Genomic DNA, 56,837 nt, shown 5'->3' with positions numbered 1-56,837 from the left:
CCGCGTCAGATGTGACACGCGCCGAGTACTGCGTCCTCGCGTGCGCCGAGATCTTCACCGGCGCAGGCGAAATCATGGCCTCGCCGATGTCCACCACCCCGTTGATCGGCGCCCGGCTGGCGCGCCTGACCACCGAACCCGACCTGCTGATCACCGATGGCGAATCCATGATCTTCGCCGACACCCCGGCCGTCGGACGCTCCGGCGCCATCGAAGGATGGATGCCGTTCCGCAAGGTCTTCGACGTGGTCGCGTCCGGCCGCAGGCACGTGGTGATGGGCGCCAACCAGATCGACCGGTACGGCAACCAGAACCTCGCATCGTTCGGGCCGCTCCAGCACCCCACCCGCCAGATGTTCGGATCCCGCGGCGCACCGGGAAACACCATCAACCACCCCACCAGCTACTGGGTTGCCAAGCATTCCGCTCGGGTGTTCACCGATGTCGATGTGGTCTCCGGTGTCGGCTACGACAAGATCGACCCCGAGAACCCGGCGTTCAAGTACCTGAACATCCCCCGCGTGGTCACCAACCTCGGTGTCTTCGACTTCGAAGGCCCCGGCCACACCATGCGTGCGGTCTCTCTGCATCCCGGCGTCGACGCCGCAGAGGTCGCCGAGAACACGGGCTTCGAGATCGCCGGCCTGGCCGATGCTGCGGTCACCCGCACGCCCTCGGCCGAGGAACTGCGGATCATTCGTGAGGTCCTCGACCCGAAGGGGCTGCGGGAGAAGGAAGTCAAGCCCGTACCGTCTGACAAGGCAGCACAGTGACCGCATCTCCGCTTTCGACCCGGTTCACCGAACTGGTCGGCATCGATTACCCGATCGTCCAGACCGGCATGGGCTGGGTGTCGGGACCATCGCTGACCTCGGCGACGTCCAACGCCGGCGGACTGGGCATCCTGGCCTCGGCGACGATGACCTATTCCGAACTGGAAGCGGCCATCAAGAAGACGAAGACGCTGACCACCAAGCCTTTTGGTGTCAACATGCGCGCCGACGCCACCGACGCACCCGAGCGGATCGACCTGCTGATCCGCGAAAAGGTCAAGGTCGCCTCGTTTGCGCTGGCACCCAAGCCTGACCTCATCACGAAGCTGAAAGATCATGGCATCGTGGTCATCCCGTCGATCGGTGCCGCAAAGCACGCGGTGAAGGTCGCGTCATGGGGTGCCGACGCCGTCATCGTCCAGGGCGGCGAAGGTGGCGGACACACCGGTCCGGTTGCCACCACGCTGTTGTTGCCGAGTGTGCTCGACGCACTCGGACCCGACGGCATCCCGGTGGTCGCGGCCGGCGGGTTCTTCGACGGCCGTGGCCTGGTTGCCGCATTGGCGTACGGTGCCGAGGGCGTGGCGATGGGCACCCGATTCCTGTTGACCAGCGACAGTGCCGTGCCCGACTCGGTCAAGGCGCAGTATCTCGAACGCGGGCTCAGCGACACCGTCGTCTCGACGAAGGTCGACGGCATGCCGCACCGGGTGCTGCGGACCGAGCTGGTGGACAAACTCGAATCGGGCAGTGGCGCAACCGCACTGGCGGCGGCCGCGAGTAACGCCAACAAGTTCAAGCGGATGACCGGCATGAAGTGGTCGACCATGCTCAAAGATGGTCGCACCATGCGCAAGTCGGGCGAACGCACCTGGCAGCAGATCATCATGGCAGGCAACACCCCGATGTTGTTGCGGGCCGGACTGGTCGACGGCAACACCGAAGCCGGAGTCCTGGCTTCGGGTCAGGTGGTCGGGATGATCAACGACCTGCCCAGCTGTGATGAGCTCATCCAGCAGATCATGACCCAGGCACGGAGCCGTCTGGACGGTCTGCGCAAGTTCTGATCCCCTGACCCCGTGTAGGCCTTGGCACGTACGCCGGTGCGCGTGGGCAAGGCCTACACGGGGATCGGATCACCAAATCAACTGGTGGTGAACTCTTGCCACTTCGGACACTCCCCGCGAACCAAAGTGTTAGCTTTTTGAAGCAGCTGACCGTTCGCGCAGGGAGGTCCTTCGATGAGTTCAGCCGCACAACGTGTGCTCTCGACGTTCGAAGAGCTCGTAGGGACTGAACTCCCGATTCACGTGCGATGTTGGGACGGCTCCGAAGCCGGACCGCCCGACAGCGCCGCCCGTGTCCACCTCCGGAATCGAACTGCCCTCCGTCGCATGTTGTGGTCGCCAGGCGAACTCGGCCTGGCCCGCGCATTTGTGGCAGGTGACCTCGAGGTCGAGGGCGACATCTTCGCATTGCTGGATGTCCCCGGACTGCTCTCGCGGATCAGCGAACACCGCGTCCGCACCATGCGTCCGGGTGCGGTCCTGCGCATCGTGGGTTCCCTGGCCAGACTCGGCGCCGTCGGACCGCCACCGAAACCACCGGCCGTCGAGATGCGGCACAAACGCGGGCCACTCCACAGCCGAGCACGCGACTCCGCCGCAATTTCGCACCACTACGACGTCGGTAACGACTTCTACCGCCTGTTCCTCGACAGCGGCATGGTGTATTCGTGCGCATATTGGGAGGACGGCGTCACTGATCTGGACGTCGCCCAGATCGCCAAATGTGATCTGGTCTGCCGGAAGCTCGGCCTGAAACCCGGCATGCGTCTGCTCGACGTGGGCTGCGGGTGGGGCACGATGGCCATCCACGCAGCGAAGACGTACGGGGTCGACGTGGTGGGTGTCTCGTTGAGCCAGGAACAGGTCGAATTGGCGAAGACCAGGGTCGCAGATGCCGGTCTCTCCGGACAGATCGAGATCCGGTTTCAGGACTATCGCGACGTCGATGACGGCCCCTACGATGCCATTTCGAGCATCGGGATGTCCGAACACGTCGGGCTCTCGCAGCTACCGACGTACACCGGCACCTTGGACGGATTACTCAAACCCGGTGGTCGGCTTCTCAATCACGCGATCGCCCGGGTCACCTCCCTGCCCGACGACCCCAACCCGTCGGCCACCTTCATCGACCACTACGTGTTTCCCGACGGCGAGATCCTGCCGCTGAGCAAGACAATCGATGCGCTGGAGCAGGCCGGCCTCGAGGTTCGCGACAGTGAGGCACTTCGTGAGCACTACGCGCTCACCCTGCGCGCCTGGGTCGACAATCTGCTGCGGTCGTGGGACCGCGCTGTGGCACTGGTCGGGGCGCAACGAGCCCGCACGTGGTTGCTCTATCTCGCAGCCAGTGCCCTCGGGTTCGAGGAGGCGCGACGTCTCACCATCCACCAGGTACTGGCGGTATGCCCCAGCGACGACGGCGTCAGCGGACTGCCCCGGACCCGCCGCAGTTGGTATCGCCCAGACGTCAGCGGTCAACCGCCGTATTAGAAGCGCCGACGCCCCTCACGGTTCGCGTTGCCACCGATCACCCAGCCGTCGACCGATGGGCAGGGTGGCGCGATACGCCGAGATCTTGGACCACACCATGTGCTGCACCGCCAGCGTCAGCCAGCCCGCGATGGCCATCCCGGCGAGGTTGATCACCAGTTGCAAACCACTGCCGACGATCGCGTCCCGGACTCCGAAAGCCAACCCCAGTGCGACATTGCCCGCGGCGGGAATGGTTGTCACGGAGATGAAGACCCCGGACAGCCCACCCAGCCGGGCCGATGTCAGAGACAGCACCCCAGCGATCCCCGCGATCACGGCAACGATGAACGACCACTTGTCCGGGGTGTAGATGAAGTCGGTGTCGGGCCGGGACTCGGTCACATCGGCCACCGTCACCCAGCCGAAGCCGCGTGCGACGAGGGTTGCGATGGTCGTGGCCACGATGGCCAGCAGAAATCCACCACTCAGGGTCATCAATGCGCGTCCGAGAAGCGTCATCCGGCGGCGTACCAGTGCGACCCCGAGCGCAGCGACGGCCCCGAACTCGGGACCGAGAACCATCGCACCGACGAGAAGGATGCTCGAATCGAGAACGATGGCCACCGCACACAGCACGGTCGCCAAAACCATGAAACTTGCGAAGGTCCAATTGAATTCGGAGTCGTCGTAGGCCAGTTGTGTGACATCGGCCCAGACAACCGCATCTGCACTCGCCCCCGGTGTCGCCCGGTCGGCCTCCCGAGCGCTCTGAGAGACCCACGTCGGGACCGGGGCCAGATGAATACTGCCGAACCGGTGAATTCCCATGTCCCGCAACATATCGACGACCTCGTTGGCACCTTCCCTGGCGATGTAGGCCTCGATCACATCACCTTCGGGCTTGACCGACACACCACGAAGTACCGTCACGTTACTGACAGCGGTGTCCTCGCAGAGAAGTTCTACGATGCGATCTGCGTGTTCACCTGGGGCGATGACCCGTATCTGCAGCATTCCGACAGCTTGCCACGGCGCACCCGCCGAGACGGCGAAGCGGTCAGCGTGGCACGATCCCGTCGAGCACGACGCTCAGATACTGATCGGCCACCTGGCGGGCGGTCCGCTCGCCACCCGGGCGATACCAGCGGACGGCAACCCAGACCGTGTCGCGCATGAAGCGGTACACCAGTTCGGTGTCGAGATCAGGCCGGAAACTGCCGTCGGCCACACCCCTGGTCAGGACGTCGCTCCACAGGGTGCGGAACTCGACGTTGCGATCCTGGATGTACGAAAAACGTTCCTGGCCGGCGAGCCGCTTGGCCTCGTCCTGATAGATGGCCACCGCCGAATGATCGCGGTCAATGCTCTCGAACGACGCGATCACCAAGGCAGTCAAGGTTTCTCGCGCCGGCATACCGGCCGCGACCACCTCGTGATAGGTCTCGAAGAGCGAATCGAGGAACGACTTCAGGATCTCGTCGACCATCGACTCCTTGGAGTCGAAATGGTGATACAGACTGCCGGAAAGGATGCCCGCCGAATCGGCGATGTCGCGGACGGTGGTGGTCCGCAGTCCACGTTCAGCAAAAAGCCCACTTGCCACCGCCAGCAATTCATCACGCCGTGACGGACGACCATTGGCCGCATCAGCCGCCCCGGCCTTTCTCGCCTGACCGGCGCCCTGCTTCTTTGTCCCGCGGCTTTCCGCCACCTGCGACCACCTCCATCGATAGCCTAGCAAGCGCTTGGTTGCCTGGCTGCCGGAAGAGGTCGCCGCGGGTGGCGGAATCCATTCGACCTACGAGGTTACTTCTTGCCGTTTTTCTTGATGGATCGCTTGGTGAAGAAGTTCCACACCTTGAGCTGAATGTTGGTGGTCTTGGTGTCACGCGAGGTGAACGGCGCCGACATCATCTCCGAGACGGTGAGCTTCAACGACGAGAAGGCAATCGCCCGCGTGTGCGAGAAGGTATCGAAGCCGAACTTGCCGTGATAGTTGCCCATACCGCTGCGGCCGATACCGCCGAACGGCAGATCCGGGCCGAACATGTTGACCGCGAAGTCATTTCCGTTGATCGAACCCGATCGGGTCGAGTCGGCGAGCTTGGTGAAGCGGTCGTTGTAGTCGCCGTACCAGTACATAGTCAGCGGGTGCGGGTGGCTGCTGATGTGGGTGATCGCCTCATCGAGTTCCCGGTAGGGGTACACCGTGAGGACGGGTCCGAAGACCTCGTCCTCTTCGATCTTCATGCCTGCCTTGACACCGGTGAGCAGCGTCGGCGGGATCTTGCGCCCCTGGGCATCCGGCAACTTCTCCCCCGCCGGGATCACCTGATGCTTGGTGGCACCGAGAGCTTCGGCATCGTCGATCAGACCGACGATGCGGTTGAAGTTCTTCTCATTGATCGTCGACGTGTACTGCGGGTTGTCCTTGATCGTCGGCAGGTTGGTGCGCCAGCGGGCCAGCACACGGTCGGTGAACTCGCCGACCTTGGACTCCGGTACCCACACGTAGTCGGGGCACAGGCAGACCTGACCACCATTGACCAGACGCGCATCGGCGACCCCGTTGGCGGCCTTGGCGATGTCGGCGTCGATGTCCACGACCACGGGGTTCTTGCCACCGAGTTCGAGTGTCACCGGCACCAGGTTCTTGCCTGCCTCCGCGGCGACCGAAGCGCCCACATCAGGCGATCCGGTGAAGAACATGTGATCGACCTCGAGTTTTGCGAAGTCGGACCCACCACCATGAGCACTGGTCAACACGGCCAGTTCTTCGAGCTCGAAGTACTTCGGCGCATGCTTTGCCAGCACGGCCGTGGTCTTGGCGGTGACCGACGACGGACGCATCAGCACGCGGTTACCGGCAGCGAACGCTGATCCGGCCGGGACGATCGTGAGCTGCAGCGGGAAGTTCCACGGACCCATGATCCCGACAACACCCTTGGGGTCGTGCCGGAGTTCTTGGCGCAGGCCGGCGCGGGCCAACCATTTACCCGGCGTCGATGTCTTCATCCACCCGGAGAGGTGCTTCTTCTGGTGTGCCAGGTCGATCATGCAACCGGCGATATCCGCTGCCATCGACAGTTCACGGGGACGGGTGCCGAAGTCGTCGTTGAGCGCTTCGGCGATCTCCTCCGCGTGATCGAGGAGCAGCGACTGCAGACGATTGATCCGGTCGATACGGGTCTTGGCATCCGGGATCCCGTCACGCAGGAATGCCGCGCGTTGCAGTTCGAGCAACGCCTGCAGCGACAGCGTATCCGCCGACTTCTCATCTCGGACCTGCTGCTTTGCCACATCTGCTGGTTTGGTCATTGCGCGAGCCTCCACGAGCCGTTGGTCATTTGCGGGACGTTGGAACGAAAATCCAAGTCTGTCGCAAACCAGTATGCGCTACCTCACACCGAGCGCGCCACCGCCCATCTCGTGCCACCTGAATTTGTGCCGCCCACCTGCACTTGCAGGTGGGCGGCACATAGAACGCGAGGTGGGTAATCGAACCCGTCAGAGCCGTTCGATGATCTCAGGCGTTGGCAGTGCCGCCGCCCTCACACCGCGGCGAACTGACCGAACCCGTCAGAGCCGTTCGATGATCGTGACGTTGGCAGTGCCGCCGCCTTCACACATCGTCTGGAGGCCGTAGCGGCCGCCGGTGCGTTCGAGTTCGTGCAGGAGCGTCGCGAAGAGCTTGGCTCCGGTGGCGCCCAGCGGGTGTCCGAGGGCGATGCCGCCGCCGTTCGGGTTGACCTTGGCCGGGTCGGCGCCGGTCTCCTTGAGCCAGGCCAGCACCACGGGTGCGAAGGCCTCGTTGATCTCGATGACATCGATGTCGTCGATGGTCAGTCCGGTCTTGGACAGCGCGTGCTTGGTGGCCGGGATGGGGGCGGACAGCATCATCACCGGATCGTCGCCGCGGACCGAGATGTGGTGGATCCGGGCCCGCGGGGTCAGGCCGTACTGCTTGAGTGCGGCTTCGGAGACGACCAGGGTGGCCGACGCACCGTCGCAGATCTGTGAGGCGACGGCGGCTGTGAGATCCGAGCCCTCGGCCAGGACCTGCAGTGAGGCCATCTTCTCCAGCGACGTCTCGCGGGGGCATTCGTCGACGACGCAGTCGCCGAGTGCAACCGTCTCGGCATCGAAGCGGCCTGCTGCGATGGCGGCGCGGGCGCGCTCGTGCGACTGCAGTGCCCAGCGCTCCATGTCGTCGCGGCTGATGTCCCACTTCTTGGCCATCATGTCGGCACCGACGAACTGGGAGACCTCTGCGTCACCGAAACGCTTGTCCCAGCCCACAGATCCGAGGAAAGGGCTGTCGAATCCGTACTCGGCGCCTGCGAGCATCGCGGCGGAGATCGGGATGGCGCTCATGTTTTGCACGCCACCGGCCACGACGACGTCCTGGGTTCCGCTCATCACGGCCTGGGCGGCGAAGTGGATGGCCTGCTGCGACGATCCGCACTGGCGATCGACGGTGGTGCCGGGGATCTCCAGGGGCAGGCCGGCGGCGAGCCAGGCGCTGCGGGCGATGTTGCCCGCCTGCGGGCCGATTGCATCGACGCAGCCGAAGATGACGTCGTCGACGGTCATCGGATCGATGCCGGTGCGCTCGACGAGGGCGGAGATGACGTGTGCACCCATATCGGCGGGGTGGACCTTGGCCAGCGAACCGTTCCGCTTCCCGACCGGGGTACGCAACGCATCGACGATGTAAGCCTGGGGCGAAGACATGTTGTGCTCCTTCTATATTCGACGTTGGGACAGCAAGATCAGGCGCGCTGGCTCGAGATGGAGACGACCTCACCGGTGAGGTAGGTGGTGTAGTCGCTGGCGAGCATGGCGATGGTGGCGGCGATTTCCCAGACCTCCGCGGCGCGCCCGTATGCCTCGCGGGAGGCCAGGTCGGTGAGCAGTTCTTCGCTGGTCACCTTCGCCAGGAACGGATGTCGAGCGATGGACGGTGCCACCGCGTTGATCCGCACGCCGTATTCCGCGGCTTCGATCGCAGCGCAGCGGGTCAGTGCCATCACGCCGGCTTTGGCTGCCGCGTAATGGGATTGGCTGTGCTGGGCTCGCCAGCCCAGGACCGACGCATTGTTGACGATGACGCCCCCGTGCGGTGCGTCACGGAAGTAGCGCAATGCTGCGCGGGTCGCCCGGAAGGTGCCGTTCAGCGTGATGTCGATGACGCGATCCCACTCGTCGTCGTTCATGTCGACCACGGGGGTCTCACCGCCGAGGCCTGCATTGTTGACCAGGATGTCGATCCGGCCCAATTCACTTGCGGCGGTTTCGATCAGAGCGTTGACCTGCGAGGTCTCCTGGACGTTGCACACGACCTGCGCCACGGTCTGCTCACCGAACTCGGCGCGCAGCTTGTCCGCGGTCTCCGTCAGTCGCCGTTCGTGCCAATCGCTGACCACCACGTCGGCACCTTCGAGGAGCGCACGCCGCGCGGTGGAGAATCCGATGCCGGTTCCGGCAGCCGCGGTGACGACCACCTTTCGTCCGGCCAGGAGTCCGTGGCCGGGAATCTCTTCCGGGGCCGTCGCCAGCGGGCTGGGGCGATGTTCAACTGTCACGATCGTGCCTCTCGAGGTAGTCCGAGCACGCGCTCGGCAATGATGTTGCGCTGCACTTCATTTGATCCGCCATAGATGGTGTCCGACCTGGTGAACAGGTACAGACGCTGCCATACGTCGAGCTCGACGTTCCCGGGATCGAAGATGTTGTTCGGCGCGCCCTCACTCGTCGCGTCCGGAGCGATCAGCGAGGACGGTCCCTGGACCGCAACCGCGAGCTCACCGAGATCACGATGCCAGTTGGCCCACAACAGTTTTGCCACCGAGGCCTCGCCGCCGGACCCGCCGGTGTCGACCGCGGCCAGCGTGCGTTGCACATGGGCCCGCATCACGCGGAGTTCAAGCCAGGCACGGGCGATCCGCTCGCGGATGACCGGATCCTCGGCCGCCCCATTTGCCTTGGCCATCTCCACGATCTCGGTCAGTTCGCGGGAGAATCCGACCTGCTGGCCGAGCGTGGACACACCACGTTCGAACTGCAGCAGCCCCATCGCGACCTTCCAACCGTCGCCCGGCGCTCCCACCACAAGACTCGCCTCGGTGGTGGCGTTGTCGAAGAAGACCTCATTGAACTCGGAGGTGCCGGTGAGTTGCTGGATGGGACGCACCGTCACACCGGGCTGGTCGAGTGGGACGAGCAGGAAGCTCAGTCCGCTGTGCCGTGTCGAACCGGGTTCACTGCGGCACAGGACGAACGCCCACTGCGCGACATGCGCGAGCGAGGTCCAGATCTTCTGTCCGTTGATCACCCACTTGCCGTTCTCCAGACGGGCCGTCGTCGAGATGTTGGCCAGGTCGGAACCGGCGCCGGGTTCGGAATAGCCCTGCGCCCACAGCTCGTCGACCGTGGTGATCGGCGGCAGGAACCGTTCTTTCTGCTCCTGGGTCCCGAACGCGATCAGCGTGGGCCCGAGGAGTTCCTCACCGACGTGACTCACCCGTGCCGGTGCGCCGGAGCGCGCGTATTCCTGATGGAAGAGGATCCGCTGTTCGATGGTGGCCCCACGGCCACCGAACTCGGTTGGCCAGCCGAGGCAGGTCCACCCCGCCTGCGCCAGCAGCCGGTCCCAGGCCAGTCGGGGTCCAAAAAACTCGTGTTCACTGCCGGGCCCACCACGGGACTTCAGATGCTCGAACTCACCCAACAGGTGTTCATCGAGCCAGGATCGCACAGCGCCCGAGAATTCGGCCGCCGATCCGTCCCATCGTCCCAGGTCCACGCCTCGGTCAGCGAGCTTGATCGCCGTCATGCGATTCAGCCTAGCCGACCAAGCACTTGCTCGGTTTATCACCCAAGCAAGTGCTAGGTTTTTGCGACGAAGCCTGTTGCCTCCGGCACAGGTATTAGCCTTTTGAGCAGGTGAGAGCACCGGGAGGAATTATGTCTGTGGGATCGCAGCAGTCAGCAGCAAGCGTGGAGTCCGAAGAAGTGACAACTACGCCGCAGGCATTGATCCGAGCTGCGAGGCTCTGGCCCGACCAGACCGCCATCATCGACGATCAGTGGGGCCAGACGGTGTCACTCACCTGGTCGGAACTACTGGCGTCGGCGCGCACCTTCGCCACCGCCCTCGCCGAAGCGGGCATCGCCCCCGGCGACCGCGTGGCGATCTGGGCGCCCAACAGCTATCACTGGCCCATCGCCGCCCTTGGCATCCATTACGCCGGCGCCACGCTGGTGCCACTGAACACCCGGTACACCGCCACCGAGGCCCTGGAGATCATCCAGCGCACCCACGCGCGGGCCCTGGTGATCGCGGGCGCGTTCCTGGGGTCCGATCGACTCGGCGAACTCACAGCCGAGGCCGGGGGCGACCTTGCGGCAGCCACCGACCTCGTCGCCACCGTGCGCATCCGCCTGCAGCCCGACGACGAACGCGCGGCCATCGGTATCGACTGGGACGACTTCCTCGAGGCGGCCGCGACCCATGACCACAGTGAGGCCGACCGCAGGGCCGCCGCGCTGGCCCCCACCGACTACTCCGACATCCTGTTCACCTCCGGCACCACGGGGCGCTCCAAAGGCGTCCTGGCGGAGCATCAGCAGACCATCGCCGGATCCGGGGCCTGGGCCGACAACGGGGGTCTGAGCCCCGACGACCGCTACGTCATGGCGAACCCCTACTTCCACACCTTCGGATACAAGGCCGGCATCCTGGCCTGCCTGCTCAACGGGACAACCATGTTGCCGCTGGCGGTGTACTCGACCGACGCCGCCATGCAATTGGTCCAGGACCGCCGCGCGACGGTCTTCCCCGGAGCGCCGACCATCTTTCAGACACTTCTCGACGCTCCTCGCCGCGGCGAGTTCGACCTCTCCTCACTTCGCCTGGCCGTCACCGGGGCGGCCATCGTCCCGGTGGTCCTGGTCGAACGCATGCAGCGCGATCTGGGCATCGACACCGTCATCACGGCCTACGGCCTCACCGAGGCCGGCGGTTTTGTCACCACCTGCACGCCGGACGACGACGACGAAACCGTTGCCAATACCTGCGGACGCCCGTTCCGGGGTATGGAAATCCGGTTGTCGGACAGCGGCGAGGTGCTGACCAGAGGAAAGATGGTGATGGCCGGATACCTCGAGGACCCCGTGTCCACCAAAGAAGCGATCGACTCCGACGGCTGGCTCCACACCGGCGACATCGGGACGATCGACGACCGCGGCAACCTCTCCATCACGGGCCGCTCGAAGGACATGTACATCTGCGGCGGGTTCAACGTCTATCCCGCCGAGGTCGAGCAGGTGTTGTCCCGGATCGACGGCGTGACCGAGGCTGCGGTGATCGGTGTACCGGACGAACGTCTCGGCGAGGTCGGGCGCGCATATGTGTCGGTCGCCCCGGGTGCATCGGTGGACGAATCCTTGATATTGGCAAACGCCCGAGAGAAACTGGCGAACTTCAAGATCCCGCGTTCTGTGGTGTTCGTCGAACAGTTCCCTCGTAATGCGGCGGGGAAGATCTTGAAGCGCGAACTCGGCTAAAGATCCGTGCGCTTTGCGAACTATTCCAGGCCCTCAAACGTTTGCTTCAAGCGCACAATCTCGACACGTCGATTAAATGTCGCTGACGCTCAGAAAAAAGAAACTAAAGTGCAAAAGTGATCGCGACGATCATTTCTTTTCTGAGTGTTTACTGTGGAGCGAGTTTTAGCAATTCTCCACCGACACTTGCGAAAGAAAAAGGCGGGCAGTCCGAATACTCGGACCGCCCGCCTTTTCAGACAGTGTCTGAAGTCAACTCATTGAGTCAGTGCGCCTCGTTGTAGGCATCGACAACACCGGCCGCAATACGTCCACGCGCCGATACCGGGTGCCCGTTGCGTCGCGCCCAGTCGCGGATCGCCGCAGTCTGCTCACGGTCGACCGGGGCCTTGCCTGCGACGCTCAGGCCCTTCGGACGCTTACGTCCACCGACCCGACGTGCATGTTCTGCCCACCGTGCGACGTCGTCACGCAGCTTGTCTGCATTCTTCGTCGACAGATCAATCTCATAAGTGACACCGTCTACACCGAACTCGACGGTCTCGTCCGCAATTTTGCTGTCGTCAACATCGTCGACCAGCGTGACCGTAACCTTCTTAGCCATAACACTCCATTCTTGATGGCTCCCCGACATACAAGACGGTTTCACTGAACACAACTCGGAACGAGCATATTCATGTCGGCCGTCTATTGGCCGACAGCATAGCGCGAATATCTTGTTCGCGCGAATAACACACTAACGAGTTTAGAAAATTATCAATGCTGCGGCTTCACGAGTGGAAAGAGGATCGTTTCCCTAATCCCAAGACCGGTAAGCGCCATGAGAAGTCGATCAATCCCCATTCCGGTACCCGTCGTCGGGGGCATCCCCTGCTCCATCGCGGCAAGAAACTCTTCGTCGAGCACCATTGCCTCGTCGTCGCCGGCCCGCGCAAGCCTGGCCTGGTCGACGAACCGCTCCCGCTGAATGATCGGGTCGATCAATTCTGAATACCCGGTTGCCAATTCGAAACCACGAACATAGAGGTCCCATTTCTCGCTGACACCGGGCTTCGTCCGGTGCTCCCGGACCAAAGGCGACGTCTCGACCGGGAAGTCCCGGACGAAAACCGGTCCCGAGAGCGTGTCCCCGACCTGGTGTTCCCACAGTTCCTCGACGAGTTTCCCGTGGCCATATCCCTTGCCCTGCGGGATCTCGAGCCCCACCCGGGCGCACACCGCCAGCAGATGTTCCACCGTGGTGGCCGGCGTGATCTCTTCACCGAGGGCCTGCGACAACGACGGATACATCTCGACCGAGGTCCACTCACCACTGAGGTCATTGACCGTTCCATCGGCCATCAACGGCTGCAAAGTGCCCAACGCACCGAGCGCGACCTCCTGGATGATCTCCCGGATCATCGTGGCCGAGTCGTCGTAGGTGCCGTACGCCTCATACGTCTCGAGCATCGCGAACTCCGGTGAATGGGTGGAGTCCGCACCCTCGTTGCGGAAGTTGCGGTTGATCTCGAAGACCTTCTCGATCCCACCGACCACCGCACGCTTGAGGAACAGTTCCGGCGCGATGCGCAGGTAGAGGTCGATATCCATGGCATTGGAGTGCGTCACGAACGGGCGGGCCGCCGCGCCGCCGTGCAATGTCTGCAGCATCGGTGTCTCGACCTCGAGGAAACCGCGGCGTTCGAGTGCGGCACGCAATTCTCGCATGACCGCAACCCGGGTCCGGGCCATCGCGCGGGCCTCCGGCCGGACGATGAGATCGAGGTAACGCGCACGCACCCGAGCCTCTTCGTTCATCTCCTTGTGTGCCACCGGAAGCGGCCGCAGCGCTTTCGACGCCATCTGCCAGCTGTCCGCGAGAACACTGAGCTCGCCTCGGCGGGAACTGATCACCTCACCGTGCACAAAGACAAAATCGCCGAGATCGACGTCGGCCTTCCACGCCGCGAGTGACTCCTCCCCAACACCGTTGAGGCTGATCATGGCCTGCAACTGCGTGCCGTCACCCTCCTGCAACGTCGCAAAACACAGCTTGCCGGTGTTGCGGACGAAGATCACCCGGCCGGCGACACCAACCTGGTCGCCCGTGGCGGTGTCGGTCTCGAGGTCGGGATATTTGGCCCGGACCTGCGCCAGTGAATGTGTTCGCGGTACCGAAACCGGGTAGGGCTCGGTACCTGCGGTGAGCATCCGATCCCGCTTTTCGCGACGGATACGCAGCTGTTCCGGCGTCTGGTCTTCGACAGTGTCTGCATCTGTGTTGGTGCGGCCCTGGCCACGGTCTTCGTTCACGCCAACGACCCTATCGGCCGGAGCGCTCCGCGATCCATTCGCCAAGGCCGAGCGTAGACAAACAGTCACAAACCACAGTCACAAACCCCGGCCCGGCTCCGGGCTACGGCCGCCTCCGCCCGGAGCGAAAGGATCAGTGCGCCGAGTAGGCATCCAGCTCGCGCCGGGTGTGCTCGCCGAGCAGACCGGGTGTGACGCCTCGGGCCAATGCCCGCTGACCACCCACGACAAAACGGGCACCGGTGATGCCCCGCGCCTGCAGGTGCCAGGTCAGCATCTCCGCGTCGTGGCCGTCCGCGCCGACCAAGACCCAGCGCTGCGCAGTGCTGGCGCTCGACAAAGAGCCGGACGAACCAGGGGTCAACCGGTCGAGGACGTTCTCGGCGGGAACAGCCAACGCCCCCAAGAGGATTCCGTCGGTATCGCGGACACGCTGGCTGCGGATGTCGACGGCGATCGCACCGTCCTGCAAGGCAGGTCCGAACTGGTCAGCCGAGATGGACAGAGGCGCCGCCGCCGGAGCGGACACGGGAGCAGCGGAAGAAGACAGGGGTGCCGTGAGCACTGACATGATGGGAACTTTCGTGAATGATCGGCGAGGAGATCGCCGGGATCGGACGTACAGGGGTCATCGAGAGGCAATTAGCCCCGACAACACTCCTGACAGCTCCGGATCATCACGGTCGAGATTCTGCCACATCGATTCGGCTCGCACCAGTGGGGACGATCACAGGACTGCGGCCTGCGAGAGATCAACGATCTGACCGTAACTTGCTGCGACTTTCACGCTGCCGCTCATAGACCAGCCGCAGACCGTCCAGCGTCAGCGTCGGTTCGTGGTGCTGCAACGTCTCGCACTCGTCGAACACCAGCGGTGCGAGATACCCCGTGGCGACCACCGCCACATCATCGGCGGGGCCGAATCCGCGGATCTCCCGCCGCACCCGGTTCACCAGTCCATCGACCTGTCCCGCGAATCCGTAGAGGATGCCCGACTGCAATGCCTCGATGGTGTTCTTGCCGACCACACTGCGCGGCGGCAACAACTCCACCTTGCGCAACGACACCGTCGCGGTGGCCAGCGCTTCCACTGCCAGGTCGATGCCCGGGGCGATGGCGCCGCCGAGGAACTCGCCCTTCGCCGAGACCACGTCGACCAGGGTTGTCGTCCCGAAATCGACGACGATGCAGGCCCGTCCATAGGCCGTGTACGCCGCGAGCGCGTTGGCGACACGGTCGGTGCCGACCTCTTTCGGGTTGTCGACCAACAGCGGAACCCCGGTCCGCACGCCGGGTTCGAGGAGAACGTGGGGTCCGGCGCCGTAATACTTCCCGACCATCACGCGCATTTCGCGCAGCAGGGAAGGCACCGTGGACAGGCCCACCACCGACGTGACCTGGTCGACGTCGGCGCCAAGGAGCCCCCGGAGATTCAGTGCCAGTTCGTCCGCGGTCATCCGCGGTTCGGTCCGCATCCGCCAGTCCCGGACCAGACGGGCGTGGTCACCGCGCCCGGAATAGACACCCAGGTGGATGTTGGTGTTACCGACGTCCAGGGCGAGCAGCATGATCAGGCTGTAGCGGAAGACAACGGGGTGGAAGACAATTCGCGCGGATCCAGGAGGCCGCTACCCTCCGGGGCATGTGCCGGGTCGGCACCGAGTTCGAGGATCTTGTTCTGCCCGTCCACGAACACCACGCGCGGGCTGTACTCGAGCAGCTCGCGTTCGTCGAGGCCGCCGTAGGCGATCAGGATGACCAGGTCACCGGGATGCACGAGATGTGCTGCGGCACCGTTGATACCCAGGACACCCGAACCGCGCTCACCCGCGATCGTGTACGTCTCGAGCCGTGCACCATTGGTGATGTCGACGATCGACACCTTCTCGCCTTCGAGCAAACCGGCGGCGTCGAGCAGATCCTGATCGACCGTCACCGAACCGACGTAGTGAAGATCGGCCTGCGTCACGGTGGCGCGGTGGATCTTTGACGTCATCATCGTACGAATCATGGTGTGTTCTCTCCTCTTTCGACGAATCCCGTACCTATCGCGACACCCACGTTGTCGATCAGCCGAGTGCTGCCGATCCGGGCCGCCACCAAAAGCCTGCCGTCACCCTTGTCCGGGGGCGACTCCAAACCCGGTCCGCGTACTTCCAGGTAATCGACCTTGATCTCTGGATGTAGTGCGAGCACCGCGCTGGCCGTGTCCAGAATTGCCTGCACACCACCCGCTGCCGCATAGGCGCCTGCGACCAGGGCCGCAGAAAGGGTCGTGGCCAGCTCACGCTGCGCCGGATCGAGGTACCGGTTACGCGAAGACATTGCGAGCCCGTCGGATTCACGCACGGTCGGCACGCCGACGATGCGGATATCGAGGTCGAGGTCGCGCACCATCTGCCGGATCAAGGTCAGCTGCTGGTAGTCCTTCTCACCGAAGTACGCCTCCATCGGTGCCGCGATGTTGAGCAACTTGAGTACCACGGTCAGCATCCCGGCAAAGTGGGTCGGCCGCGAGGCCCCTTCGAGTTCGGCGCCAAGAGGACCCGGATGCACGGTGGTCCGAGGGCCGTTCGGGTACATGTCCGAGACCCGCGGTGCGAAGACCAACTCGACCCCGGCCGCGCGCAACAGATCACAGTCCGCATCGAACGTCCGAGGGTAGGCGTCGAGGTCTTCGTCGGCAGAGAACTGCAGCGGGTTCACGAAGATCGAGGTGATGACCACGGCATCACCCTTGGCCTTGGCCGCCCGGATCAGCTCGAGGTGACCGGCATGCAGCGCGCCCATCGTCGGAACCAGTACCACCCGTTTACCGGTCGACCGCAAGGCCCGGCTGATCTTGTTCAGCATCGCCGGATCGCGGTGGACGGTCAATTTACCTGCCGTATATGGCTTTTCAGACGTCAGGTCAGTACCCGGCATCAGTGCTCACCTCCGAGGAGCTCGATCAGATCAGGGGGTGGATCGGTGTACGCGGCGGCGCGGCGGGCCATCGCCCGGTATCCGTCGGCGATGGCGGGGTCTGCTGCGGTCAGCGCGTCGAGATGGCGGGCCACCGCAGCGGTGTCGCCGCGCTTGACCGGCCCGGTCAGCGCCGCAGGACCCATGTGCAGGGCATTGTCGAGGGCTGCGGTCAGCAGCGGGCCGAGGAGTCGTTCCGGCCGCACGTCTTGTCCGTCGAGGACCTTGCGGAGGGCGGCTGCGGCGTCACAGACCAGTGCCACGAGATGATTTGCACCGTGCGCCAATGCCGCGTGATAGAGCGTCCGGTCGGTTTCGCGGACGTGGACCGGCTCGCCACCCATCTCCAGCACCAGGGACTGTCCGATCGCCAGACCTATCTCGTCGGCGGCGGTGACCCCGAAACAGCAGTCGTTCAGCCGGTCGGTGTCCTCTCCGGTACCGATGAAGGTCATCGCCGGATGTAGGGCCAGCGGCAGCGCTCCGGCGTCGGTGAGGGGGTCGAGAATGCGGACGCCGCTGGCTCCGGCGGTGTGAGCGACAATCGTGCCCGGCCGAACCGAACCCGACGCGGCGAAATCAGCGATGAGCAGCGGAAGTTGATCGTCGGGTACTGCCAAGATCAGCAGTTCGCACCGTGCCGCGACGTCACGGGGAGCAAGGATCTGCGATTCGGGAAGTCGTTCCGCGGCCCGACGCCGCGACTGCGGCGAAGAAGCTGAGACCGCCCCGACCACGTGCTCGGCGCGTTCGAGCGCCTCACCGATGGTTGTGCCCACACGGCCCGCCGACACGATGCCCACCGATAGGCGGGCAGGCGCGGGCCAGTTGGTAATCCCGGTCGAGGTCACCGATGTCCTCCATCATTCGTTCCAGTCCCACCGATCCCGTCCAACCGGAGGAAAAGATCACGGTCGGATGAGTCGGATTCGGGTACCAGACGTCTCGCAGCGAGGATAGATCCCGCAGCGTCGAAACCGCCAACCGCTGTGATCGGCCTCACCGAAAGGCAGGGCGGCCGCGGGGCCGGAACCGGCCGGCGCGCGGCCGATCGCCCGGAAAGCGATCTGACTCAGTCGCGGCGGCGACGGCGCCCTGAGCTGGGAGAAGAACCCGCAAAGCCCTGGAGCAGTTCCGAGACCGAACGGCCGGATTCATGAGCACCTGAGTGATCGGGTGAATCTTCCCCCTCGGCCAGCAGAGCCTCGGGGATGCCACCCTCGGGCGGTGCGACTTCCCATTCGTCGGTCGGGTTGTCGTCGGCAAAACCTTCGGGATCCGCAGCGTCCTCGGCGGGCTCATCAGCACGACGACGCCTGCCCGAGGCACGGGGTTCGGACTCCGACTCCGAGGCCGGTGCGGCAGGGCTGTCATCGGCCGATTCTTCGACAACCTCGGCGACGAGCTCTTCCTCGTCCTCGGCCTCGACCTCGGCCGGTTCGGAGGTGGCAGGCTCGGGATCGGCGGGCAATGGCTCCTCGGCGGCGATCACCGGAAAGACCTCGGTCACGTCACCTGCACGCGGGGAGTCGTCGGCAGGCGGCGCAGTGGACGCAAAGTCCTGTTCGGCAACCGCGCCGTCATCGACGAGTCCACTCGGGTACTCGGCAAACCCGGAGGCGTATGCGGCGTCCGGGCGGTTGAGCCAACTGGATCCGTTCTCCAGCTCGGGTAGCTTCTCGCGGAACAACGCGATGCGATCCTCCGGCAGTTCGCCGAGGATCTGCTCCAAACTCTCACGAAGCGACTGCAGCTCGGTCTTGAGCGCGGCGAGTTCGGAGCCGGATTCGGCGCTGACCTCGCGGCGAACCTGGGTCTCGACACCGAGTTCGTACTGTCGGCGGGCGGTGATCTCGCGCTCGAGCTGCAATTCGTAGACCAGTCGCAGATCACGGGCCTTCGCGTCCGCGGAATCTGCGGCGCGGCGGTATTTGGTCACCAGGATGGCGCCGATGACGGCAGCCCACAGGGCGGTGATGACGGCCAGCGAACCGGCAACGCTCATCTCCGAGGTGATGATCATGAACACGCTCGAGCCGAGAGCGAGCAGCAGCAAAGCGCCGAGCAGCCATTGGCCCGGACCACGACGAGTCCTTCTGGCGTCAGCCGAGCGGCCAGCGGAGGTGGTCATGGGGCAAACATACCGGGCTGCGGCGAACGAATTCGCCATCTCACCCGGCAAGTCCTGTTATAGACGGTCATGATGATTGTCACCGCCGATCAGGCAGGGAGGTCCTCGGACGGATCATCGGGCGCACGGCAGCAGTATTCGAGCCACAACGCCGCGACCGTGAGCAGGACTCCACCGATCAATCCGACGATCGCGCTCGGCAGGTCCTCGCGGGCTGCGGTCAGCTCACCTTGTCGCGTCAGGAGATAGACGAGCGTGCCCGCCCACACACCCGTCGCGAGCGCACCGAGGATCGCCGACGCCTTGGCCAGTGCCAGAACGCGGGCCGCGGTGATCGGATGTAACTGTCCGTGGTGCGCCCCGACCTCACGGTCTCGGACGCGCGAACGGACAACAAACGCGATCACAACCTCAAGTGCAGCAAGCAGATACAGCACCACGCCGGCGAGCAGTGGAAGCGGTGGCATCGACCCATAACTGACGCGGACCAGCAGGAACACCACCACGGCGACAACGGCGGCCAAGGCCGACAGATCACGGAACCGGGTCGGACCCATCTTGCCGTCATCGGACTGCTGACGCGGATTTCGCCGGTTCATCGGCCCGTATCCGCCCCGTCGCGCCCGGCGACAGCAAGTTGCCGGTCGGTGCGGTGCACCCCGGATCGCTCGTCGTCCGGTAGTGCCGCAAGCAGTTCGGCCACCGGGGTCGCTGCGCCGTCATGCCACAAAGTGGCCGCCGGGTCGACGTCCAGCCACGGGATCAGGACAAACGCACGCGAAGACGCCCTTGGATGCGGCAGCGTCAGGATCGGATCATCAGAGATGACTTCGCGGCCCGCACTGGTCACCGAGATGACGTCGACATCCAGAGTTCTTGGACCCCAATGCTGTTCGCGGATTCGCTGCGCCTGTTGCTCGAGCTCCTGCCCGGCGGCCAGCCAATCGACGGCCTCCCGGTGCGGATCATCGACCACAACAACGGCATTGAGGAAGTCCTCCTGCTGCACGCCACCCCAGGGCGCGGTCGAGTAAACGGCGGAGGTCGCCACCACCACATCGGCGAGCCCATCGCAGACCGACTGCAGATGTGCCATTCGATCCCCGATGTTGGAGCCGATCGAGAGCACCGCACGGCTCACGGTGTCGCCCCACTCATTGCATGCCCTTACGGGATCGCCTCGCGACCACCGCGACATCGTCGAACGTCAGCGGGATCGGCGCCGACGGCTTGTGAAGCGTCACCTCACACGCAGCCACCTGCTCGGTTTCGAGCATCACAGTGTCGGCGATCTCGGCGGCCACCGTTTCGATCAGATTCCGCGGGGTGCCCGCGATGATGTCGTGGGCGGTCTGAGCCAGTGCGCCGTAGTCGACTGTGTCGGCAAGGTCATCGGTGGCCGCGGCGACACGTGAGTCGACCCACAGGATCACATCGACGATGAAGTCCTGGCCGTCGGTGCGCTCATGGTCGAACACGCCATGGTTGCCCCGGACCTTCAACCCGCGCAACTCGATTCGGTCAGCCATTGCGCCCCTTCGTATCAACTTGGTCGTTCACAGCCGGAGATCCACCGGCGTTCCATGCCTTCGCAACAGCGATGGCATCGCGGCTCGACGCCACGTCGTGCACCCGAACGCCCCACGCGCGGTGGGCCGCAACCAGCGCACTGAGTGCAGCCGTGGCCACTTCCCGCCCCGCAGGCGGTCTCGGATTGCCGTCGGCGTCGGCAAGAAGGGTCCCCAGGAAACGTTTGCGGGACGCCCCGATGAGCACCGGGAATCCCAACTCCATCAACTCGGGTAGACGCTGCAACAACGCCCAGTTGTGTTCGCCCGTCTTCGCAAAGCCCAATCCGGGATCGAGGATCAGGGCACCGGGGTCGACACCGGCCTTCACGGCGGCGTCGACCTGTTCGAGGAGTTCGCTTCTGACCTCGGCCACCACATCGCCATATCCGGCAGCTTTACCCGAATGCGCCCAGTCGGCGTCGGTCGGCCGCCAGTGCATCAGGATCCAGGGAGACCCCGATTCCGCGACGACCTTGGCCATGTCCGGATCGGCGCGACCACCGGAGACATCGTTGATGATGCCCACCCCGGCCGACAATGCGGCCTCCGCGACCCGGGCCCGCATCGTGTCGACCGACGTCACGATTCCGCGCGCCGACAGACCTTCGATCACCGGCCTGATGCGCGCGATCTCCAGATCGGAGTCGACCCGCTGGGCACCCGGTCGCGTGGATTCGCCACCGACGTCGATGATGTCGGCGCCGTCGGCCACCAGAGCAACACCGTGCTCGATGGCCGCGTCGACGTCGAGGTACCGACCGCCGTCCGAGAACGAATCAGCGGTTACATTGACCACGCCCATGATGACCGTGTTCACGGCGCCCGAACCCTTCATGACGGCACTGTCTTGCAGCACTAGCTCTTTCGGGAAATCAGATCCAGTGCTTCTCCACGCGAGATCGCACTGGTCTTGAACTGCCCGCGGACCGCCGAGGTGGTGGTCGTGGCGCCCGGCTTACGGATACCGCGCATCGCCATGCACAGGTGCTCGGCCTCGATCACCACGATGACACCGCGCGGATCGAGCTTCCGGACGATCGCGTCGGCGATCTGCGTGGTGAGCCGCTCCTGGACCTGCGGCCTGCGGGCATACAGATCGACAACCCGAGCGAGCTTCGACAGGCCGGTCACCTGACCGCTGGCACCCGGGATGTAGCCGACATGCGCGACACCGTGAAACGAGACCAGGTGGTGTTCGCAGGTCGAGTACATCGGGATGTCCTTGACCAGGACCAACTCGTCGTGACCGACATCGAATGTGGTCGCGAGGACCTCATCGGGATCGGTGTGCAGACCGCCGAACATCTCCTGGTAGGCACGGGCCACGCGGGCCGGAGTCTCCTTCAGCCCGTCGCGCTCCGGGTCCTCACCGACAGCAATGAGAAGTTCTCGAACAGCGCGCTCGGCACGCTCAGCATCAAAAGGGGCAATCGCGGTGCAGTCTTCGCGGTACGTCATTGTCCATTCTGTCCGGTTGAGGGCGGCCGGCCGTTCTGACCTTCATCGCCCTGGCCGCCACCGTTGTGCCTGCCGCCATTTCCGTCACCATTGTGATGTCCGTTTGCCGGAGGCTGACCATAAGGGTTCTGCGGCTGTGCATAAGGATTCCCTGGTGCCTGCGGGTAACCGCCATTGGGGTACCCACCACCGGGTAGCCCGTTCGGCTGACCACTGTTCGGGGCGCCACCGCCCGGGGAATCGGCGGGGGGCCATCCCGGTGCCGACCAACCGGCCGGAGCACCGTAATCAGGACGGGTTCCACCGGGAGCCACACCCGGCTGCGGTGCCGGCTGCTGCGGATACTGATGGCCCGGTCCGGGCTGCGCATGCGAACCCGTTTTGGTCAGCTCCGGCGCCTTCGGGGCCTCGGGCGGCCACGGCTCGCCGCGTTCCTTCGCGAGCTCACCGGGAGTCTTGACCGGGGGCTTGTCACTGGGGGTCCGCTCACCGAAGTCGTTGAACGTGGTGATGCGGGGACGCTTGGAGACCTTGTCGAAGATCTTCTCGAGGTCCTTGCGGGTCAGCGTCTCGCGTTCGAGCAGCTGGGTCGCGAGTTCATCGAGGGTGTCCCGGTACTCGGTGAGGATGGCCCAGGCCTCGGTGTGCGCGGCCTCGATCAGGCGACGTACCTCGTCGTCGATCTCGCTGGCAACCTCGGGCGAGTAGTCCGCGTGCGAACCCATCGACCGGCCCAGGAACGGGTCGCCCTGCTCCTGGCCATAACGAACGGCGCCCAGTCGGGCACTCATGCCGTACTCGGTCACCATCGCTCGGGCGATCTTGGTCGCCTGATCGATGTCGGACGACGCTCCGGTGGTCGGCTCGTGGAACACCAGTTCTTCGGCAGCACGCCCACCCATCGCCATCACCAGACGAGCGATCATCTCCGACCGTGTCATCAGGTCTTTGTCCTGCTCGGGCACTGCCAGCGCGTGTCCGCCGGTTCGACCGCGGGCCAGGATCGTCACCTTGTAGATCGGGTCGAGATCGGGCATTGCCCACGCGGCCAGGGTGTGTCCACCCTCGTGGTACGCCACGATCTTCTTCTCGTGTTCGCTGATGATCCGGCTCTTACGACGCGGACCACCGATGACGCGATCGACCGACTCTTCGAGGAGTTCAGCGGTGATCGTGGTGCGGTTTTCGCGAGCCGCGAGCAATGCGGCCTCGTTGATGACGTTCGCCAGGTCGGCGCCGGACATGCCGGGGGTGCGCTTGGCCAGACCGTCGAGGTCGGCGTCGGCGTCGATCGGCTTGCCCTGGGCGTGGACGTTCAGGATCGCCCGACGTCCGGCCATGTCGGGGTTGCCGACCGGGATCTGGCGGTCGAAGCGGCCCGGACGCAGCAGCGCCGGGTCGAGGATGTCGGGACGGTTGGTCGCCGCGATCAGGATGACGCCCGAACGCTCGCCGAATCCGTCCATCTCCACCAACAGCTGGTTGAGGGTTTGTTCGCGCTCGTCGTGACCACCGCCGAGACCGGCGCCACGCTGGCGGCCGACCGCGTCGATCTCGTCGACGAAGATGATGCAGGGACTGTTGTTCTTGGCCTGCTCGAACATGTCACGCACTCGCGAGGCACCGACGCCGACGAACATCTCGACAAAATCAGAACCGGAGATCGTGAAGAACGGGACACCGGCCTCGCCGGCAACCGCGCGTGCGAGCAGCGTCTTGCCGGTTCCGGGAGGGCCGTAGAGCAGCACACCCCTGGGGATCTTGGCGCCGAGTGCCTGGTAGCGGGCCGGGTTCTGCAGGAAGTCTTTGATCTCGAAGAGTTCTTCGACGGCCTCATCGGCGCCGGCGACATCCGCGAACGTGGTGGACGGCATGTCTTTGTTGAGCTGTTTGGCCTTGGACTTCCCGAAGCCCATGACACCGCCCTTGCCACCACCCTGCATCCGGCTCATCACGAAGAAGAACAAACCGAACAGCAAGACCAGCGGCAGGATGAAGATCAACATCTGCATCAGGAACGAGTCTTTGTTGACGTTCGTCTGATACGTCGCACCGGTGTCGTTGACGCGGTTGAAGATCTCTTCGGTGGCCTGTGCCGGGTACTTGGCCGAGATCTTCTTTTCACCGTCGGTCTGACTCGGATCCTTGATCGTCATCCGCAGCGTCTGCTCGCGGTCGTCGATCTGCACCTCGTCCACGTTCTTGGTGTTGAGCTGCGTCATCGCCACCGAGGTGTCGACAGCCTTGTAGTCACGATTGTTGTCCCGTAGCAGGGTCCAACCCCAGATCGCGAGCACGATAACGGCCACGATCGCCAGATTGCGAAAGACAGTCTTACGGTTCATTGAGGTGTGTCAGCCGAGACCGAGAGCCACGTCTGTGGCTTTCGCTGTGATTTCGGCGCGTCCTTCCAGTCGGGATATCTGAGTTCTCAGGCTACCCGTCAACGATTCACCATGGTCAGGCGTTCCCTACGAGCGCAATCGCAGGTGCCCGGCGTCGGTTACGCAGCTGGGATCACCACGCGCGGTTCGACGGCCCCTGTGGAATTGTGCACCGCTATCAGCCATTCGTTGGCAGACCGGCCGGAATCCAAAGGTCCGGCGCCCGGAATCCGTTGAAGCGGAGGTCGAGTAGCAGCCCACCGGACGTAAGCGTTCCGGCACTTGTACTGAAGTCGGAAATCAGCTCCCGATCCCCCATCTCGGCACTCATGACCGGGGGTACCTGGCCATCGGGTGTCGCACCGGGACCGGCCAGCGGCTTCATTGCACCGGTTCGAACATCCACGCTCATCACCCAGGCACTACCGTGCGCGAAGGCCATGAACAACGCAGTGTCACCCACAGAGGTCATGTAGTCGACTGAACCGATCCATGATTGCGCGGCGACCCACCGCTGGGCGCCACCGACATCGAGGCCCTTGAACGACAGATTGTCGGAGTCATCCCTGATTGTGTTGATCTGCCACCCGTTGGTCAGGACGAACTCGTTCCTGACTCCCGGCCGGTTCCAAGGACTGCTACCCAGAAGCCGTCCCGAGGACAGTTCGTAACTGGTCACCGTGTCTCGATCGGAGACACTCACCACGGGCCCGACGTCGCGGATTCTGCGGGGCGACTCCTGACTCCACCTGACCACGCCGGACGCCAGGTCGATCCCGCCGATGCGATTCACGATCCGTTTTCGTCCTCGCACGTGAAAGGGATGACCCCGCTGAAGCTGTCCTCACGAATCAGTCGGCCGGGCCCACACACCTTCTCGGTATCCAGCGTCCACGCAGTTGTCCCGGTCCGAGCATCGAGATAATTCATCCCGGGGCGTTCCTCAGACCTCGTTCGGTTGCTATCCCACAGCACCTTTCCGGTATCGGCGCTGTAGGCCTCCGTCAATCCCCCACGTCCGACCGGTTCCCATTTGACCACGACAACCGAACCGTCTTCATAGCTGTCCACGTCGTCGACGATCACCGACATTCCGGGTTTCGAGATGCGCCAACGTTCGGGCCCACCGAACGTGTCATACGCGCGCAGCACTCCGTCCTTCACGACGAGCACTCCCGCCGCCGTCAAAAATGTTGAGCCGTCGTAGATCCCACTCACGTTCTGCACCCGGTTCACGTCCAACGCAGATGCGGGTGGACCCATCTCCATCGAGTCGCCTAGCTCGACCACGTCCACCGCACCGAGCGGCCGTACGCTCGCCAGCACCACAACCGCCGCCACCAGTCCCGATAACGCAGCGGTGGCGTAAACCCCACCCAGAGTGGGGTATTGATTGCCCGATCGTTCACGGAACTCGGCGATGGTCAGGGTCGCGATCGACAAAACCAGCATGACGGCCGAAACACACACCACCACGAATCCGACCGACCCGGGCCAATCGATCAGGTGCGGTTTCACAAACCACCAGGAACCGAATACCCACATCGTGACCACGATGGGCGCCAACGCCGCAATCCACGACAGGACGAGGCAGATGGTGCGCCGTATCCGACTGTCGTTCGGCGCAGCACTCAAGGTGATGGCGGCCGCCCCGATCACGACATAGGCACCGAGCGACCACTGAAGCAGGGTCACGATCGCACCGGCGAGATCGTCGGGATCGGAGCTCGCGCTCACGTAGTCGGCAAAGTCGGACGTGAGATAGGTGAGCGCAGCCATCACGTACATGAGACCTGCGCAGAACATCAGGCCGTATGCCGTGGCCCGAATCGGATTGCGGAACAGCGACTTCAGCCAGCTCGTACTCATCGCTTCACCGCCGGGATCACAACGAGTGGCTCAAACCCACCGTCGGCGGAATTGCCGATCGCAACGCCCCAAATCCCTGCTTCCACGCGAGCGCCTTCTCCGAGAGTCGCACGAACGATCGGTTCACCAAGGCCCGGTAGGTCTCGATCTCCGACAACAACAACTGGCTGACCGGTGTTGAGGTCGAACGCCACCACCCACCGACCACCAGCATCGTCGGGATCGTCGACCACGACGAACACCGCGTTGGTGGCTGCTGCTTGTTCGGTGAAGCCCACCTGAAGCCCGACGTCGAACTCCGTCGTGGGACTCACGTTCCCGTCGCGCCGAACCGGGGTGATCCGGTAGCCCGACGGATACGAAAACCCGTCGAACAACAATCCGGCACCGGTACCGGCCGGAACGAAATGGCCGACCTCGTCCGGCTGGGACAGCAGCGGAACGCCGGTGACCAGGTCGAACGTGCTGTTCAAGCCACTCCTCATGACGACTGTGTCAGCGACGATATCCACACTGTTGTAGGTGATTTCCCCGTCATCGACCTGCCAAAGCTTGTCTCCACTCTTGCGATCGAATCCCCTGATGAAGTTCTCACCGGGATTGTCGAAAATACAGGTGGCCACCACTACTCCGCTCTCCTGCGCCGTCTCGACGCGCCTGGCCGAGTCACAGAATTCGGCATCCGTCATCTCGCCTTCAACGTCCAGTCCACCCGCGGCAGACGTCCTGGAAATCTCCCTGCCGGTATCGGCCTCGTAATCGTTGGCCGAACCCAACCCCTCCCACTTCACCGGCACCACAGTTCCCCTGTCGTCCATCTCCGCGATCCAGGCATGGGAAGAACCAGCTTTGGTTGTCCACCATCGGACTTCACCGGTGATCGGGTCGACAGATTCCACCCTCCCGCTGTCTTCCCGAACAAGTCCTGCCGCAGTGGCCTCCCACGATGTGCCACCCAACGCCTCCGATGCCGGCCGGGCTGCTGCCAGGTCGATTTGCGAATGCCGCTGCCCCATATCGAGTTTCGGACCGTACGACGCGCGGTCCCGCATGCCCCAGGCATCAGCCGGCACGGTCAGCACCACCCCGGTCAGCACCGCAAGCCCAAGCCCCCACGCGGTGACACCCCACAGATTCCGGCGCGTCGTGCGGAACGGTTCCGCACCGGTCGGGAGCATCACGAGCACGGTACGAGCGCAGACCGCTGCGGCGATCAGAACCGCCGATATACAGAGCAGCAGATAGCCGGCCGATCCGTCTTGGCTGACCAGATCCGGGCGAACAAACCGCGAATCCTCAAAAGCCCACATCGCCAGGCCGATCGGCGTGACCGCGATGAGCCACAAGCCGATGACGCGGTATGACTTTCGGCTCTCCGCCGGATCCACATCCTGCCCGATGAGACTCGGCCGCCAGCCAAAGATCAGACCCAGCAACAGAATGCACACGAGGAGCGACCACCCCAGGTACGTGGCCGCCGCGTCAATCCGGGAGTACTCGTCGGCCAACCGATTGGTGGTGCTCCGGGCATACATCCAGACACCCGCCGCCCATGCCGCGGCAGCCGCCACCAACAACGCGGTCATCAGTGTCCGCAGCAGATATTCGATATCGCGTTTACGGCCAGGAACACCGCCTGCAAGAGCAGCCTGCTCCGGCCGAGCACTGACCAACCCCACGTTCTCCCCCATCGATCCCGATCCCCCACTCGCAATGTCCCGCAGGGTTGGACGTAGCGAGGACCAGAACGGTTCCAGGAGAAATCAGTGCGCGGGGACGCTCAGAAGCCGGGTGCGACCCTCTGCCAGGGACGGGCGCTTTCGATCTGGGCAGCCAAGGTCAGCAGGCGTGCTTCGGATCCGGGCCTGCCTGCGAAGTGCACGGCAAGGGGCGTGCGGGTGACCGGATGAACGCCGAACGGTACCGACATCGCCGGCCAGCCCAGGAGGTTGAACAGCCCGCAGAAGGGTGCGTAGCTGACGTTGGCCCACATGTTCGCGGCCCAACTCGCCGAACTCCATCGCTTTGCCTGCGGCGGCGACGTCGCCAATGCCGGGGTCAGGAGCACATCGGCCTTATTGCGGTCGAGGTACGCGAGGACTTTCTTCTCGACCTTGTCGACCTGACTGTCGTTCACCAGATCGAAGCGGGTCACACTCCGCCCGAGCGACGTGTGAACTTTGCTGCGACGCTGCAGCTTTTCCAGATCCCCGCCGGCCGCCTCGATGTCATCGGCATCCCCGGCTGCACCGGCAAGCCATCGCGTCAGCAGGGGCATCGGATTAGCGGGATACGGCAGGTCGGCATGAGGCACGCGATGACCGAGATCGGCCAGCAGGGAACTGCAGCTCTCCTGCGCCTGTGCCCAATGTTTGTCGGTCTTGCCGACGGCAAGGGGAAAGTTCTCGGCGACGACGATTCCCAGCGATCCCGGCTCCGTCGACAGACCCGCCTCTGCCAGATCTGGTTTGTCGGCCATCACCGAGAGCATCAGTGCCGCGTCGGCGACCGTGGTGGCCAGTGGCCCGTTCTCACTCATACCGAACCAGCCGTTGCCACCCAGCTCGGACGGCACCACGCCCCAGCCCGGTTTGAGACCGAAGACTCCGCAGTCCGCCGCCGGGATCCGGATCGAGCCCAGCCCGTCGTTGCCGTGGGCGATGTCGACCTGCCCGCTCGCGACCGCGGCCGCCGCTCCGCCCGACGAACCGCCAGGGGTTCGCTTGGTATTCCACGGGTTACGCGTAATGGTGGTCGGATTATCCGTGGTCGCCCACATACACAATTCCGGAACTGCGGTGGTCCCGATGACAATTGCCCCGGCCGCACGCAATCTCCGAACAACGGTGTGATTGGTCAACTGCGGTGCGCGACTGGTGGCCTGCGATCCGACCGTCATGATTTCACCGGCGACCGGAATATTGTCCTTGATCGCCACCGGCACACCCGCCAACGGCAATTCATCAAGTTTTGGATGCGCGGTCAAAACCTCGGCTTCGGAAACAGCACGATCCGCCCGGACCGCGACAAAAGCACCCAGTTCCCGATCGCGTTGTGAGATCCGGGCCAGCGCCTCCCGGGTGACCTCGACTGGGTCAAGCCGTCCCGCGCGTACTCCGGCGGCGGTCTGGACTGCAGTCATCGATCACCTTTTAGTCTGTGTAGACGGACGGGTGCAAGCGGCCGACGTACGGCAGGTCGCGGTAGCGCTCGGCATAGTCGAGACCGTATCCGACGACGAACTCGTTGGGAATGTCGAATCCGACGTCCGCCACATGTACGTCCGCGCGGACCGCATCTGGTTTGCGCAGCAGTGTGCACACCTCCAGAGACCGCGGCCGGCGGGTACGGAGGTTCTTGATCAGCCAGGACAGGGTCAATCCTGAATCGATGATGTCTTCGACGATCACGACGTCGCGATCGTTGATGTCGCGGTCCAGGTCCTTGAGAATCCGCACGACGCCCGACGACGACGTCGACGAGCCATACGAACTCACCGCCATGAACTCGAGCTGCGATGGGATGGGCAACGCCCGGGCGAAATCAGTCATGAACATGACCGCACCCTTGAGGACCCCGATGAGAACGAGATCGTCCGGAGCGTCCCGGTAGCGCGAGGCGACAGTCTCGGCCAGCTCGATCGTCCGCTGCCTGATCTGCTCCTCCGTGACCACTACCGCTTCGATGTCATTGCCGTATGGATCACGCTGCGCCGTCACAAGGACCATCATGCCTCAAACGCCGTGGCAGCAATTGCAGGGGGCAACAACCCGCCAAAGCATCACGAGTACACCGAACGGATGATTTCCACCATCGAGAGTTTTTCGCAATCACAGTTTTGTTTTACTGATTGCGCGCGACACCGAAGCACACAAGATCCACGAGCCGTTTCGAAATACGGTCAGGGGGAGCGATCGGCGAAAGTCGGACAGCTTTCGGTTGAATCGAAACTGGGCACGTGGCGAAATCAATCACCTTTCGGGTGACGCTTCACACCCGCCCAAAACCCTCAGGACGTACCCATGAAACGCAGAAATGGATTCATCGCACTCATTGCATCAGCCGTCACCGCCGCCGGCTTCCTGACAGCGATACCGGCAAATGCCGCACCGGCCAATGACATCAACTATCAGGCAGACATCGTCGGGGGCGACCAGATCGTCCTTTCGACAGACATCGGCTCACTGCGAACCAGCGACGGTCAGCTGGAGATCGTCGACGCCACCGGCAACGTGGCGGCCACCGTTCCGCTGTTCTTCAACCTCGACGACCAGCAGTTCCCGATCGCGGCGAATGTGGACGGCCGCACGGCCACCCTCACACCGGTTGTCGACCCGGCCGCGGCCACGCCGGTCGCCGCGCCCACGACCCGAGAAGAACGTGATTTACAGGCGCTGGAGAAAGTCGGCACCTACGTGTCGGTGTCCGTGGCGATCGGCGGATTGGTCGGCACCATCATCGGCGCCGGGATCGGTTGCGTGATCGGACTCCCTGCCGCCGCAGTCGGCTGCCTCCCGGGTGCCGTCACCGGAGCCGGTATCGGCGGCGTCCTCGGCACCATTGCAGTCGGCGGACCCACCCTGATCGGCGCTGCGATCGAATACTTCAACACGGTCACCGCACCGTGGCCCCCTGCCTAACGATCTCGTAGCCTCAGCGTTCGCGGCGCTCGACCACAAGTCGGGCGCCGCGCCGCGTCACCTGGGTACGAAACTGCGGCCGGCCACCGATCGCCACGGCTCCCTGGCCTCGCCACCGCATGACCAGCGCGTCGACTGCCTGAACCACGGTGTCGGTGGGCTCGGTCGCCCCGTTGGCCAGCAACCATCGCCGTAGTAGGCGCAACCGGATCGCGGCGGGCAACACCGCGAGGGCACCACAATCCACCTCATCACCGTCGATGACCGCGGCGTGGTCGTCGACCAGGCCTTCGATCAGATCGACGTCGAGTTGAAGCTGCCGGGCGGTCCGCGCCAACGCTTCGGCGACACCACTGTGCAAGACCTCGTCGAGCAGTGGCATCACCTCACGCCGCAACCGGACGCGGGTGAAGCGCGGATCCCCGTTGTGCGGATCTTCGTACGGGGTCACATCGAGTTCGGCGCAGGCGGCCACCGTCACCGAGCGTCGTACACCGAGGAGCGGCCGCCCGAACGGGGGCGCCCACGGCCGCATCCCCGCCACGGACCGGGGTCCCGACCCGCGCGCGAACCCCAGCAGCACGGTTTCGGCCTGGTCGTCGAGTGTGTGACCGAGAAGGACCGGTCGATCGGCGCGATGCGCCTCGAATGCTGCATACCGAGCCCGCCGGGCCGCCGCTTCCGGTCCACCGGCACCGGCAACGTCGACCCCGACGATCACCGGTTGCGCACCCAGCGCCTCTGCCATCGCCGCCGCCCTACCGGCGACCACGTCCGAACCGGCCTGCAAACGGTGGTCGACGACCAGGGCCCGCACGTCCAGACCCGCCCGCACGGCGGCCGCGGTCAGCGCGGTCGAATCAGGACCTCCGGACAACCCGACGCACACCTGCGGATCGGCCAGATACTCGCAGGCGAAATCCTTGACCGCCCTGGTGATCTCGGAGACCGCCCCGGAGTTCACAACACGCGATCGATCCACGCCCGAGGGGTTTCGATCTCAGCGGGCCTGGGCATCGTCTCCGGACCCGTCCAGATCGCATTGAAGCGGGTCATGCCGACCGTCTCGACCACTTCGTCCACAAACGCCTTGCCCCGCGTGTACTGGGCGATCTTCGCGTCCATGCCCATCAGCGTGCGCAGCAATCGCTGCACCGGGTTCTGCGGCTTGGCCCGACGCTTGTCGAATGCGGTGCGAATCCGGTCGACGGTCGGCACCTTGGCCGGACCCACCGCATCCATCACATGGTCGGCGTGGCCTTCGAGGAGCGTGCCGAGCATCATCATCCGGCTGAAAGCTTCGTACTGCTCCGGGGACTGCAGGAGCTGCATCGCGCCGACGATTCCTTTTTCCCTCGGGAGATCGCTGCGGAGTGCCGAGCTGATCCGCGACACCATCTCACCGGCGGACTCGGTGTCTTCGGACGTGAGCGCCTCGACGTTCGACTGCATGTAGTCGCGCAACCAGGGGTTTGCCGAGAACTGCACCCGATGGGTCACCTCGTGCAGGCACACCCAGAGCCGGAAGTCCGCCGGTACCACCCGCAACCCACGTTCGACCGCGATGATGTTGGGCGTCACCAGCATCAGGACGCCGTCGTGTCCACTGATCGGATCCGGGGTGAATGGGTCGTACTGACCCAGGATGGCGCTCGACAACAGGGCCAGCAATCCACCGGCCTGCAGACCCGCGATTCGTCCCGTCACCCCGGGCTTTTCGTCGGGTTCACCGGGGTCGAGCATCGCCGACATCGACAGCGCCGCCGCCTCGATCCATTCACCGCGGTCGAGCACCCGCGCTGCGGGCACCGGAAGTCCGTCGGCAAGCCCGGTGACCTCCCGAACCGGCACTTCGGACGCCACTGCCGACGCCGCCAGCTCGCTGCGGGCGGCATCGGCTGTGTAAGCCGTGGTCAGCGGACCGGACCGGGCGATCTTCTTGCCCACCGACGCGGCGAGCTGCCAATCGATACTCATCGACAACCGCAATCACGCAAGGTCGCGGCGACCGCGTCGAGCGCGGGCCGGGCCTCGGACGGCCCGGTGCCATTGGACATCAGAGCAAAACTGAGCACGCGTCCTTCTTTCGTCTGCACCACACCGGCCAACGCACTGGCGACCGTCAATGTTCCGGTCTTTGCGCGGATCCACCCGGCACCGTCGACGTTCTCGAGAACAAAACGCTCCGCCAGGGTGCCGGTCGCACCGGCCACCGGCAGCATGTCCAGCAACGGCCGCAGCTTCAGCTGGGCTGTGCCGGCTCCGGCACCGGTCACCTTGTCGAGCAACCCGGCCGAAATCCGGTTGTCCTCGGATAGGCCGCTGACGTCTCCGAAGACCGTGCCATCCATGTTGAAACCGTTGTCACTCAGAACTTTTCGAACAGCCTCGATACCTCCGGCCAGCGTCGGCCTGCCACCGATCGCCTTGGAGATCTCGATGGACGTGGTCTCGGCGAGCACGTTGTCGCTGGCACGCATCATGTCCCCGAGCCGGGTCACCAGGGGCGCCGACGTGACGGTGGCGATCACGGCACCGCCGACCGGAGCGGTCGCCTGGACCACGGGGTTCTCGACGCCGAGCGCCGCGGCCAGCGCCGTCCCGGCGGCCAATGCCGGGGTCGGGGTCCGCGGCGAGTCGATCTCCAGCGGATCGATTCGTCCGGAATCGGCGATGAGAGATTCGATCGGTGTGATGTTGCCGTCGGCGATGTCCACCGGATCCCAACTCGACGCCATCGTCGGACCGGAGAAGGCACCGGTGTCGACCGCCACCGAGGTGACATCGATCCCGGCCTTCTCGATCTGATCGGCGAGCGCGGCGATCCGCGGGGCATCGGTGAAGAACGTCTGTTGCCCTTCGGGTTGCGCGGAAAGCGTCGGGTCGCCCGCTCCCACCAGGATCACCTGTCCGTCGGCACCGGCAACCACCGTGGTCGAGATCCGCTGATCATGCGGCAACGCCAGCAGGGCGGCCGACGTGGTGAGGATCTTGATCGTCGACGCCGGCACCATGGGGCGGTTGGGGGTCTGCGACCAGAGGGTCTGCCCGGTGAGCGCATCGGAGACCTCACCCGACAGATCACCCAGACCTGGGTTCGACAACACCTCCGTCAGGGCGGCAGCGATCCCGGCCGACGTGGGCAGTGGCGCATCGGTGGCCACCGGACTGATCTGCGGGACAAGCGACACCGGCGACGGCTGCGCGGAGGCACCCGCAGGCAGACTGTTGTGCTTCTCGTCCACACGCAACGCGATGACGAGCACAATCGCCGCGACGACGATCAACACAACCACCGGTAGAAGCGTCCACAGGAGCCCCTTGCGACTCGGCGAACTGCCTGGCACGAATTACCTCCGGTCGAAGTTCTTGCCGCGCGCGGCGGGCACAGGTCTCCACAGTATCGTTGAGTCGATTTGCTGACCGGCTACCGGAGAACACTTTGGGTAGGCAGAACACACGAGGAGTACAACGTGGACTTCGACGTCACGATTGAGATCCCCAAGGGACAACGCAACAAGTACGAAGTGGACCACGAGTCGGGAAAGATCTATCTCGACCGGTACCTGTACACATCGATGGGTTATCCCGCCGACTACGGATACATCGACAACACCCTCGGCGAGGACGGCGATCCCCTGGACGCCATGGTGTTGCTCCCCGAGTCCGTCTACCCCGGCGTGATCGTCCGCGCCCGCATCATCGGCATGTTCCGCATGACCGATGAAGCCGGTGGCGACGACAAGCTGCTGGCCGTGCCTGCCGGTGATGTCCGCTGGGACCACATCCAGGACATCGGCGACGTCGACGACTTCGAACTCCAGGCGATCGCACACTTCTTCGAGCACTACAAGGACCTCGAGCCGGGCAAAGACGTCACGGCCGGCGGCTGGACCGGCAAGGCCGAGGCCGAGAAGATCGCGCAGGAAGCGATTGAACGCCTGGCCTCGCAGCCGCACGAGGCGAACGAGCCGTCTCGCGGCTGATCGTCCACACAAACACCGAAGGGCCCGACTCGCATCAGCGATGTCGGGCCCTTTCGGTTTGTGTGGGGCGGTCTCAGGACCGGGCGCGGTCCGCAGGCGACTCGTTGGCCTCGATGAGGCTGCGTTCTGCAGAGCTGACGTATCTCCCGAGCAGTTCGGTGAGGGTCTCCACGTCACCGTCATCCCAATCGGCCAGCATCGTCTCGAGTTCCTCGGCCCGCCGGGTTCGGAAATCGGCGACCCGCTGCGCACCGGTTTCGGTGACCACCAGGATGGTGGCCCGGCCGTCACGCGGATCGGCCTCGCGCCGCACATAACCGAGTTTGACCAGCTGGGCGACGTGACGACTGATGGTCGACGGGTCACTGAACAGTGCCTCGGCCAATTCACCTGAGCGTGCCGGCGCCCGATTCAGCCGAAACAGACAGTGGTAGGCCGCAGATTCGACAGCGTCGTCCGCGGTACGCCATCGCGTTGCCGCCAAACGGTCACGAACCCGCAGGTGCCTCGCCAGGACCTCCATGAGATCCGCAATCTGATCGTCTCGCGACGGTGTCTCCTCCGACATGATCCTTCTCAAAGTTCAACGAGTTTCGACATGCAACTAGTTGTTGCGTGAGAGTATGGCCCTCGCCGCGGAGCTTACGCAAGAACCCACCGCCGACGAGTCGCACCCGATCCACCGTGCCACTAGCCTGGGGAGTCGTGACTCCATCCCCGCCGAACTCGCGCCCCCATTTCACCTCGATGCCAGACTTGGCTCTACGCGCTCTCGGCGGCGCGGTCCTCTGGACCAATGACGACCTCTTCGCCGAGGCCGAGAACCTCATCAAGACGCCCGCCGCCGAATATCAACCGGCGACGTTCGGGCACAAGGGTCAGGTCTATGACGGCTGGGAGACCCGGCGACGACGTGAAGCAGGCGTTGACCAGGCCATCGTGCGCCTGGGCGTACCCGGCATCATCTACGGCGTCGTGGTCGACACGTCCTGGTTCGTCGGCAACTACCCGCCGTACATTTCGGTGGAAGCTGCTGCGGTCGAAGGTATTCCGACCACCCAGGAGCTGCTGGAAAACACGAAGTGGCAGACGATCGTCGATCGCGTGGAGGTCAACGGCGATACCCAGAATCCGTTCCGGGTGGACTCCAAGGACCGCTTCACCCACGTGCGGCTCACCATCCATCCCGACGGTGGCGTGGCGCGATTCCGCGTGCACGGTCGCGGCGTCCCGGATCCGAAGTTCTTGTCCTACGGACACTTTGACCTGGCCGCACTCGAGAACGGCGGCATGATCACCGCCTGTTCCAACATGTTCTATGGCTCCCCGAACAATCTCCTGATGCCCGGCCGGGCCCGCACGATGGGCGAAGGCTGGGAGACCTCGCGTCGACGGGACGACGGAAACGACTGGGTCCAGGTCAAATTGGCCGGTGAATCGACGATCGGACTCGCCGAACTCGACACCAGCTACTTCCTGGGAAATGCGCCGGGGTCGGCGACGATTCGTGGCCGAGACGGCGAAAACGGTGAGTGGTTCGACGTTTTGGGCCGATCGCCCCTGCAACCCGACACCCGTCACCGGTTCCTCATCGACGTCGATCGACCGATGACCGAGGCCCGCCTCGACATCTTCCCCGACGGCGGCATGGCAAGACTGCGGTTGTACGGCTCGCTGACCGAGGATGCTCGCGCACGGATCGTCGACCGCTGGGAAAACGGCGAGAGCTGATCGACCGTTCCCCTCACCACGCCTGACGGCAGGCGTGGTGGGCGGGATCAGGCTGCCGCAGCCCGCTCGAGCAGTCCGGGCAGCACCTGATCGGCGATGAGTTGCGCCGAGCCGGGCCGATCTCCTGTTCGTCCCTGGTCGAGGGGCCGCAGGATGACCGCATCGGCGACCTCGGCGGCGTAGACGTCGACAATCAGCGTCACGAGTCCATTGGCGGTGCCGACATAACGCACGGTGTCGCCGAATCGCGACTCCCCGAGCCGGAGGAGCTCGGCCCGAGCGGTGGCCGCATCTTCGGCGATCACCACGTCGATCTCCAACGCCACCAGCAGATCCGCGGGATCCTCGCCGAGGTCCTGCCATCCGGCGCGCAACGCAGCCCGCTCCTTGATGCCGCCCCGCAGGTCCGGCTGGCGGATCCGACGGACCGCCGAACTCCGCGCATCGGCCGGACGGCGCCCGCTCCAGGCGATCGGATGGTCGTCACCGTCGATGGCAACCAGCAGTTCGGGACGCGTCCGTGGGGTGGCGGCGCGACTGGTTTCGGTCATGACTTCTCCTGCTCGAAAACATTCTCGGTGATTGAGTTCAGTTGCCGGGCAAGCTCATCGATGCTGGTGCCGGCACCCCAGCGGATGACTACGGGGTCGGGGTGGCCCGCAGCGGTCAGCGAGGCGATTCCCACCCGGTCCCGGGCATCGGGCCACAACTGGAGCCGGCGGATACCGGGAATCCGAGCCACCTCGGCGTCGAGCCACTGCGACAATGCCTGCTCATGGAGACCGACCCACTCGTATCCGAGGTCGGCGAACGCGCTGGCCGGGGAATGACTGGGACTGATGGCGTCGGCACAGTCGGCGAGCCAGTCGCCGCGACCGACAACCACAGCCGGGCCCGCTACGGACCGGCCGGACAACACCAGGTAGTCGATTCCATGGCTGGTGAGGTTGACGGCCCGCCGGGTGACGAGCTCGCTACCGTCGATGAGCAGTCGCGCGCCGCGTCGATGCGCGATCGCGGCGAGTGCGGGCAGCGGCAGAACTTCGCCGGTGGCCTCGGCGATCGCGGGGACGATCAGGAGTGCGGCAGGCCGACGTTCGAGTTCACTATCCACCGCGGCAAGTGTGGTCCTCAGATCGACCTGCGCAGGCATCACACGGTGAGCACCATCGGTGGCGGTGGCCGCGAGGTCGGCGGCCAGATCGAGTGTCAGGACGTCGCCGGGTGCGACACCGGCGACCAGTGCGACGGCCTCGGCGAGATCGGACGCGAACAGAACTCGATCGGTCGGGCGTGCCTTCACTAACCGGGCGATTTCTTCGCTGACATCACTGGTGGAGGAGCTTGTCACCCGCATCCCTTCGGATCAGGACTCCGCCGGAGTCCGCGCTTGCCACCGTCCGAACAGACACCGGCCAGGTTGTCACCCGGAGCACCCCGCCGCGAATGGAGGGTTGCCGGCCAGCAAGCCGGGGCTTGACGCTGACACTCATCACCGATAACCACATTGCAGCGCATTTGATTTCCGTGTCAAATGTCGAACCTCTTTAACCCGGCGTGAATGTTATTCCGCGCTGGCAGAGGACTTTTGTGACCTACTCCGGTGTCGCCACCAACGAAAGCCGAAGTAGGTGAGCATGAGCGCGCCGGCACCAACTGCCAGATAGAACATCAGCGTCGCCCCGACCGTCTCGCCCACCGCATATCCGACGATGCACACCGCGGTCACCCAGACGACCCCGCCGAACACGTTCGCGAGCAGGTATTGGCGCGTGGGCATCTTGCTCATCCCGGCCACAAACGGGGTGACCGTGCGGACATATCCAATCCAGCGCGCGCCGATCACGGTGGCGACCCCGCCGTGGCGGATGAGTTCCTCGGCCTTTTGCCAGCGTTCTTGCCCCACCCACCCACCGAAGCGGGTTTCGGTGATGCGGCCGCCCGATCTGCGGCCGATGGAATAGCCCGTCCAGTCACCGAGTACCGCCGCAACGCACGCACCGACTATCAGCCACACGATGTTGGTCTCGCCGACGGCGGCAGCCACGCCACCGGCGAGCAGGATCGTCTCACCAGGCATGATCAGGCCCAGGAGCGCGGCCGCCTCGCAGTAGATGACGATGAAGACCACGAGGTATACCGCCCACGGCGGCGTCGACTGCACGATCGAGATGACCCAGTCCGCCAGGGAGTGAAAGATGCCACCCTCCTTCTCCGATGACGACCTCGGTGGAGTCGTGCGACTCCCCTACAGGGCCCTGTCCAGATCCTTCAACAAATCATCCACACCTTCTAATCCGACCGACAGCCTGACCAGCGAATCGGACAACCCGATCGCGGCCCGGCCCTCGGGTCCCATCGCGCGGTGGGTGGTGGTGGCCGGGTGCGTGATCAACGACTTCGAGTCCCCGAGATTGTTCGAGATGTCGACGATCTGCAGACCGTCGAGCAACTCGAACGCCCGCGCCTTTCCGGATGCCGCGCCCGTGTCGGCGAGTTCGAACGTCACCACGGTGCCACCACCCGACATCTGCTTTTTCGCCAGATCATGCTGCGGATGTGATTGCAGGAACGGATATCTCACCCGCGCCACCCGCGGATCGGCTTCCAGGAATTCGGCGATTCGCAGTGCCGCGGCAGTCGAATGGTCGACCCGCAACCGCATCGTCTCGAGTCCCTTGAGCAACGTCCAGGCGTTGAAGGGGCTCAGCGCCGGACCGGTGTGCCGCATCAGGGTCTGCACCGGACCGTCGATGTACTCCTTGCTCCCGAGCACGGCCCCACCCATCACCCGGCCCTGTCCGTCGATGTGTTTGGTGCCCGAATACACGATCACGTCGGCACCGAGCTCGAGGCCACTCTGCAGGAGTGGGGTCGCAAAGACGTTGTCCAGCACAACCTGTGCACCGGCGGCGTGGGCGAGTTCGCAGACACGCTCCACGTCGACCAGGGTCTGCATCGGGTTCGACGGGGTCTCGAAGAACACCGCGTCGGTCGGCTTCGACAGTGCCTGTTCCCACTGTTCGATGTCTTCGCCGTCGACAAAGACGGTTTCGATGCCCCAGCGGGGAAGGATCTCGTTGCACACGACAAAGCACGAACCGAACAGGCTGCGCGCCGCCACCAGCCGGTCCCCCGCCTTGAGCAGCGCACCGAGCGCCACAAAGACCGCCGCCATGCCACTGGCCGTGGCGAAACACGCCTCGGCACCCTCGAGCTGACGGAGCCGCTCCTGGAACATGGCCACGGTCGGGTTGCCGTAGCGGGAGTAGACGAATCGCTGGTCTTCACCGGTGAAAGCCCGCTCGGCCGCAGCTGCGGACGAATAGACGTACCCCGAGGTCAGGTACATGGCCTCGGAGGTCTCGTCGAAACCGGACCGCATGAGGCCTCCGCGCACAGCGAGGGTCTCGGGCGAAAGTCCCTCGGGCAGCTTGGCGTTCAACTCGTCCTCCATCGTGCGCAATATGTTGTCTTGAATCTTCTCGCCGGGGTCACGATTGTCGCCACGGGAGGCCGGTTGCCTTCCATCCGGCCGCACCGCGATGTCCGTCCGGATCGGTCGCACCCTCGAAACCGTCGAGGATGTTGTACGCCTGGGCCACCCCATCGGCGGTCGCGGCCTCGGCTGCACCGATCGAACGCTGCCCGGACCGGCAGAGGAACACCACCTGCTGGTCGTCCTGGACACCGGCTTCACGCAGCTGCCCCACGAAATCGGCGTTGCGGGCACCATCAGGAAAGCTGACCCATTCGATGAGGATCGCCTTCTTGGAGATACCGGACAGATCCGGTACGCCCACGTAGCTCCACTCGGCCTGAGTCCGACAGTCCACGAGCACAGACGTCGGATCCTCGTCGAGGATCTTCCATGCCTCCTGGGGGGTCAGATCGCCTGCGTAGCTCATGCGCACACCTTCCAGTTGCCGTCCTCTTTGACCAGAACAATAGGGGTGATGGTGGTTTCGCTCTTCTGTTCCCGGAACCAGTGCACGTTGGCCGTGGCCCGATCGCCGTTGACGACGGTCTCCGAGATGTTGCCGACCTCGATCTTGCCTTCGGCATCACGCGCGGCGCGGTACTCGGTGGTGAACTCGTCCTGGGTCGGGAAGTCCGCGGACTCGAGCTCGGCGGTACAGAAAACGGCACGGTAGCTCGTGTAATTGATCGCGTTCTGGGCCGTGTAGTAGTCGTTGACGGTGTGGGTGACTTTCGCCTGGTCCGTCAGCCGATCCTCCGCCGGGCGAAGTACCTGCATGAGGACGATCGCACCGAGGACCACGACCATGATCGCGGCAGCCACAAGGAACGGCCAGATTGTCCGTCGCTCGTCGTCAAAAACTTCTGGTTCTGTCTCTTTGCCCCCACCCGACCGCTTACGGTCGGCTGCGGAGTCGCTTCCTGCCATGGCCGCGAGCTTATCGCTCGTATTTGCCCGACCTGCCACCACCGTGAGACGGTTAACAAGATTTTGGTCAGCCAACCCTTACTTGACTGACCGTCAAACCCACGTTTTTGGTTCCGGCCAGGTCCAGCGCCTACCGTGGGGAGGAAGTAGCCACCCCAGGTCCGCGTCGGTGACGCCCGCCTGAACTCTCCGCACGAGAAAGCAACTGCGACTCATGAGCGATCAGAACCGCCCGCTTCGCGTGGCCATCATCGGTGCCGGCCCCGCCGGTATCTATGCCGCCGACGCATTGATGAAGTCGGACAAAGCCAAAGACCGTGGTGTCTCGATTGATTTGTTCGAGCGGATGCCTGCCCCGTTCGGGCTGATCCGGTATGGCGTGGCCCCCGATCATCCCCGGATCAAGGGCATCATCACCGCCCTGCACAAAGTGTTGGACAAGCCACAGATCCGGTTGATCGGCAACGTCAACTTCGGCAGCGACATCGCCCTGGAAGACCTGCAGCAGATGTACGACGCGGTGATCTTCTCCACCGGCGCCACCGACGACCGCGCCATGCAGATCCCCGGCATCGACCTCGACGGTTCCTACGGCGCCGCCCAGTTCGTCGCCTGGTACGACGGACACCCAGACTTCCCCCGCACCTGGCCGCTGGAAGCGGAGAAGGTCGCCGTCATCGGTGTGGGCAACGTCGCACTGGACGTGGCGCGCGTGCTCGCCAAGACCGGCGACGAACTGCTGCCGACCGAGATCCCGGCCAATGTCTACGAAGGCCTCAAGGCCAACAAGGCCGTCGAGGTCCACGTTTTCGGACGCCGCGGACCGGCCCAGGCCAAGTTCACCCCGCTCGAGCTCAAAGAACTCGACCATTCGCCGACGATCGATGTGATCGTCAACCCCGAAGACATCGACTACGACGAAGGCTCCACCGTCGCCCGGCGATCGAGCAAGATCACCGATCAGGTCGCCACCATCATCGAGCAGTACGCGATCCGCGACCCCAAGGGCCGTCCGCACAAACTGTTCCTGCACTTTTTCGAATCCCCAACCGAGATCCTCGGTGAGGACGGCAAAGTTGTCGGACTGCGGACCGAACGCACCGAACTCGACGGCACCGGCAACGTCCGCGGCACCGGCAAGTTCACCGACTGGGACCTGGGTGCGGTCTACCGCGCGGTGGGCTATCTGTCGGACAACCTGCCCCAGCTGCCGTTCGACGACCAGGCCGGCGTCATCCCCAACGAAGCCGGCCGGATCTTCGACCAGGGTGTTCACATGACCGGCATGTACACCACCGGCTGGATCAAACGTGGCCCCGTCGGCCTGATCGGCCACACCAAGGGTGACGCCAACGAGACCGTCGACTGCCTGCTCGACGACATGGGCGAAGGCAAACTCCTCGACCCGGCCGAGCCCGGCGAAGACGCCATCATCAAATACCTCGACAACAAAAACGTCGCCTTCACCACCTGGGACGGCTGGTACCGCCTCGATGAACACGAACGCGCCCTCGGTGCCGCCGAAGGCCGCGACCGCGTCAAGGTCGTCGAACGCGACGAAATGTTCGCCGCCTCAGAACCCCACAAGGTGAATCGGGACTGAGGCCCCACAACCAATAATCCGCGCCACGTACTTGCGTTCGCACCGGTTGCAACCGGTGCGAACGCAGGTAGGTGGCGCGGATTTTATTCGGCCAACACCAGAGCGTCCCTGACGAATTCGGCGTACCGGCGATGGTCAGCGCCCGCGGGCGCGTAGTGGGCACCGAATCGCGCATCATCGACATACATCTGGCCGAGTCCGCGGAGGTATTCGCCGGATACGGGCGCACCGCTCTTCCGTAACCAGGCGATATGCCGGCGGGCGTTGATCTGAGCGGGTTCATCGGACGGGTCGGCTCCGGCCTCGACGAGTGCGATCCAACGGGCGGCAACGGCGTCGTGTTCGGCAGCGAAGTCTTGGCGCTCGTTGTCACCCAGCGAGCGGTACCAACGGTCCGATCGCCGGTAAGCGTCCGTGCCCCAACGCTTTTCGACCTCCTCGCGGTGCACTGTGTGATCGAATCCGGCAAAGGCGTCTGTCGGCATGATGTCGAGTCCCTTCTCGAGTTGGCTGATGGTGTGGCCGACCGAGGAGATCTGCTGATCGATCTGATCGCGCCGCATACGCAACGCGGCCTGATGCTCGATCAGCGCTTCGAGCACCGACTGATCACCACCGAGCACCTCGCGGATCCGGGTGAGCGGAAGTCCGAGCTCGCGCAGCAGCAGAATCCGCTGCAGTCGGACGATCGCAGCGGAGTCGTAGAACCGCAGTCCGCCGGGCCCGATTCGTGACGGGCTCAACAAACCGATCTGTTCGTAGTGCCGCAGCGTCCGTGATGTGACACCGGAACTGCGGGCGATGACACCGATCGGGTGGTCCATGTCGACCTCCTTGGTCGAAGACCACACTGCCGGTTGACGCGACGTCAAGCGCAAGCCCTCAACCAAAAATCCGCGCCACTTACTTGCGTTCGCGCCGGTTGCAACCGGTGCGAACGCAGGTAGGTGGCGCGGATTTTTCTAGGCGGCTGGGACGACTGGGGCGACGTCGTCGTCTGGGGTGTTGTCGCGACGCTGGATGTTCGCCCAGAATCCGATGTTGTTCTGCAGCGGATCGATGTTGCTCGAGATGGTGTAACCGGAGATCGAGCTCGGGAAGCAGCCGAACCACTTGGTCTCGATACGCAGGGTCTCGTTCTTCTTGAGCTTCGGGGTGAACTTCTGTGCCCCGTTGAACTCCTGCAGGGTCACGTTGGGGAAGTCGGCACCGTATGCCTTGACCTCCATCCAGCGCACCATGTACCAGGAGTTGACCCACGGGTCGCCCGGCTTGCCGAACGAGCAGTACACGCCGCCGGTCAGATCGAGGTCGACCGGACCAACGGGGGCAGCCTGCGCGGGTGCCGTGGCGACTGCACTGCCTGCGGCGATTCCGACTGCTGCGGCCGCAGCGACGGCGGCGCGAATGAACTTCTGCTTCATCTTCACTCCTTTAGTGGCACCACAACGTGGCTTTGGGGGATGAATCGGACCCGGACGCCTGAGCGTTAGCCAAGAATTGACTGAGAAGTAAGTTATGCGCTCATCGTTATCGTTTCGTTACCGTTGGTTGACGAGAGCTTGACTCGACTCCGTCGGCGAGAGCAGGTTAGGTTACCCTCGCCAGAACTGTTCATACGCGGCACAACCGCGGTTACCCCCGGACAAGACAGGGCACCTCCCGTGAGCAAGAAGACGCGCCGCACGTCCGGTCTGGTGCTGCTGCTGACTCTGCTGATCGTGGTCTGCGTGCTGTCCATCGCGATCGGTTCGCGGGTGATCCCGATCGGCGAGGTCTGGGATGCCCTGTGGGCCGACAACGTGCCGGGCGCAGCCGACGCGGTCGGGATCGTTCAGGACCTCCGACTCCCCCGCACCATCCTCGGGTTGATCGTCGGCCTGTCGATCGGCGCCGCCGGTGCCCTCACCCAGGGACACACTCGCAACCCGCTGTCGGACCCGGGAATCCTCGGCGTCAACGCCGGTGCGGCGTGTGCGGTGGTGACCGGTGTCTACATCCTCGGGATCACCACCCCGATCCAATACATGGGCTTCGGCCTGATCGGTGCGCTGATCGCCGCCAGCCTGGTCTTCTTCCTCGCTTCGGTGGGCAAGGGCGCGAGCCCGCTGACGCTCATCCTCGCAGGCACCGGTTTGACCGCGATGCTGACCGCGATCACCTCGGCGATCGTGCTCGTCGACTCCAAGTCGCTGGAGGCGTGGCGGTTCTGGCAGGTCGGGTCGATCGCCGGACGCGGTACCGACGTCATCTATGCCACCTTGCCCTTCGTCATCCCCGGCCTGATCCTGGCGCTCGCGAGCGGATTCTTCCTGAACATCCTGTCGCTGGGCGACGACATGACGAAGGCGCTGGGCTCCCGGATCCTGCAGGTTCGGATCGTCGGCATCGCGTCCATAACCCTGCTGGTCGGTGCAGCCACGGCAGCCTGCGGACCGATCGTGTTCCTCGGCCTGGTGGCACCCCACGTGGCCCGGTTCTTCACCGGGCCCGACTACCGCTGGATCGTGCCCTACTCCGCCCTCATCGGTGCGGTCTCCCTCATCGCCTGCGACGTCATCGGACGAATGATCGCCCGTCCGGGTGAGGTGCAGGCCAGTATCGTGCTCGCCGCGGTCGGCGCCCCGTTCTTCATCGCCCTGGTCCGCGCAAAGAAGTTGGTGGCCGTATGAGCGCACCCACCAAGGACGCGTCGGGGGTCCCGCCGGAAAAGTCCTCGCCCGCGGAAGCCACCCCGCTGCCGACCAATCATCTGCGCCGAACCGTCGTGCGCGTTGCCGGCGGAACATTCGTGGTGCGGCCCTTGGCAACCGGGGTCGGCGTACTCCTGGCCGTGTTGGCCCTACTCCTGTTCGCGATCAGCATCGGAACCAGCGACTTCCCGATGAGCACCGTCGACGTCGGCCGAATCCTGCTCGGTGGCGGCACACGCGCCGAGAACGTTGTCGTCTTCGACACCCAGTTGCCGATCGGACTGGTGAGTCTTCTGGTCGGGTTCGGGTTGGGCATGTCCGGCGCGCTGACCCAGGTGATCGCGCGCAATCCCCTGGCCACCCCGGACATGCTGGGCATCACCTCCGGTGCCAGCGCCGCGGCCGTCGCCGTCATCGCCTTCGGATCGACCTGGGCGTCGTGGCTCGCCGACCTCGGATTGGCAACGGCCGCACTGTTCGGCGGCCTGGCCACCGCTGCGCTGATGTACGTCCTGACCTGGCGCAAAGGGATCGATCCGATCCGGCTGGTCCTGGTGGGCGTCGCGATCACCTGGGGCCTGCAGGCGCTGATCGCGTACCTGCTCACCCGCGCCGACATCGATCAGGTGCAACGAGCCCAACTGTGGATTGTCGGTTCGGTGTCCGGGGCCGGATGGTCCGCCGTGTGGCCCCCACTGATCGTGCTCGTCCCGGCCATCGCGATCGTCTGCATGCAGAACCGGAACCTGAACCTGATCAGCCTCGGCGACGACGTGTGCCGCGGCCTCGGTGTCCGGGCCAATCTCGTCTCGGCAATAGTTCTGATCGTCGCAGTGATCGTTGCCGCGGTGTGTGTCTCGTCCGCAGGGCCGATCGCGTTTGTCGCCCTCCTGGCGCCCCAGATCGCGATGCGACTGACCCGCGCCGAGATACCCGGCCCGATCACATCGGGACTCACCGGAGCCGCGCTGGTGATCGGCAGCGACCTGCTCTGCCGCACCGTGATGCCCGCAGGCATCCCGGTCGGCGTGGTCACCGCCGGTATCGGCGGCCCCGCGCTGATCTACCTCATGATCCAGATCAATCGAAAGGCCTCGGTATGAGCGCCGCCTTCTCACAGCCGAATTCAGCGCGGATCGCGACCACCGGCCTTCAGGTCGGCTACGGCGATCGCACGGTCATCGACGGCCTCGACATCAACATCCCCGACGGCAAGGTCACCACCATCGTCGGCCCCAACGGCTGCGGGAAGTCGACGCTGCTGCGGTCACTGGTGCGGTTGCTCAAACCCACCGCCGGAACCGTCCTGCTCGACGGCGCCGACATCTCGTCGATGCGCACCAAGGATGTCGCACGCATCATCGGCCTGCTACCCCAGAACCCCGTCGCCCCAGAGGGTTTGACCGTCTCCGACCTGGTCTCACGTGGCCGCCATCCCCACCAGTCCTGGTACCGCCAGTGGTCGCCCGCCGATGAGATCGCGGTGTCGCAGGCGCTGGAACAGACCAACTGCACCGACCTCGCCGACCGGACCATCGACGAATTGTCCGGTGGTCAACGGCAGCGCGTGTGGATAGCACTTACCCTGGCCCAGCAGACTGACATCGTGATGCTCGACGAGCCGACCACCTACCTCGACCTGTCACATTCGATCGACGTCCTCGACCTTGTCGACGACCTGTGCCACAAGCACGGCAAGACCGTCATCATGGTGCTCCACGACCTGAATCTCGCTGTCCGCTACAGTGATTGGCTGATCGTGATGCGCGACGGCGAGGTCATCACCGAAGGCACCCCAGCCGAGGTGATCACCACAGATCTTCTGGAAGCGGCTTTTGGACTGCGGTCCCAGGTCCTGACAGACCCGGTGTCGGGCGGCCCGATGATCGTACCGATCGGCCGCAAGACGTAGCCGGTCGTCGAAAGCCGATGCCGAAGGGCTAGAACGCGAACGCGGCGCCCAGCCACAGCGATGCCGCGAGCAGGGCTCCGGTGAGTTCGATGATCATCGCCACCCCGGCCGCTTTCGTCGCTGCCACCGCGCCGTTCCATCCGCCGCGAATGTCCTTGCAGCGCCACCATTCGGCCAGGAATGCACCGAGAACAAAGCCGATGATCAGGCCGATCACCGGGACGACAAAGAACCCGACGATCCCGAGTAGGCCACCGGTGATCACGGTCCGACCCGGCACCCCCGAGTTCGCCATCGACTTGTTGGCGATCAGGTACTTGACGACCGCGGCGCCGCCCAGAAAGCCGGCGGCAATCGCGAAAATCAGCCAGGCCCAGCCGCCGACCACAAACGCCCACACGGCGATTGCGGCGAGGATCAGGGTCAGTCCGGGCAGTACCGGCACCACCACACCGCAGAGCCCGATGAAGATGATGACAGCAACGAGCAGCTCACCAGCGAATGGCACTCGAGGATCTCCGTTACCGGTTGTTGTCGACGGTGGATGACGGCTTGCTCAGGCCCACCTGCGGCGGCTGCCCCGACGACGGAGGAGTCTGCGGCGGAAGTGATTGCGGCGTCGGGGACTGCTTCGCGGGGGCCTGTGGCGGGGATTGCGGTGGCGGCGGAGGTGTTTGAGGCCGGGCCGCTGCCGGTGGGCGGCGGGTGATCCGGGTCTGGCCCGCGTCGCCCGGAGCCATGGGCTCCGGTGGCGCCTGCACCGGCGGTTGCGGGCGCGCCATGGATGCGGTGCTGACGGGCCGCACCAGTCGCGCTGCCGCGGTGGCCCGCTGGCGGGCGGTCGCAACGTCGTCGGCAGTCGCGATCACCACACCCATCCGGCGTCGGGCGAAACTCTCCGGCTTGCCGAACAGCCGGATATCGGTTTCCGGAACAGCAAGTGCGGCAGCAACATTCTCGAATGCGATCGCCGGTTCGTCCAGTCCGCCATAGATCACCGCGGACGCCCCCGGCGAGGCCAGCGTGACGTCGACAGGCAGTCCCAGAATGGCTCTGGCGTGCATCTCGAACTCCGAGAGACGCTGTGTCCCAAGGGTTACCAGACCGGTGTCATGCGGACGCGGACTGACCTCGGAGAAGTAGACGTCATCGTCCTTGACGAACATCTCGACCCCGAAGATGCCACGGCCACCGAGGTGACCGTCGCCGAGCGCCGCCGCGATCCGGGCGGCCACCGAGGTGGCGCCACCGAGCGCGGTCTCGCTCATCGGTTGTGGCTGCCAGGATTCGACGTAGTCGCCATTGTGCTGCCGGTGCCCGATCGGGGCACAGAAGTAGGTGCCCAACTTGCCCGTTGCCGGATCGACCGCGCGGACGGTGAGCAGTGTGATCTCGTAGTCGAAGTCCACAAAACCTTCGACGATGACACGGCCGCCCTTCACTCGGCCACCGGCGACCGCATGGTCCCAGGCCTTGTCGATCTCGTCGGGGCCGCGAACCACGCTCTGGCCCTTGCCCGACGACGACATCACCGGCTTCACTACGCACGGGAATCCGACGCGGGCGGTCGCGGCCCGGATCTCATCGGCAGAGTTGGCGAAGGCATACGGCGATGTGGGAAGACCCAGGCGTTCGTCTGCGAGACGGCGGATTCCTTCGCGATTCATCGTCAGCGCGGTTGCCCGGGCTGTCGGGATGACCTCGGTGAATCCTTCTTCGTGGATCTCGACCAGGACCTCCGTCGCGATCGCCTCGATCTCTGGCACCACGAAGTCGGGGCGTTCGGCCTCGATCACCGCGCGCAGGGCAACGGGATCGGTCATGTTGACGACGTGCGAACGATGCGCAACCTGGTGGCCGGGCGCATCGGGGTAGCGATCGACAGCAACAACTTCGACACCAAGGCGCTGGAACGCGATCACAACTTCTTTGCCCAGTTCGCCTGCGCCCAGCAGCATCACCTTGGTGGCACCGGGCGACAACGGCGTACCGATCCGCTGCGGCACCGAATTGATCACGACGCCGGATTCCGAGTTGCTGATAGTCACGTGTCCAAGGCTAACCCCTGCGGGCTCACCAACTGCACAGGTAGACCCGGTCGAAGGCGATCAAATCCGGCCCCAGAAGCCGAATCAGCCCATACGCGCATGTAGATAGCACCAGCGCCAACTCTCGCCGGGCTCCACCGAACGGATCACAGGATGCCCGCTCATCTCGAAATGCCTGGTCGCATGCCGCTGTGGGCTCGAGTCGCTGCAGGCGACATGTCCGCAGGTCAGGCATCTGCGCAGCGACGCCGGATGGTTCACACCGTCGGCAGCACAGTCCGCACAGACCGCCGTGTCCCCGTCGAGCGCACGCTCGGAAACCGGATCCTGCGCCGGATCAGTGGGTGCCGCCGCAAGTTCCGGGCACAGATCCTCGACCGGTTCCATCACGTCGGCGGGTTTGATGAGCCGGTGCATCGCCGATCTGCGGATCGGTTTCATCCCCGGCTCCGCTGATCGTGTCCGGCCTCTCCGGTCGCATGTGTGGCATAGACATCGGTGCCGCCCGCAGCGACATAGACGTCGGTTTCTTCCGAACGTCCGCGCAGCAGAGTTGATTCGAATCGCGACCAGTACGCGGCCTCGCGCTCGGTCGCCGATGCGATCGCCCGCCCGGAGGCCACCGGCCGGGTCGGGTCCCGTTTGGCGAACTCGCTGAGCCGGGCCGCCTCGTTCACGGCATCACCGATCACCGTGTACTCGAATCGCTCTATGGCCCCGACATTTCCGGCGACCACCGATCCGTACGCCACGCCGATCCCGGCGGCGAGTTCGGGGATCTCGCCGGACAGGCGCTCGGAGATCTCGCGGGCCGTGGACAACGCAGCGGTCGCCGGGTCGGCCAATTCCAGTGGCGCACCGAACGCCGCGAGCACCGCATCACCCTGAAATTTGTTGACCAGGCCCGAATGCGATTCGACCGCCGAGACGACCACCGCGAAGAACTTGTTCAAAAGCGCGACGACCTCATCCGGGGGCCGCGATGCCGCGAGCATGGTGGACCCGATGACATCGACGAAAACGACGGCTACATAGCGCTCGGCGCCACCGAGTTCAGGATTCTGGGCCAGCGCGGCTTCGGCGACCTCCCGGCCGACGTGCCTGCCGAACAGATCACGCATCCGCTCGCGTTCCCCGAGCCCTTCGACCATCAGGTTGAAACCACGTTGCAGGTCGCCCAATTCGGTTCCGTCGTAGACGACCACCCGGACGTCGTTGTCGCCCGCGCTGACCTTGGTCATCGCCTGCTGGACCGATCCGACCGGCGCCTTGATCGCGCTGATGCTGAGGTAGTTGAGCAGGAAACCGGTGAACAGGCCGACGGCACCGAGCACCATCACCGCCACGAAGACATCGGTTTTGCTGGTGGTGTCCCGAAAGACGGAGAAGAACGCGACCAGCATCGTCCCGACGATGGGGATGCCCGAGCCGAGAACCCAACTCAGCATGACCCGGGTCCGTAGTCGGCTCCGTCGCTTGATGCCGGGGTAGCCGGCTTCGAGCGCCTGCGCCGCCACCGGCCGTAGCGCGAACTCGACCAACAGGTACGAGATGGCCGAGACCACCGCGCCGGACAGTCCGACCACAAGGGCGATCTTCGGGATGAGTTCGGGGTCCAGGGTGCCGTAGCAGAGGGTGAACAGGACTCCGGCGATGAACCACAGGAGAAGTTGCATCCGGGTGAGCACCCATGGGGCCCGCAACGCCCATCGCGCCTGTTGCGGTGTGGGCCGCTCGTCGCGGAGCGCCCATCGCAGGTGCCGCAGGACCCTGGCCGTGCCGAACGCCCAGCCGAAACAGAACGCCACGGCCACATAAACCGGGGCCACGATGAAGTTGACCCACCAGAACTCCGGTTCGAGCACACTCGGTTCAGGGATCCCGATCACCACCAGGAGGATCGCGATCCCGGCACCGATCGCGTTGGCGGTCAGTACCGATACCGTGATCAGCAACTGGATCCGGATGCGCTGGCGGCGGGGTGTCTCGGTCGCAGAGCCCAGCAACACCGAACCGAAGTCCGATTCCTGTCCGGGAAACCTCACGCCTGACCCCCTACCGATTCATCAACCTCCGCAATCTACCGGCAACGGCGGGGTGCAGGCGTAACTCAGTGGTCAAGCAGATAGTCGGCGGTCAGTTGTTTCCACAGCGGCAGGTGCGGATCGTCCAGCGGACTGCGGCGGTCGAGAAGATATGTGGTCGCAGCGCCACGCATGCTCGACAGCAGGATCGGATAGAGCTGCCCATACCTTGGGGCCGCGGTCAGCGACGGCCCCAGAAATGAGGCCACCGCCGCCCGGACCGTGGGTCCGAGTTCCTTTTCTGCAGGCAACAGCGCGCTGCGGAGCCTCTCATTGGTCCGCGCCGCGGTCCACAGTTCCATCGATGCCACGAAGTAGGGCTGATGGAACGTCGACCATCCGATGTCGACGCCCAGCGAGATCCGTTCCGTCGGGTCGTCGGGCCAATCGATCGCCTTGGGCAACTCTTCGATCCGGACGCGGGCGAGATGATGAACTGCGGCCATCAGGAGGTCGTCGCGGGATGGGAAGTGGTGCAGGAGCTTGCCGCGCGAAACCCCCGCAGCCTCCTGGATCGCCAGCGTGCTGGCCCCCGAGTAGCCCTTGGCGATCAGCACATCGATTGCGGCATCGAGGATCTCATTGCGACTTCTGGTGCCCTTTGCACTCCGGTGGACGAGTTCGTTTGTGCCGGAGCTGCGTTCGTCCCGGCCCGTCATGGCAAGATACTAACGCCCTCAGACGTCCATAATGTGCGGCAGTCCGGCGCGGTAGCGGTCGCGGTCGACCTGCTTGAACGGGTCGAGAAGCGGCAGCTCCCACAACGGAAGCACCGGCACCTGTGCGGCACTGCTTCCCGCGGCGGCCAGGATCGCGTTGGCGACCCGGCGGCCCGATTCATTGGCGCCCTCCATGGTCGCGAGGTCGATGTTGGTTCTGACGTGATCGCCTGCGATGAAGAGGTTTCCGATCGCGGTGTCGGCGGTCGGTCGATTCCGGTAGGAGTCGGCGGTGTTGACCATCAGCGGTGTCGCGTTGGAGATGGTGGGCGACCAGGTGATCCCGGGGTCGAGATGCCAACTGAGCACCTCGCTCTCCCGCAGTATCGGGGTCGAACCACGATTCATCGCCCGGCTCAGCTGAGCCCAGACCTCCCTGGCGATCTCGTCTCTGGTGCATGCCTTGGCGGTCTTTCCATAGAGGATGCCGGGGGTGTCCCAGTCGGAGACGTCGACCGACAGGCAGTCGTGGACGGTGCCGTCGCCGTACTTTCGACCGAAATCCACCTCCCAGGGTGCGGCCTGGAACAGCCCGGTCAGCGCCCAGGGGGTGCCAAGGGCGGCAATATGGCTGGGCGGAAGGTCGGATCGTCGCGAGAGGAAGTACTGGATCCCGACCATCCAGTCGTCCTGCAGGGCAGTGATTCCTTCCAACTCGGGGGCGGCTGACAGGATCGGTTGTTGCAGCAGTGGTTTGAGCCGGTCCAACGGCATGGCAGCGACATACCAGTCCGCGGTGACCACGCCTGCCCCGCCATCGCCACCCACCCGGGCTCCGACGATGCGACCATCAGTGACGTCGAAACCTGTTGTGCCCTGGCCCATCACAAACCGGACGCCACGGGCCTTCAGATACTCGACCCAGGGGTCGATCCAGGCATGATTGGTCGGTGCGTTGAGAATCCGGTCGACGCCCCCGCCGACGAGGTCGGCGTCGTATTGCCCGATCAACCCGGTTGCCGAGGTGGCCAACGCCAAGCCGATCTGCCCGATCGTGCGCGCCGAGCCCATCTCTGCCTTGGCCGCGACCGTCGCCCGGGTCAGGGCGTGGGCCAGGTACTTACGATACGAACTCGACTTGCCTTCTGCCTTGACGAAATCCAGCCACGACTGTTTTTCCCACTGCCCGATGCGGCGCTCCTCGCAACTCGTCGCGATGACGAGTTCGCGGCCGACGAAATAGGCCAGTTCAGCAGGCGGGATGTCCCCGGTGAGCGCCAGCCCCAGGGTCAGCGCATTGCGGACATTCTCCAGATCGGTGACCGCCCCGGCATGTTGAATCATTCCGTCAAGCGACTGCGGTGCGACCACCGGCGCGTAGCCGGGGTCGTCGAAGGTGATGACCGCACCTTCGACATTGATCAGGTGGGCATCACGCACGTTCGAACCGCCGGCGACCGGGATACGCGACATCGTGTCGGGCACATGCTGATAGCAGCCGGGAAAGAAGCGGAAGCCGTGTTCGCCGGGCAATGCCTGCCGACCACCGGACACCAGTCCCGGCACGTCCATACTGCGGGCCTTGCCGCCGAGAAAGGCCGGCTCATAGATCGCGACGGAGAAGCCTCGTTCGATCAGCTCGTGGGCGACGGTCAGGCCCGACATGCCACCGCCGAAGACCGCGACCTCTCGCCGCGGGCCGCCGACCGGTGGCACCCCTCGGGCCTCCGGACCGACCGGCGACGGAACCACCACCGCCACCGAACCGGCGGCGGCGGCGACACCGACCCCCTTCAGCAGCGACCTCCGCGACATCTCCCTTTTGATCGTTGATTCCATCTCAACCCCCGTTGATTACAGTCAACACTGACTGCTCGATAGTGATTTGTATCACAGTAGACTTCAGGGGTGGGATGTTTTCGCAAGATCGTCCCAGCATCGGGATCGTCGCCGAACAAAACAGAAGCCGCCGATCAGCGAAATGCTGACCGGCGGCCTGTGTTCGAAACTCGGATCAGATGATCTCGCGACGAACGATGGTCTGGTCGCGGCCCGGACCGACGCCGATGCAGGAGAAGTAGGCACCGGAGAGTTCTTCGAGGCGCAGGACGTAATCCTGTGCGTTCTTCGGCAGCTCCTCGAAGGTGCGGCAATTGGAGATGTCCTCCCACCAGCCGGGCATTTCCTCATAGATCGGCTTGGCGTGATGAAAACCGGTCTGGGTCATCGGCATCTCGTCCACCCGCTGTCCGTCGACCTCGTAGGCGACACAGATCGGAATGGTGTCGAGACTGGAGAGGACGTCGAGCTTGGTCAGGAAGTAGTCGGTGATTCCGTTGACACGCGTGGCGTACCGGGCGATCACCGCGTCGAACCAGCCACAACGACGGGCGCGTCCGGTGGTGACACCGACCTCGCCGCCGGTCTTGGCCAGGTAGGCGCCCCACTCATCGAACAGTTCCGTGGGGAACGGTCCCGATCCCACGCGGGTGGTGTACGCCTTGAGGATTCCGAGCACCGTGGTGATGCGGGTCGGCCCGATACCGGAACCGACCGATGCGCCACCGGCTGTCGGATTCGACGAGGTGACGAACGGATAGGTGCCGTGGTCGACGTCGAGCAGGGTGCCCTGCGAGCCTTCCAGCAGCACGGTCTCACCGGCTTCCAGCGCCTGGTTCAGCAGCAGTCGCGTGTCGGCGATGCGGTGCTTGAAACCTTCGGCCTGGCCGAGAACCTCTTCGACCACCTTCGCAGGCTCGAGGGCACGACGGTTGTAGATCTTGGTGAGGATCTGATTCTTGATCTCGAGTGCGGCCTCGACCTTCTGGGTCAGGATGCTCTCGTCCAGCACATCGGCGACTCGTACACCGACGCGGGCGATCTTGTCCTGGTAGCAGGGACCGATACCACGTCCGGTGGTGCCGATCTTCTTGTTACCCAGGAACCGCTCGGTGACCTTGTCGATGGCCACGTGGTACGGCATCAGCAGGTGGGCATCGGCAGAGATCAGCAGACCCGAGGTGTCGACATCGCGATCTTCGAGTCCCCCGAGTTCGGTCAGCAGCACACCGGGGTCGACAACAACACCGTTACCGATGACGTTCTTGACGCCGGGGGTCAGGATCCCCGACGGGATCAGATGCAGGGCGAAGGTTTCGCCGTTGGGTAGGACAACGGTGTGCCCGGCGTTGTTTCCGCCCTGGTACCGCACCACCCACTGCAGACGACCACCCAAGAGATCAGTGGCTTTACCTTTACCTTCATCGCCCCATTGGGCGCCGATCAGCACGATCGCAGGCATGTACGCGCTCCTTCCGGCCGGTACACGCCAGATGCGACACCGAACCGTGGGTCAACCCTACTTGGTCACGAACGGATATCCGTGACCGGACCTTCCGCACGCCGTGATGGCTCGCAATTCGGCACAGACTTCCGATCAGTAGGATCGCCCATAGGTGAATGCGTGGGACAGGTGGGTCCACCGGATATGAGCGAGGACCGAGTGCGACCAACAGATGTACGGGTGATTGCCGCGGAGTCTGTGCGGGTCATTGCCGAGGAGTCGGCCGCAGCCGACCTGATCCCGGAAGGTTTTGAAGCGGTTCGCACCACGCGCGAGCGGGCGCCGATCATCTCCGCCCTGACCTCGACGTTGACGGACCCGGCGGTGAAGCGCCTGGTCCTGGTGGCCGGGCCCGAACTGCCAGACGCGTTCTGCGCTGCGGTGATCGGCCGCCTGATGCTCCTCGAGCGACTCGACGTCGAGGTCGCCCTCGTCCTCCCGTTCTCGACGCCCGCCTCCGGCGTCTACGGCCTACCCAACGGAAGGCGAGCTGCCGCACTGGCCGTCGAGGGGACGGCCTCAGAGGTACCGCTGGTCCGCGACGACATGGCGATCGTCCTGCTCGGCACGGCCCGTCAACGAGGTGTCGACGATGAGTTCGACGGCGAGAGTTACGTCGACAGCACACTGCTGGTCCGGGGCAAGGCCAAGGCGGTGGTGGTCGAACCGATCGCCGAGATGCCCGGGGTGCGCGCACGTCTGGACAAACGCTTCCGTTCACGCTGGCATGTCGGTCGGGCCGCACAGACCGGCGCGCCCGCGCTGATCGTCGAACGCGACGGCATCACCGCGCCGCGCCCGACCAAACGCTCGACGTTCTACCGGCACCAGCAGAACTGGCATCTGGTGCGGCCGTGACGCCCGGGACCATCGGGGTGCTCGCCCGCGCCGTCCGGCCGGGACCGGTGTTCCTGGCGGTCGTCGCGGCCACGGTCCTCGGCGGGGTGATCCTGTGGAATGCCGGTGGCGAACGAACTCCGACCGCCATCTTCGGCGCCTTGCTGATGGTGATCGGCGGCTGGGTCATCTCGCTGTGCCTGCACGAATTCGCCCACGCGGTAACCGGATTCAAATTCGGTGACCGTGGCGCCGAGCTGCGCGGCTACCTGACACTCAATCCGCTCAAGTACGCACATCCGGGGCTCTCCCTCGGTCTGCCGCTGCTGTTCATCATCCTGGG

The 56,837-nt window shown here is 64.6% G+C and carries 57 protein-coding genes and 1 riboswitch (2 of these 58 running past the window's edge); of the genes, 13 read left to right on the top strand and 44 right to left on the bottom strand.

The genetic code is table 11. The features are described 5' to 3' along the window. From AC56PL_RS00775 to AC56PL_RS00765, 3 genes are all read left to right on the top strand, one after another. Positions 1 to 773, top strand: partial view of a CoA-transferase subunit beta gene (locus tag AC56PL_RS00775; RefSeq protein WP_495514537.1) — the 3' portion only. Its footprint begins 43 nt before the window's first position; 773 of the gene's 816 nt are visible here — the last part of the coding sequence; its start codon lies off the left edge, out of view; it ends in the stop codon at positions 771 to 773. Then, positions 770 to 1,840, top strand: coding sequence for a nitronate monooxygenase (locus AC56PL_RS00770; RefSeq protein ID WP_495514536.1), 1,071 nt, complete (start codon positions 770 to 772; stop codon positions 1,838 to 1,840). The genes AC56PL_RS00775 and AC56PL_RS00770 overlap by 4 nt, the downstream gene beginning before the upstream one ends. A 174-nt stretch (positions 1,841 to 2,014) precedes the next feature. Then, entirely contained in the window at positions 2,015 to 3,331 is a 1,317-nt protein-coding gene (locus AC56PL_RS00765) for a class I SAM-dependent methyltransferase (RefSeq protein ID WP_495514535.1), read from the top strand. Between the two features lie 15 nt (positions 3,332 to 3,346). On the opposite strand, the gene AC56PL_RS00760 is transcribed toward AC56PL_RS00765, so the two are convergent. The 6 genes from AC56PL_RS00760 to AC56PL_RS00735 all read right to left on the bottom strand — a co-directional run bounded on the left by AC56PL_RS00760 (position 3,347) and on the right by AC56PL_RS00735 (position 10,148). Further along, positions 3,347 to 4,327: a DUF389 domain-containing protein gene (locus tag AC56PL_RS00760; protein WP_497152748.1), complete on the bottom strand. Its 981-nt coding sequence runs from the start codon at positions 4,325 to 4,327 to the stop codon at positions 3,347 to 3,349. A 43-nt stretch (positions 4,328 to 4,370) separates the two neighbouring features. Continuing rightward, positions 4,371 to 4,925 carry a TetR-type transcription factor C-terminal domain-containing protein gene (locus AC56PL_RS00755; protein ID WP_495515997.1) on the bottom strand — a complete coding sequence of 185 codons (555 nt, stop codon included), beginning with the start codon at positions 4,923 to 4,925 and terminating at the stop codon, positions 4,371 to 4,373. Positions 4,926 to 5,119: 194 nt separating this feature from the next. Next, positions 5,120 to 6,631: an aldehyde dehydrogenase family protein gene (locus AC56PL_RS00750; protein WP_495514533.1), complete on the bottom strand. Its 1,512-nt coding sequence runs from the start codon at positions 6,629 to 6,631 to the stop codon at positions 5,120 to 5,122. 261 nt (positions 6,632 to 6,892) lie between these two features. Continuing rightward, positions 6,893 to 8,047, bottom strand: a complete 1,155-nt coding sequence (locus AC56PL_RS00745) for an acetyl-CoA C-acetyltransferase (RefSeq protein WP_497152747.1) — start codon at positions 8,045 to 8,047, stop codon at positions 6,893 to 6,895. Between the two features lie 38 nt (positions 8,048 to 8,085). Continuing rightward, a complete protein-coding gene (locus AC56PL_RS00740) occupies positions 8,086 to 8,898 on the bottom strand; it encodes an SDR family oxidoreductase (protein ID WP_495514531.1) in 813 nt (270 codons plus the stop codon). Beyond that, entirely contained in the window at positions 8,895 to 10,148 is a 1,254-nt protein-coding gene (locus tag AC56PL_RS00735) for an acyl-CoA dehydrogenase family protein (RefSeq protein WP_495514530.1), read from the bottom strand. Before AC56PL_RS00735 ends, AC56PL_RS00740 begins: the two co-directional genes overlap by 4 nt. 131 nt (positions 10,149 to 10,279) lie before the next feature. Between AC56PL_RS00735 and AC56PL_RS00730 the strand changes: the two genes are divergently transcribed. Next, positions 10,280 to 11,881: a FadD3 family acyl-CoA ligase gene (locus AC56PL_RS00730; RefSeq protein ID WP_495514529.1), complete on the top strand. Its 1,602-nt coding sequence runs from the start codon at positions 10,280 to 10,282 to the stop codon at positions 11,879 to 11,881. A 265-nt stretch (positions 11,882 to 12,146) separates the two neighbouring features. Here AC56PL_RS00730 and AC56PL_RS00725 read toward each other — a convergent pair whose 3' ends face one another. From AC56PL_RS00725 to hpt, 19 genes are all read right to left on the bottom strand, one after another. Next, complete coding sequence (locus tag AC56PL_RS00725; protein WP_495514528.1) at positions 12,147 to 12,485, bottom strand: Lsr2 dimerization domain-containing protein; 339 nt, start codon at positions 12,483 to 12,485, stop codon at positions 12,147 to 12,149. Positions 12,486 to 12,637: 152 nt separating this feature from the next. Beyond that, positions 12,638 to 14,173, bottom strand: a complete 1,536-nt coding sequence (gene lysS / locus AC56PL_RS00720; protein ID WP_495514527.1) for a lysine--tRNA ligase — start codon at positions 14,171 to 14,173, stop codon at positions 12,638 to 12,640. A 133-nt stretch (positions 14,174 to 14,306) separates the two neighbouring features. Then, positions 14,307 to 14,744: a hypothetical protein gene (locus AC56PL_RS00715; protein WP_495514526.1), complete on the bottom strand. Its 438-nt coding sequence runs from the start codon at positions 14,742 to 14,744 to the stop codon at positions 14,307 to 14,309. A 181-nt stretch (positions 14,745 to 14,925) separates the two neighbouring features. Continuing rightward, a complete protein-coding gene (locus AC56PL_RS00710; protein WP_497152746.1) occupies positions 14,926 to 15,741 on the bottom strand; it encodes a type III pantothenate kinase in 816 nt (271 codons plus the stop codon). A gap of 2 nt (positions 15,742 to 15,743) precedes the next feature. Continuing rightward, positions 15,744 to 16,184: an aspartate 1-decarboxylase gene (gene panD / locus AC56PL_RS00705; RefSeq protein WP_495514524.1), complete on the bottom strand. Its 441-nt coding sequence runs from the start codon at positions 16,182 to 16,184 to the stop codon at positions 15,744 to 15,746. Continuing rightward, entirely contained in the window at positions 16,181 to 17,098 is a 918-nt protein-coding gene (gene panC, locus AC56PL_RS00700; protein WP_495514523.1) for a pantoate--beta-alanine ligase, read from the bottom strand. Before panC ends, panD begins: the two co-directional genes overlap by 4 nt. After that, on the bottom strand, positions 17,098 to 17,988 hold the full coding sequence (locus AC56PL_RS00695; protein WP_495514522.1) for a DUF2520 domain-containing protein: 891 nt from the start codon (positions 17,986 to 17,988) through the stop codon (positions 17,098 to 17,100). Before AC56PL_RS00695 ends, panC begins: the two co-directional genes overlap by 1 nt. A 221-nt stretch (positions 17,989 to 18,209) precedes the next feature. Continuing rightward, positions 18,210 to 19,268, bottom strand: coding sequence for a DUF6779 domain-containing protein (locus AC56PL_RS00690; RefSeq protein WP_495514521.1), 1,059 nt, complete (start codon positions 19,266 to 19,268; stop codon positions 18,210 to 18,212). An 89-nt stretch (positions 19,269 to 19,357) separates the two neighbouring features. After that, positions 19,358 to 19,867, bottom strand: a complete 510-nt coding sequence (locus AC56PL_RS00685; protein WP_495514520.1) for a DUF3180 family protein — start codon at positions 19,865 to 19,867, stop codon at positions 19,358 to 19,360. Then, positions 19,864 to 20,409: a 2-amino-4-hydroxy-6-hydroxymethyldihydropteridine diphosphokinase gene (gene folK / locus AC56PL_RS00680; RefSeq protein WP_497152745.1), complete on the bottom strand. Its 546-nt coding sequence runs from the start codon at positions 20,407 to 20,409 to the stop codon at positions 19,864 to 19,866. The genes AC56PL_RS00685 and folK overlap by 4 nt, the downstream gene beginning before the upstream one ends. A 13-nt stretch (positions 20,410 to 20,422) precedes the next feature. Further along, positions 20,423 to 20,797, bottom strand: coding sequence for a dihydroneopterin aldolase (gene folB, locus AC56PL_RS00675; RefSeq protein WP_482135886.1), 375 nt, complete (start codon positions 20,795 to 20,797; stop codon positions 20,423 to 20,425). Continuing rightward, the gene (folP, locus tag AC56PL_RS00670; protein ID WP_497152744.1) at positions 20,790 to 21,674 is read right to left on the bottom strand and encodes a dihydropteroate synthase; all 885 of its coding nucleotides are present in this window, start codon (positions 21,672 to 21,674) and stop codon (positions 20,790 to 20,792) included. Before folP ends, folB begins: the two co-directional genes overlap by 8 nt. Positions 21,675 to 21,694: 20 nt before the next feature. Next, positions 21,695 to 22,297, bottom strand: a complete 603-nt coding sequence (gene folE, locus AC56PL_RS00665; RefSeq protein WP_495514517.1) for a GTP cyclohydrolase I FolE — start codon at positions 22,295 to 22,297, stop codon at positions 21,695 to 21,697. Next, positions 22,294 to 24,642 (bottom strand): ATP-dependent zinc metalloprotease FtsH, encoded by a 2,349-nt coding sequence (gene ftsH / locus AC56PL_RS00660; RefSeq protein WP_495514516.1) that lies wholly within the window; start codon positions 24,640 to 24,642, stop codon positions 22,294 to 22,296. Before ftsH ends, folE begins: the two co-directional genes overlap by 4 nt. Before the next feature lie 217 nt (positions 24,643 to 24,859). Continuing rightward, positions 24,860 to 25,474, bottom strand: coding sequence for a hypothetical protein (locus AC56PL_RS00655; protein WP_497152743.1), 615 nt, complete (start codon positions 25,472 to 25,474; stop codon positions 24,860 to 24,862). Then, the gene (locus AC56PL_RS00650) at positions 25,471 to 26,550 is read right to left on the bottom strand and encodes a hypothetical protein (protein ID WP_497152742.1); all 1,080 of its coding nucleotides are present in this window, start codon (positions 26,548 to 26,550) and stop codon (positions 25,471 to 25,473) included. The genes AC56PL_RS00655 and AC56PL_RS00650 overlap by 4 nt, the downstream gene beginning before the upstream one ends. Then, complete coding sequence (locus AC56PL_RS00645; RefSeq protein ID WP_497152741.1) at positions 26,547 to 28,241, bottom strand: hypothetical protein; 1,695 nt, start codon at positions 28,239 to 28,241, stop codon at positions 26,547 to 26,549. Before AC56PL_RS00645 ends, AC56PL_RS00650 begins: the two co-directional genes overlap by 4 nt. 89 nt (positions 28,242 to 28,330) lie before the next feature. Next, positions 28,331 to 29,692 (bottom strand): amidase, encoded by a 1,362-nt coding sequence (locus AC56PL_RS00640; RefSeq protein WP_497152740.1) that lies wholly within the window; start codon positions 29,690 to 29,692, stop codon positions 28,331 to 28,333. A 10-nt stretch (positions 29,693 to 29,702) separates the two neighbouring features. Continuing rightward, on the bottom strand, positions 29,703 to 30,281 hold the full coding sequence (gene hpt / locus AC56PL_RS00635; protein WP_495514513.1) for a hypoxanthine phosphoribosyltransferase: 579 nt from the start codon (positions 30,279 to 30,281) through the stop codon (positions 29,703 to 29,705). Positions 30,282 to 30,572: 291 nt separating this feature from the next. Between hpt and AC56PL_RS00630 the strand changes: the two genes are divergently transcribed. Then, on the top strand, positions 30,573 to 31,190 hold the full coding sequence (locus tag AC56PL_RS00630; RefSeq protein ID WP_497152739.1) for a DUF8020 domain-containing protein: 618 nt from the start codon (positions 30,573 to 30,575) through the stop codon (positions 31,188 to 31,190). Between the two features lie 13 nt (positions 31,191 to 31,203). Here the strand turns inward: AC56PL_RS00630 and tilS are convergent, their stop codons facing one another. From tilS to dacB, 3 genes are read right to left on the bottom strand one after another with little or no spacing between them, the layout of a single operon-like run. Then, positions 31,204 to 32,172, bottom strand: coding sequence for a tRNA lysidine(34) synthetase TilS (gene tilS / locus AC56PL_RS00625; RefSeq protein ID WP_497152738.1), 969 nt, complete (start codon positions 32,170 to 32,172; stop codon positions 31,204 to 31,206). Continuing rightward, positions 32,151 to 33,167: a zinc-dependent metalloprotease gene (locus AC56PL_RS00620; RefSeq protein WP_495514510.1), complete on the bottom strand. Its 1,017-nt coding sequence runs from the start codon at positions 33,165 to 33,167 to the stop codon at positions 32,151 to 32,153. The genes tilS and AC56PL_RS00620 overlap by 22 nt, the downstream gene beginning before the upstream one ends. Continuing rightward, positions 33,164 to 34,486 carry a D-alanyl-D-alanine carboxypeptidase/D-alanyl-D-alanine endopeptidase gene (gene dacB, locus AC56PL_RS00615; protein WP_497152737.1) on the bottom strand — a complete coding sequence of 441 codons (1,323 nt, stop codon included), beginning with the start codon at positions 34,484 to 34,486 and terminating at the stop codon, positions 33,164 to 33,166. The genes AC56PL_RS00620 and dacB overlap by 4 nt, the downstream gene beginning before the upstream one ends. 177 nt (positions 34,487 to 34,663) lie before the next feature. Here dacB and AC56PL_RS00610 point away from each other — a divergent pair, with 177 nt between their 5' ends. Next, positions 34,664 to 35,176: an inorganic diphosphatase gene (locus AC56PL_RS00610; RefSeq protein WP_495514508.1), complete on the top strand. Its 513-nt coding sequence runs from the start codon at positions 34,664 to 34,666 to the stop codon at positions 35,174 to 35,176. A 73-nt stretch (positions 35,177 to 35,249) separates the two neighbouring features. Here AC56PL_RS00610 and AC56PL_RS00605 read toward each other — a convergent pair whose 3' ends face one another. Further along, positions 35,250 to 35,744 (bottom strand): MarR family transcriptional regulator, encoded by a 495-nt coding sequence (locus AC56PL_RS00605; protein ID WP_495514507.1) that lies wholly within the window; start codon positions 35,742 to 35,744, stop codon positions 35,250 to 35,252. A 137-nt stretch (positions 35,745 to 35,881) separates the two neighbouring features. Here AC56PL_RS00605 and alc point away from each other — a divergent pair, with 137 nt between their 5' ends. Continuing rightward, positions 35,882 to 36,907: an allantoicase gene (alc, locus tag AC56PL_RS00600; protein WP_495514506.1), complete on the top strand. Its 1,026-nt coding sequence runs from the start codon at positions 35,882 to 35,884 to the stop codon at positions 36,905 to 36,907. 47 nt (positions 36,908 to 36,954) lie between these two features. Here the strand turns inward: alc and AC56PL_RS00595 are convergent, their stop codons facing one another. From AC56PL_RS00595 to AC56PL_RS00570, 6 genes are all read right to left on the bottom strand, one after another. Next, a complete protein-coding gene (locus AC56PL_RS00595) occupies positions 36,955 to 37,458 on the bottom strand; it encodes a hypothetical protein (RefSeq protein WP_495514505.1) in 504 nt (167 codons plus the stop codon). After that, complete coding sequence (locus tag AC56PL_RS00590; protein ID WP_497152736.1) at positions 37,455 to 38,258, bottom strand: aminotransferase class V-fold PLP-dependent enzyme; 804 nt, start codon at positions 38,256 to 38,258, stop codon at positions 37,455 to 37,457. The genes AC56PL_RS00595 and AC56PL_RS00590 overlap by 4 nt, the downstream gene beginning before the upstream one ends. Positions 38,259 to 38,288: 30 nt before the next feature. Beyond that, positions 38,289 to 38,404, bottom strand: a riboswitch (SAM riboswitch). A gap of 67 nt (positions 38,405 to 38,471) precedes the next feature. Beyond that, entirely contained in the window at positions 38,472 to 39,071 is a 600-nt protein-coding gene (locus AC56PL_RS00585; protein ID WP_495514503.1) for a VTT domain-containing protein, read from the bottom strand. Between the two features lie 84 nt (positions 39,072 to 39,155). Next, positions 39,156 to 40,364, bottom strand: coding sequence for an O-succinylhomoserine sulfhydrylase (locus AC56PL_RS00580; protein ID WP_495514502.1), 1,209 nt, complete (start codon positions 40,362 to 40,364; stop codon positions 39,156 to 39,158). A gap of 37 nt (positions 40,365 to 40,401) precedes the next feature. Further along, positions 40,402 to 40,815 carry a rhodanese-like domain-containing protein gene (locus AC56PL_RS00575; protein ID WP_497152735.1) on the bottom strand — a complete coding sequence of 138 codons (414 nt, stop codon included), beginning with the start codon at positions 40,813 to 40,815 and terminating at the stop codon, positions 40,402 to 40,404. Next, positions 40,812 to 41,315 (bottom strand): Rv0361 family membrane protein, encoded by a 504-nt coding sequence (locus tag AC56PL_RS00570; RefSeq protein ID WP_497152734.1) that lies wholly within the window; start codon positions 41,313 to 41,315, stop codon positions 40,812 to 40,814. Before AC56PL_RS00570 ends, AC56PL_RS00575 begins: the two co-directional genes overlap by 4 nt. Before the next feature lie 214 nt (positions 41,316 to 41,529). Between AC56PL_RS00570 and AC56PL_RS00565 the strand changes: the two genes are divergently transcribed. Then, complete coding sequence (locus AC56PL_RS00565; protein ID WP_497152733.1) at positions 41,530 to 42,918, top strand: FAD-dependent oxidoreductase; 1,389 nt, start codon at positions 41,530 to 41,532, stop codon at positions 42,916 to 42,918. A gap of 83 nt (positions 42,919 to 43,001) precedes the next feature. Here the strand turns inward: AC56PL_RS00565 and AC56PL_RS00560 are convergent, their stop codons facing one another. Beyond that, positions 43,002 to 43,742 (bottom strand): MerR family transcriptional regulator, encoded by a 741-nt coding sequence (locus AC56PL_RS00560; protein ID WP_497152732.1) that lies wholly within the window; start codon positions 43,740 to 43,742, stop codon positions 43,002 to 43,004. Between the two features lie 138 nt (positions 43,743 to 43,880). Then, positions 43,881 to 44,342 (bottom strand): hypothetical protein, encoded by a 462-nt coding sequence (locus tag AC56PL_RS00555; RefSeq protein ID WP_497152731.1) that lies wholly within the window; start codon positions 44,340 to 44,342, stop codon positions 43,881 to 43,883. A gap of 240 nt (positions 44,343 to 44,582) precedes the next feature. Here AC56PL_RS00555 and AC56PL_RS00550 point away from each other — a divergent pair, with 240 nt between their 5' ends. Genes AC56PL_RS00550 through AC56PL_RS00540 form a run of 3 tightly spaced genes read left to right on the top strand, consistent with a single transcriptional unit; the run spans position 44,583 to position 47,523 of the window. Next, a complete protein-coding gene (locus AC56PL_RS00550) occupies positions 44,583 to 45,590 on the top strand; it encodes a FecCD family ABC transporter permease (protein ID WP_497152730.1) in 1,008 nt (335 codons plus the stop codon). Further along, on the top strand, positions 45,587 to 46,714 hold the full coding sequence (locus tag AC56PL_RS00545) for a FecCD family ABC transporter permease (RefSeq protein ID WP_497152729.1): 1,128 nt from the start codon (positions 45,587 to 45,589) through the stop codon (positions 46,712 to 46,714). The genes AC56PL_RS00550 and AC56PL_RS00545 overlap by 4 nt, the downstream gene beginning before the upstream one ends. Further along, on the top strand, positions 46,711 to 47,523 hold the full coding sequence (locus tag AC56PL_RS00540) for an ABC transporter ATP-binding protein (RefSeq protein ID WP_497152728.1): 813 nt from the start codon (positions 46,711 to 46,713) through the stop codon (positions 47,521 to 47,523). Before AC56PL_RS00545 ends, AC56PL_RS00540 begins: the two co-directional genes overlap by 4 nt. Before the next feature lie 28 nt (positions 47,524 to 47,551). Here the strand turns inward: AC56PL_RS00540 and AC56PL_RS00535 are convergent, their stop codons facing one another. The 7 genes from AC56PL_RS00535 to AC56PL_RS00505 form a co-directional block, all read right to left on the bottom strand. After that, positions 47,552 to 48,031: a DUF456 domain-containing protein gene (locus AC56PL_RS00535; protein WP_497152727.1), complete on the bottom strand. Its 480-nt coding sequence runs from the start codon at positions 48,029 to 48,031 to the stop codon at positions 47,552 to 47,554. Between the two features lie 13 nt (positions 48,032 to 48,044). Then, positions 48,045 to 49,481 (bottom strand): formate-dependent phosphoribosylglycinamide formyltransferase, encoded by a 1,437-nt coding sequence (gene purT / locus AC56PL_RS00530; protein ID WP_497153541.1) that lies wholly within the window; start codon positions 49,479 to 49,481, stop codon positions 48,045 to 48,047. Positions 49,482 to 49,655: 174 nt separating this feature from the next. Next, a complete protein-coding gene (locus AC56PL_RS00525) occupies positions 49,656 to 50,012 on the bottom strand; it encodes a UBP-type zinc finger domain-containing protein (RefSeq protein ID WP_495514492.1) in 357 nt (118 codons plus the stop codon). Then, positions 50,009 to 51,616, bottom strand: a complete 1,608-nt coding sequence (locus AC56PL_RS00520) for an adenylate/guanylate cyclase domain-containing protein (RefSeq protein ID WP_497152726.1) — start codon at positions 51,614 to 51,616, stop codon at positions 50,009 to 50,011. The genes AC56PL_RS00525 and AC56PL_RS00520 overlap by 4 nt, the downstream gene beginning before the upstream one ends. 65 nt (positions 51,617 to 51,681) lie before the next feature. Continuing rightward, positions 51,682 to 52,314, bottom strand: a complete 633-nt coding sequence (locus AC56PL_RS00515; protein WP_497152725.1) for a TetR/AcrR family transcriptional regulator — start codon at positions 52,312 to 52,314, stop codon at positions 51,682 to 51,684. Positions 52,315 to 52,332: 18 nt separating this feature from the next. Next, a complete protein-coding gene (locus tag AC56PL_RS00510; RefSeq protein WP_497152724.1) occupies positions 52,333 to 54,153 on the bottom strand; it encodes a hydroxysqualene dehydroxylase in 1,821 nt (606 codons plus the stop codon). Between the two features lie 175 nt (positions 54,154 to 54,328). Further along, the gene (locus AC56PL_RS00505; RefSeq protein ID WP_495514488.1) at positions 54,329 to 55,615 is read right to left on the bottom strand and encodes an adenylosuccinate synthase; all 1,287 of its coding nucleotides are present in this window, start codon (positions 55,613 to 55,615) and stop codon (positions 54,329 to 54,331) included. 186 nt (positions 55,616 to 55,801) lie between these two features. On the opposite strand from AC56PL_RS00505, the gene AC56PL_RS00500 reads away from it, so the two are divergent. Beyond that, the gene (locus AC56PL_RS00500) at positions 55,802 to 56,515 is read left to right on the top strand and encodes a hypothetical protein (RefSeq protein WP_497152723.1); all 714 of its coding nucleotides are present in this window, start codon (positions 55,802 to 55,804) and stop codon (positions 56,513 to 56,515) included. After that, positions 56,512 to 56,837 carry the beginning of a site-2 protease family protein gene (locus AC56PL_RS00495; RefSeq protein WP_495514486.1) on the top strand. 463 nt of this gene lie beyond the right edge of the window, so 326 of the gene's 789 nt are visible here — the first part of the coding sequence; its start codon is at positions 56,512 to 56,514; its stop codon lies off the right edge, out of view. Before AC56PL_RS00500 ends, AC56PL_RS00495 begins: the two co-directional genes overlap by 4 nt.

The organism is Williamsia sp. Y721 (assembly GCF_059683565.1).
Note: the sequence above shows the minus strand (reverse complement) of the source record. Positions and strands in the feature narration are given on the sequence as shown.

What these genes read in the sequence shown, in the direction of transcription:
- AC56PL_RS00765 (WP_495514535.1), top strand. Translation starts at nt 2,015, where the DNA reads ATGAGTTCAGCCGCACAACGTGTGCTCTCGACGTTCGAAGAGCTCGTA.
- AC56PL_RS00760 (WP_497152748.1), bottom strand. Translation starts at nt 4,327, where the DNA reads ATGCTGCAGATACGGGTCATCGCCCCAGGTGAACACGCAGATCGCATC.
- AC56PL_RS00750 (WP_495514533.1), bottom strand. Translation starts at nt 6,631, where the DNA reads ATGACCAAACCAGCAGATGTGGCAAAGCAGCAGGTCCGAGATGAGAAG.
- AC56PL_RS00745 (WP_497152747.1), bottom strand. Translation starts at nt 8,047, where the DNA reads ATGTCTTCGCCCCAGGCTTACATCGTCGATGCGTTGCGTACCCCGGTC.
- AC56PL_RS00735 (WP_495514530.1), bottom strand. Translation starts at nt 10,148, where the DNA reads ATGACGGCGATCAAGCTCGCTGACCGAGGCGTGGACCTGGGACGATGG.
- AC56PL_RS00730 (WP_495514529.1), top strand. Translation starts at nt 10,280, where the DNA reads ATGTCTGTGGGATCGCAGCAGTCAGCAGCAAGCGTGGAGTCCGAAGAA.
- AC56PL_RS00725 (WP_495514528.1), bottom strand. Translation starts at nt 12,485, where the DNA reads ATGGCTAAGAAGGTTACGGTCACGCTGGTCGACGATGTTGACGACAGC.
- AC56PL_RS00715 (WP_495514526.1), bottom strand. Translation starts at nt 14,744, where the DNA reads ATGTCAGTGCTCACGGCACCCCTGTCTTCTTCCGCTGCTCCCGTGTCC.
- AC56PL_RS00710 (WP_497152746.1), bottom strand. Translation starts at nt 15,741, where the DNA reads ATGCTGCTCGCCCTGGACGTCGGTAACACCAACATCCACCTGGGTGTC.
- panD (WP_495514524.1), bottom strand. Translation starts at nt 16,184, where the DNA reads ATGATTCGTACGATGATGACGTCAAAGATCCACCGCGCCACCGTGACG.
- panC (WP_495514523.1), bottom strand. Translation starts at nt 17,098, where the DNA reads ATGCCGGGTACTGACCTGACGTCTGAAAAGCCATATACGGCAGGTAAA.
- AC56PL_RS00690 (WP_495514521.1), bottom strand. Translation starts at nt 19,268, where the DNA reads ATGACCACCTCCGCTGGCCGCTCGGCTGACGCCAGAAGGACTCGTCGT.
- AC56PL_RS00685 (WP_495514520.1), bottom strand. Translation starts at nt 19,867, where the DNA reads ATGAACCGGCGAAATCCGCGTCAGCAGTCCGATGACGGCAAGATGGGT.
- folB (WP_482135886.1), bottom strand. Translation starts at nt 20,797, where the DNA reads ATGGCTGACCGAATCGAGTTGCGCGGGTTGAAGGTCCGGGGCAACCAT.
- folP (WP_497152744.1), bottom strand. Translation starts at nt 21,674, where the DNA reads ATGAAGGGTTCGGGCGCCGTGAACACGGTCATCATGGGCGTGGTCAAT.
- folE (WP_495514517.1), bottom strand. Translation starts at nt 22,297, where the DNA reads ATGACGTACCGCGAAGACTGCACCGCGATTGCCCCTTTTGATGCTGAG.
- ftsH (WP_495514516.1), bottom strand. Translation starts at nt 24,642, where the DNA reads ATGAACCGTAAGACTGTCTTTCGCAATCTGGCGATCGTGGCCGTTATC.
- AC56PL_RS00650 (WP_497152742.1), bottom strand. Translation starts at nt 26,550, where the DNA reads ATGAGTACGAGCTGGCTGAAGTCGCTGTTCCGCAATCCGATTCGGGCC.
- AC56PL_RS00645 (WP_497152741.1), bottom strand. Translation starts at nt 28,241, where the DNA reads ATGGGGGAGAACGTGGGGTTGGTCAGTGCTCGGCCGGAGCAGGCTGCT.
- AC56PL_RS00640 (WP_497152740.1), bottom strand. Translation starts at nt 29,692, where the DNA reads ATGACTGCAGTCCAGACCGCCGCCGGAGTACGCGCGGGACGGCTTGAC.
- hpt (WP_495514513.1), bottom strand. Translation starts at nt 30,281, where the DNA reads ATGATGGTCCTTGTGACGGCGCAGCGTGATCCATACGGCAATGACATC.
- AC56PL_RS00630 (WP_497152739.1), top strand. Translation starts at nt 30,573, where the DNA reads ATGAAACGCAGAAATGGATTCATCGCACTCATTGCATCAGCCGTCACC.
- AC56PL_RS00620 (WP_495514510.1), bottom strand. Translation starts at nt 33,167, where the DNA reads ATGAGTATCGATTGGCAGCTCGCCGCGTCGGTGGGCAAGAAGATCGCC.
- AC56PL_RS00605 (WP_495514507.1), bottom strand. Translation starts at nt 35,744, where the DNA reads ATGTCGGAGGAGACACCGTCGCGAGACGATCAGATTGCGGATCTCATG.
- AC56PL_RS00595 (WP_495514505.1), bottom strand. Translation starts at nt 37,458, where the DNA reads ATGACCGAAACCAGTCGCGCCGCCACCCCACGGACGCGTCCCGAACTG.
- AC56PL_RS00580 (WP_495514502.1), bottom strand. Translation starts at nt 40,364, where the DNA reads ATGGAGGACGAGTTGAACGCCAAGCTGCCCGAGGGACTTTCGCCCGAG.
- AC56PL_RS00575 (WP_497152735.1), bottom strand. Translation starts at nt 40,815, where the DNA reads ATGAGCTACGCAGGCGATCTGACCCCCCAGGAGGCATGGAAGATCCTC.
- AC56PL_RS00570 (WP_497152734.1), bottom strand. Translation starts at nt 41,315, where the DNA reads ATGGCAGGAAGCGACTCCGCAGCCGACCGTAAGCGGTCGGGTGGGGGC.
- AC56PL_RS00565 (WP_497152733.1), top strand. Translation starts at nt 41,530, where the DNA reads ATGAGCGATCAGAACCGCCCGCTTCGCGTGGCCATCATCGGTGCCGGC.
- AC56PL_RS00560 (WP_497152732.1), bottom strand. Translation starts at nt 43,742, where the DNA reads ATGGACCACCCGATCGGTGTCATCGCCCGCAGTTCCGGTGTCACATCA.
- AC56PL_RS00555 (WP_497152731.1), bottom strand. Translation starts at nt 44,342, where the DNA reads ATGAAGCAGAAGTTCATTCGCGCCGCCGTCGCTGCGGCCGCAGCAGTC.
- AC56PL_RS00545 (WP_497152729.1), top strand. Translation starts at nt 45,587, where the DNA reads ATGAGCGCACCCACCAAGGACGCGTCGGGGGTCCCGCCGGAAAAGTCC.
- AC56PL_RS00540 (WP_497152728.1), top strand. Translation starts at nt 46,711, where the DNA reads ATGAGCGCCGCCTTCTCACAGCCGAATTCAGCGCGGATCGCGACCACC.
- purT (WP_497153541.1), bottom strand. Translation starts at nt 49,481, where the DNA reads ATGCTGCTGGGCGCAGGCGAACTGGGCAAAGAAGTTGTGATCGCGTTC.
- AC56PL_RS00525 (WP_495514492.1), bottom strand. Translation starts at nt 50,012, where the DNA reads ATGAAACCGATCCGCAGATCGGCGATGCACCGGCTCATCAAACCCGCC.
- AC56PL_RS00515 (WP_497152725.1), bottom strand. Translation starts at nt 52,314, where the DNA reads ATGACGGGCCGGGACGAACGCAGCTCCGGCACAAACGAACTCGTCCAC.
- AC56PL_RS00510 (WP_497152724.1), bottom strand. Translation starts at nt 54,153, where the DNA reads ATGGAATCAACGATCAAAAGGGAGATGTCGCGGAGGTCGCTGCTGAAG.
- AC56PL_RS00505 (WP_495514488.1), bottom strand. Translation starts at nt 55,615, where the DNA reads ATGCCTGCGATCGTGCTGATCGGCGCCCAATGGGGCGATGAAGGTAAA.
- AC56PL_RS00500 (WP_497152723.1), top strand. Translation starts at nt 55,802, where the DNA reads ATGAGCGAGGACCGAGTGCGACCAACAGATGTACGGGTGATTGCCGCG.